Origin of the sequence: Variovorax atrisoli, assembly GCF_014195185.1 — a bacterium.
Classification (GTDB): Bacteria; Pseudomonadota; Gammaproteobacteria; order Burkholderiales; family Burkholderiaceae_C; genus Variovorax; species Variovorax atrisoli.
Window position 1 is genome coordinate 498550 of record NZ_JACIBG010000005.1, and the last position, 55566, is coordinate 554115.

Sequence of the window (55566 nt, forward strand, 5' to 3'; positions counted from 1 at the left end):
GGTGGCCGGGCTGCTCGGCATCACGCCCGACGAAGTAGTGCGCCGCCACACCGGCAGCGACTACACCGTCGCCTTCACCGGCTTCGCGCCGGGCTTCGCGTACCTCTCGGGCGGCGACCCGAGCCTGAACGTGCCGCGCCGCAAGGTGCCACGCACGCGCATTCCCGCCGGCGCCGTCGGGCTCGCGGGCAGCTTCAGCGGCGTCTATCCGCAGGCCAGCCCGGGCGGCTGGCAGATCCTCGGCATCACCGACGCGCCGATGTGGGACCTCTCGCGCGAAACGCCCGCGCTGCTGCAGCCGGGCGATGCGGTGCGCTTCGTCGACGTGACCGGCCAGCCGCGCACGGAGTTGGAAGCCGCCGCCGCACCGGCGCAGCCGACCGTGTCGAAGAGCGGCTGCGCCTTCGAGATCCGCGCTGCGGGCCTGCAGGCGCTGCTGGAGGACGGCGGCCGCCACGGCCAGGCGAAGCAGGGCGTGTCGGCTTCCGGCGCGATGGACCGGCGTTCGCTGCAGGCGGCCAACAGGCTCGTCGGCAATGCCTCCGACACCGCATGCATCGAGGTCGCCTATGGCGGCTTCCAGCTCGCCTGCCGCGGCGATGCGGTGGTTGCCGTCACCGGCGCCGAAGGTCCGGTGACGCTGACCCGCGCCGACGGCGCCCAGTGGCCGCTGCCGCGCTACCAGCCCGTCGCGCTGGCCGAAGGCGACGTGCTCGCGCTCGGCGAGCCGACGGCCGGCATCCGCAGCTACATCGCGGTGCGCGGCGGCTTCGACATCGCGCCCGTGCTCGGCAGCCTCTCGAGCGACACGCTCGCGCGCGTCGGCCCCGCCGCCATCGCCGTGGGCGACGTGCTGCCCGTGCGCGCGGTGTCCGCCGGTGCGCTGGTCGGCGAGCCGGAAGCTCCGCCCACGGACCTGCCCACCGTGCGGGAGGAAGTCGTGCTCGACATCGTGCTCGGCCCGCGCACCGACTGGTTCACGCCCGACGCGGTCGAGCTGCTGTGCGGCCAGGCATGGACCGTCACGCCGCAGTCGAACCGCGTCGGCATCCGCCTGGCCGGCGAAGAGGCGCTGGCGCGCGCCAACCACGCCGAACTGCCCAGCGAGGGCACCGCGCGCGGCTCGATCCAGGTGCCTGCGAGCGGCCAGCCCGTGCTGTTCCTGGCCGACCATCCGCTGACGGGCGGCTATCCCGTGATCGCCTCCGTCGCCACCCATCACCTCGACCGCGCCGGGCAGATCCCCGTGAACGCGCGCGTCCGATTCAGGCCCATGGCCCAGTGAAAGCCTCCCCATGAAGAAAGTACTGATCGCCAACCGGGGCGAAATCGCCGTGCGCATCGCGCGCGCCTGTGCCGACCACGGCGTGAAATCCGTCGCCGTGTATGCCGACGCCGACCTGAATGCGCTGCATGCGCGCATGGCCGACGAGGCCTACGGACTCGACGGCAACAAGCCCGCCGACACCTACCTCAACATCGCCAAGCTGCTCGACGTGGCCGCGCGCAGCGGCGCCGACGCGGTGCATCCGGGCTACGGCTTCCTGTCGGAAAGCGCGGCCTTCGCGCAGGCCGTCATCGACGCCGGCCTCACCTGGATCGGCCCGCCGCCGGCCGCCATCGCGATGCTGGGCGACAAGGTGCAGGCCCGCAAGCTCGCTATGAAGGTCGGTGCGCCGCTGGTCGCGGGCACGGCCGATCCGGTGAAGGACGCGGGCGAGGTGCTCGCCTTCGCCGAGAAGCACGGGCTGCCGGTCGCGATCAAGGCCGCCTTCGGTGGCGGCGGTCGCGGCATCAAGGTGGCGTGGCGGCTCGACGAGGTCGAGGGGCTCTACGAATCGGCGGTGCGCGAAGCGGTGACCGCCTTCGGTCGCGGCGAGTGCTATGTCGAGCAGTTCCTCGACCGCCCCCGCCACGTCGAGGCGCAGGTGCTGGCCGACACGCACGGCAACGTGCTGGTGCTCGGGACGCGCGACTGCTCGCTGCAGCGGCGCAACCAGAAGCTGGTGGAAGAAGCGCCCGCGCCCTTCCTGAGCGACGCGCAGCGCGAGCGCATCCACCAGGCCGCGCGCGACATCTGCGCGGAGGCCGGCTACACCGGCGCGGGCACGGTCGAGTTCATGCTGAGCGCGAGCGGCGCGATCTCCTTTCTCGAAGTGAACACGCGTCTGCAGGTCGAGCACCCGGTGACGGAGGAAACCACCGGCATCGACCTCGTGATCGAGCAGTTGCGCATCGCCGAAGGCCTGCCGCTGCAGATCAGGCAGACGCCTGCGCCGCGCGGCCATGCCTTCGAGTTCCGCATCAACGCCGAGGACGTGGGTCGCGGCTTCCTGCCTTCGCCAGGGCCGGTGAAGGTGTTCGACGCGCCCTCGGGTCCGGGCGTGCGCGTCGATGCCGGCGTGGAGTCGGGCTCGCAGGTGCCGGGCACCTTCGACTCGCTGATGGCCAAGCTCATCGTCACCGGTGCCACGCGCGAGCAGGCCATCGCGCGAGCGCGCCGTGCACTCAAGGAGTTCCGCATCGAGGGCCTGCCGACGGTGCTGCCCTTCCATCGCGCGGCGATGGCGCATCCGGACTTCGTCTCGGGCGACGCCTTCAAGGTGCACACGCGCTGGATCGAGACCGATTTCGCCAACGGCGAGGCGCCGGCCCTGCGCCCCGATCCGCTGCCCGATGCCGCGCTGCTGCGCACGGCGATCGAGGTCGACGGGCGGCGCATGGCCGTGGGCCTGCCGGCGGTGCTGCTGAGCGGGCTCTCGTCGGCAGCAGGCGGTGCCGCGGCGGCTCCCGCGTCGCAGGCGCCCGCGGCGGATGCAGCCGCGGTGGCCGCGCCCGTCTCGGGCACGGTGCAGGCATGGAAGGTGGCCGACGGCGACGAGGTCGCCGAGGGCGCCGTCATCGCGGTGATGGAGGCGATGAAGATGGAGATGCAGGTGCTTGCGCATCGTGCGGGGCGCATCGCCATCTCGGTGGCCGCAGGCGGCTACGTGGCGGTCGGCGCCGCCATCGCGGCCATCGCCTGAAGGCCGCGGCATGACCAGCGGCAGCATCACGCGACGCGGCTTCGGATGGCTCGCGTGCGGGGCCGGCGTTCTCCCGCCGGCCGCGTGGTCGGCGCAGGCCGTCGTATGGCGGCTGGCCACCGGCTATCCGGCGGAGAACTTCCACACCGCCAATCTCCTGGCGATGGCGAAGGAGGTCGAGGCCGCGACCGGCGGGCAGCTTCGCATCGAGGTCCATCCGGGCAACACGCTGTTCGCGCTCAACGCGATCCGCGCCGCCGTGCAGGAGGGCAAGGTGGAGGCCGGCGAAGCCATCATGAGCAGCCTCGCCGCCGACGTGCCGCTGGCGGGCGCTGATTCCGTTCCCTTCATCACGCGCAGCTATGCCGATGCGCAATTGCTGTGGCGCATCCAGCGTCCGCTGATCGAGCAGGACTTCGCGCAGCGCGGCATGCGCGTGCTCTATGCGGTGGCATGGCCGCCGCAGGGCCTCTTCTCGACGCGGCCGCTCGGCGGCGTGGGCGACCTGCGCGGCATGCGCATGCGCGCCTACAACGACACCACGGCGCGCATCGCGACGCTGATGGGCGCGGTGCCCGTCGACGTTCCGGCCACCGGGCTCGGCAAGGCGCTGGCAGATGGCCGCATCGACTGCATGCTGACCTCCGCCGTGACCGGCGTGGAGAACCAGGCGTGGCAGTCGATGCGCCACTTCTATGAGATCAACGCGTGGTTCCCCAAGAACCTTGTGTTCGTCAACGCCAGGGCGTGGGACGGGCTCGACCCGTCGTCGCGTAGCTCGCTGGCCGCCGCGTGCGCGGTCGCCGAGACGCGCGGATGGGCTCGCAGCGCAGAGGCCGCGGCCCGCTCGACGGACGAACTGCGGCGCAATGGCATGAAGATCGAGCCGGTGCCCTTCCTGCTCGGGCGCGACCTGCAGCGCCTCGGCGAGAACTTTTCGCTGAACTGGGTCAAGCAGGTTGGCACGGCCGCCAACGGCATCTTCATTCCGTATTTCGAGAAGCGCTGAAGACCGCGCGCGGAGGGGAAAACCCTACGCCCAGGAGATGAAGTTGCTGCGTTGCAACATTCCATTTCCCGCGCTTGGGCTTGCGGTTACGACGAAAGCCATCGGATTTTTCAGCCGCGAATCGGGTGACCACTTCCCGATGAAATCTTTCTTTCTCACTCACCCACGTGAAATATTTTCAGCGGCCAAGCTGTCGCTGAAATTATTGAAACAGCTTGTACATTGATTCGGAGTTTGCGAATGTTTCCTGCGGGAAACGATCGCTGCCGATTCAATCAAGACGTGGAGAAGTTCATGAGCACGGTCGATCCCCTGGGTGCCGCACCGGTCCTCACAACAGGCCAGATGGCGATGTGGCTCGGCGCGAAGTTCGCCTCGCCCGACACCAACTTCAACCTCGCCGAAGCCATCGAGATCGAGGGCTGGATCGATCCCGACGTCTTCATGGCCGCGATGCGGCAGGTCACCGAGGAAGCCGAGGCCACGCGCCTGAGCTTCGTCGACACGGCCCAGGGCCCGCGGCAGGTGGTGGCGCCCGTCTTCACGGGCGAGATGCCCTTCCTGGACTTCAGCGGCGAGCCCGATCCTTCCGCTGCCGCACGCGCCTGGATGCAGGCCGACTTCACGCGCAAGGACGACCTCGCGCGCGACCAGCTCTGGATATCGGCGCTGATCCGCCTCGCGGACGACCGCCACGTCTGGTACCACCGCAGCCATCACATCGTGCTCGACGGCTTCGGCGGCGGGCTCATCGCGCGACGCTTCGCCGACGTCTACAGTGCCCGCATCGCCGGCACGGAAGCGCCCGAGGCATCGCGCCTCGCGTCCATTTCGCAATTGATGGAGGAAGACAGGGCCTATCGCGAATCGGGGCGCTTCCCGCGCGACCGGCAGTACTGGACCGAGCGTTTCGCCGATGCACCCGATCCGCTGAGCCTGGCCTCGCAGCGCTCGGTGAACGTGGGCGGCCTGCTGCGCCAGACCGCGTACCTGCCGGCCGAAAGCGTGCGGGCGCTGGCCGGCATCGCGCAGCAGCTGGGCGCCACGCTGCCGCAGATCCTCATCGCCACCACCGCCGCCTACCTCTACCGCGCCACCGGCGTCGAGGACATGGTGATCGGCATCCCCGTCACCGCGCGCCACAACGACCGCATGCGCCGCGTACCCGCGATGGTGGCCAACGCGCTGCCGCTGCGCCTCGCAATGCGCCCCGACCTGCCGGTGACCGAGCTGATCGCGGAAGTGGGGCGACAGATGCGGCAGGTGCTGCGGCACCAGTCGTACCGCTACGAGCACCTGCGCAGCGACCTCAACATGCTGGTGAACAACCGGCAGCTCTTCACCACCGTGGTCAACGTCGAGCCCTTCGACTACGACTTCCGCTTCGCCGGCCACGCCGCATGGCCGCGCAACCTGTCCAACGGCACGGCCGAGGACCTGGGCATCTTCCTGTACGAACGCGGCAACGGGCAGGACCTGCAGATCGACTTCGACGCCAACCCCGCGATCCACACCGCGCAGTCGCTGGCCGACCACCAGCGCCGGCTGCTGGCCTTCATGACCGCGGTGATCCGCCAGCCCGCGCAGGCCGTCGGCCAGGTCGACCTGCTCGATGCCGCCGAGCGCGAGCGGCTGCTGGTGAGCTGGAACGACACGGCGCAAGCGGTGCCCGATACGAACCTCGTCGCGCTCATCGAGGCACGGCTTGCCGCCAATCCGGACGGCGTTGCGCTGCGCTTCGAGGGCGAGGCGATGAGCAACCGGGAGCTCGACCGCCGCGCCAATCGCCTTGCACAGCTGCTGCGCGCGCATGGCGCGGGCCCGGAGCGCACTGTGGCGCTGGCCATTCCGCGCTCCTTCGAGCTGATGGTGGCGCTGCTCGCCACGCTGAAGACCGGCGCCGCCTACCTGCCGGTGGACCCCGACTTTCCGCAGGACCGCATCGCCTTCATGCTCGGCGACGCTCGGCCCGCCTGCCTCGTCACCACCGCCGCGCTCGCGGAGTCGCTGCCGGCAGATGTGCCGAAGCTTCTGCTCGATGTAGCGCAAACGTTTGCTGCATTGGCGAATAGCGACGATGCAACGCCCGCCCTGGCCATCGACCCCGCGCACCCGGCCTACGTGATCTACACCTCGGGCTCCACTGGCAAGCCCAAGGGCGCGGTGGTGTCGCACCGCGCCATCGTCAATCGCCTGCAGTGGATGCAGGACCGCTACCGCCTGAAGGCCGACGACCGCGTGCTGCAGAAGACGCCGTCGAGCTTCGACGTGTCGGTGTGGGAATTCTTCTGGCCGCTGATCGACGGCGCCACGCTGGTGCTCGCGAAGCCCGGCGGCCACAAGGACGCGGCCTACCTCGCGGGCCTGATCGCCGCCGAGGGCATCACCACCGCGCACTTCGTGCCGTCGATGCTGGAAGTGTTCCTGCTCGAGCCGAAGGCGCGCGAGTGCGCCTCGCTGCGGCGCGTGATCTGCAGCGGCGAGGCGCTGTCGCCCGCGCTGATGGCGCAGTTCCAGCAGCAGCTTCCTTGCGAGCTGCACAACCTCTACGGGCCAACCGAGGCCGCGGTCGACGTCACCTCGTGGGAATGCCCGCGCGATGCCGGCGAGGCGCAGTCTCCGAAGGGCAGCGTGCCCATCGGCCGGCCGATCTGGAACACGCAGATGCACGTGCTCGACAGCGGCCTGCAGCCCGTGCCGCCCGGTACCGCCGGCGAGCTCTACATCGCGGGTGTCGGCCTGGCGCGCGGCTATCTCGAGCGCCCGCTGCTGAGCGCCGAGCGCTTCGTGGCCAACCCCTACGGCGAGCCCGGCAGCCGCATGTACCGCACCGGCGACCTCGCGCGCTGGCGCGAGGACGGCAGCCTCGACTTCCTGGGCCGCGCGGACCAGCAGGTGAAGATCCGCGGCCTGCGCATCGAGCCCGGCGAGATCGAATCGGCGCTGCTGCGGCATCCGCAGGTCGCGCAGTCGGCGGTGGTCGCACGCGAGGACGTGCCGGGCGAGAAGCGCCTCGTGGCCTACGTGGTTGCCGCCGAGGGAGCCGATCCGCAGGCGGCCGATCTGCGCACCCACCTTGCGCAGTCGCTGCCAGAGTACATGGTGCCTTCGGCCTTCGTCAACGTGCCGGCGCTTCCGCTGGGCCCCAGCGGCAAGCTCGACCGCCGCGCGCTGCCCGCGCCCGAGCTGCAGGCGGCCACGCCCTATGTGGCGCCGCGCACGCACACCGAGAAGATCCTCGCGCGCCTCTGGGCCGAGACGCTGCACCTGCCGCGCGTGGGCATCGAGGACAACTTCTTCGAGCTCGGCGGGCACTCGCTGATGATCGTGCAGCTGATCTCGATGATCCGGCAGCAGTTCATGATCGACCTGCCGCTGGACACGCTGTTCCAGGTCTCCACCATCGCCGGCCTTGCCGAGCTGCTCGACCAGGCCTCGCAGGCGGGGCCGAGCCTCGTGCCGATGCCGCGTCCGGCGCGCATCCCGCTGTCGTTCGCGCAGCGCCGCCTGTGGCTGATGAACCAGCTGGAGAACGCCAACCCCGCCTACAACATGCCGCTGGCGCTGCGCCTGTCGGGCACGCTCGACCGCGCCGCGCTGCAGTCGGCGCTCGACGACCTGGTGCAGCGCCACGAGAGCCTACGCACCATCTACCCGAGCGAGGACGGGCTGCCCCACCAGCACATCCTCCAGGGCGAGCAGGCCCGCGCGCTGCTGGTCGAGGCCGACAGCAGCGAAGACGAGATCGCCGCGCAGCTGCATGCCGCCGCCCGCGTCGGCTTCGACCTCGGCACCACCGCGCCGCTGCGCCCGCAGCTCTTCAGGCTGGCCGACGACGAGCACGTGCTGCTGCTGCTCACCCACCATATCGTGGGCGACGGCGCCTCGCTGCTGCCGCTGGCACGCGACCTCAGCGTGGCCTACGCCGCGCGCAGCGAAGGCAATGCGCCTGGCTGGGCGCCGCTGCCGCTGCAGTACGCCGACTACGCGCTGTGGCAGCAGGAGCTGCTGGGCAGCGAGGACGACCCCGAGAGCATGGCCGGCCGCCAGCGCGAGTTCTGGCGCGAGACCCTGCGCGACCTGCCCGAGCGGCTGAGCCTGCCGGTCGACCGCCCGCATCCGGCCGTGCCGAGCTACCGCGGCGACGTGGTGCCGCTGCTGATTCCGCCGCAGGTGCACGAGCGCATGCTGCAGCTCGCGCGCGATGGGCAGGCCAGCGTCTTCATGGTGCTGCAGGCCGCGCTCGCGGGGCTGCTCAACCGGCTGGGTGCAGGAGACGACATCGTCATCGGAACGCCGGTGGCAGGCCGCAGCGACCACGCGCTGGACGAGCTCATCGGCTGCTTCGTCAATGCGCTGGTGCTGCGCACCGACCTCGCGGGCCAGCCGAGCCTGCGCGAGCTGGTCGCGCGGGTGCGCTCCACCAACCTCGCGGCCTATGCGAACCAGGAGTTCCCGTACGACCGCATCGTGGAGCTGCTGCGTCCGCAGCGCGGCGGGGCGAACCTGCCGCTGTTCCAGGTGATGCTGGGCTTCCAGAGCGGCAGCAACCGGCTTTCATTCGGACTGCCGGGCCTGTCGATCACGCCGCAGCCGGTGGAGGTGGACACGGCCAAGTTCGACCTGTCCTTCATCCTCGACGAGCAGCGCGGCGCCGACGGGCTGCCCGGCGGCATCGCGGGCGGCATCCAGTACAGCACCGACATCTTCGACCGCGCGACCGTCGAGGCCATCGGCGAGCGGCTGGTGCGCCTGCTGGCGCAGGCCTGCGACGCGCCCGATGCGGCGCTGAACGGCCTGGACATCCTCGGCGAGGAAGAGCGCCATCGGCTGCTTGCCGACTGGAGCGGCAGGAGCACCGGCACGCGCGACGACATCGCGCCGCTCTCGTTCGCGGCCATGGTCGAGGCGCATGCCGCCTCGCGCCCGCATGCGGCGGCCGTCGTGCTCGACGACGCTTCCGTCGTGAGCTACGCATCGCTCGACCTGCGCGCCAACAGGCTCGCTCATCTGCTGCGCGGGCGGGGGGTCGGCACGGGCGACATCGTCGCCACGGTGCTGCCGCGTTCGCTCGACCTCGTGGTGGCGCACCTGGCGATCGTGAAGGCCGGTGCCGCCTACCTGCCCATCGATCCGAACCACATGGCCGGCCGAAGCGCCTTCGTGTTCGAGGAGGCCGCGCCCACCGCGGTGCTGACGCACGCGTCGCTGCTGCCGGAGCTGGCCGGCATTCCGCACTGCCTCGCGCTCGACGGCGACGAGACCGTCGCCGCGCTGGCGATCCAGCAGGACGGACCCGTGGCGCAGCCGCGCGCGGCCGATCCGCGCGACGCCGCCTACGTGATCTATACCTCGGGCTCTACCGGCAAGCCCAAGGGCGTGGTGGTGCCGCACCAGGGCCTGGCAAGCCTCGGCGCCTCGATGGCGCAGCGCTTCGCCATCGACCATGGCTCGCGCGTGCTGCAGTTCTCCTCCAGCGGCTTCGACGCCTCGGTGATGGACATGCTGATGGCCTTCCATGCCGGCGCCGCGCTGGTGGTGCCTTCGGCTCAGCAGGTGCTGGGCGCCGAGCTGGGCGCGCTGATCGAGAGGCTGGCCGTGAGCCACGCGTTGATTCCTCCGGCCGCGCTCGCGACGCTGCCCGAGGGCGCGTACCCATGCCTGCAGACGGTGGTGGTCGGCGGCGATGCCTGCTCCGCCGAGCTGGCCGCGCGCTGGTCCAGGGGCCGTCGCATGATCAATGCCTACGGCCCGACCGAGATCACCATCTGCGCGAGCACCAGCGCGCCGATGAACGGCCACGAGCCGCCCACCATCGGCACGCCGGTGTGGAACACGCGCGTGTACGTGCTCGACGACGCGCTGCAGCCGGTGCCGCCCGGCGTGGCGGGCGAGCTCTACATCGCGGGCAGCGGCGTCGCGCGCGGCTACCTGAACCGCGCGCTGCCGAGCGCCGAGCGCTTCGTCGCAGATCCCTTCGGCGAGCCCGGCAGCCGCATGTACCGCAGCGGCGATCTCGTGCGCTGGCGCAACGACGGCAGCCTCGACTTCATGGGGCGCGCCGACCAGCAGGTGAAGATCCGCGGCTACCGCATCGAGCCCGGCGAGATCGAATCGGTGCTGCTGCGCCACCCGCAGGTGACGCAGGCGGCCGTCGTCGCGCGCGAGGACGTGCCGGGCGAGAAGCGCCTGGTGGCCTACGTGGTGGCGTCGTCCGATCCGCAGCCGGCGGAACTGCGCGCCCACATGGCGCAGTCGCTGCCCGACTACATGGTGCCCTCGGCCTTCGTGCACCTGCCTTTCCTGCCGCTGACGCAAAGCGGCAAGCTCGACCGCAGGGCGCTGCCCCTGCCGGGACAGCAGGCCGCATCGGCGTATGCCGAGCCGCGCACCGCCACCGAAAGGCAGCTCGCCGCGCTGTGGGCCGAGACGCTGCACCTGGAGCGCGTGGGCATTCACGACAACTTCTTCGAGCTCGGCGGCCATTCGCTGATGGCCATCCAGCTCGGCATGCGCATCCGCCAGCAGGTGCGCGCGGACTTCCCGCATGCCGAGGTCTACAACCGCCCGACCGTCGCGGCGCTGGCCGCATGGCTGGACGACAACACGGCCGGCGCCGAGGCCCTGGACCTGTCGCGCGAACTCGACCTGCCCGCGCACATCCGCAGGCAGGACACCGCGCCGCCACTGGCCGCCAGGCGCGTGTTCCTCACCGGCGCCAGCGGCTTCGTCGGCAGCCACCTGCTGGCAGCGCTGCTGCGCGACACCACCGCTCGCGTGGTCTGCCACGTACGTGCCGCCGACGAGGAAGCCGGCAGGCGCCGCCTGCAGCTCACGCTGGCGCAGCGGCAGCTGGGCGCGATCTGGGACGACGCGCGCATCGAAGTGGTGACCGGCGACCTCGGCAAGCCGAACCTGGGTCTGGACGACCGCGCGGTGCGGCTGGTGCGCGAGGACTGCGACGCCATCTACCACTGCGCGGCGCAGGTGGACTTCCTGCATCCCTACGCGAGCCTGAAGCCGGCCAACGTCGACAGCGTGGTCACGCTGCTCGAGTGGACCGCGCAGGGCCGGCCGAAGAGCATGCATTACGTCTCCACGCTGGCGGTGATCGACCAGAACAACGGCAGGGAAGGCGCCACCGTCACCGAGCAGTCGGCGCTGGCATCTTGGCGCGGGCTGGTCGACGGCTACAGCCAGAGCAAGTGGGTGGGCGACGCGCTGGCGCGCGAGGCGCAATCGCGCGGCATGCCGGTGGCGATCTACCGCCTGGGCGCGGTCACCGGCGACCACACGCACGCGATCTGCAACGCCGACGACCTGATCTGGCGCGTGGCGCATCTCTATGCCGACCTCGAAGCCATTCCCGACATGGACCTGCCGCTGAACCTCACGCCGGTGGACGACGTGGCGCGCGCCATCCTCGGCCTTGCGGCGCTGCAGTCGTCGTGGGGCCAGGTGTTCCACCTGACGAGCCAGGAGGCGCTGCGGGTGCGCGACATTCCGGCCGTGTTCGAGCGGCTCGGCATGCGGCTCGAACCCGTCGGGCTCGAACCGTGGCTGCAGCGTGCCCACGCGCGGCTCGCGGTGGGGCAGGACCGCGACCTTGCGGCCGTGCTGGCGATCCTCGACCGCTACGACACCTCGGCCACGCCGCCGAAGGTGAGCGGGGAAGCCACGCATGCGCAGCTGCAGGCCATCGGCGCCGCGATCCGCCCGGTGGACCGCGACCTGCTGCAGCGCTACTTCGTCGACCTGGGCATCGACACCAAGGCGCGCAGCGCGGCTGTCGAGACCCGCGCATCGCAGGTGACCTGAGATGGCGCGCTACCTCATCGCCGCGACCGCGCTGCCCGGGCACGTGCTGCCGATGCTGGCCATCGCGCAACACCTGGTGGGCCTGGGGCACGAGGTGCGGGTGCACACGGCCAGCCGCTTCCGCGCGCAGGCCGAGGCCACCGGCGCGGGCTTCACGCCCTTCGACGCCTCCATCGACTTCGACCACCACGAACTCGACCGGCGCTTTCCGCAGCGCCAGCGGCTGCCTTCGGCGCATGCACAGATGTGCTTCGGGCTGAAGCACTTCTTCGCCGACGCCATGGCCGCGCAGCGGGCCGGACTGGAGGCGATCCTGCGTGATTTCGCGGCCGACGCGATCGTGGTCGACACCATGTTCTGCGGCACCTTCCCGCTGCTGCTGGGGCCGCGCGAGCAGCGGCCCGCGGTGGTGGCCATCGGCATCTCGGCGCTGCCGCTGTCGAGCTGCGACACCGCCTTCTTCGGCACCGCGCTGCCGCCGTCGTCCACGCCGGAAGGGCGGGTGCGCAACCGGGCGATGAACGCCAACCTCAGGCAGGCGATGTTCGGCGAAGTGCAGCGCTACTTCGACGCGCTGCTGACCTGCGCGGGCCTGCCGGCGCTGCCCGAGTTCTTCATCGACGCGATGGTCAAGCTGCCGGACGTCTACCTGCAGCTCACCTCCGAATCCTTCGAGTACCCGCGCAGCGACCTGCCTGCCTCGGTGCGCTTCGTCGGCCCGCTGCTCGCGCCGGCCAGCCGCGACTTCGTGGAGCCCGACTGGTGGCACGAGCTGGACGACGGCCGCGCCGTGGTGCTGGTGACGCAGGGCACGCTGGCCAACCAGAACCCGGCGCAGCTGATCGGCCCGACGCTGCAGGCGCTGGCCGGTGCGGGCGACATCCAGGTCATCGCGACCACGGGCGGCCCGCAGCCCGAGGCGCTGAACATGGCGCTGCCCGCGAATGCGCGCGTGCTGCCCTTCCTGCCCTACGACCGCCTGCTGCCCAAGGTGCACGCGATGGTCACCAATGGCGGCTACGGCTCCGTCAACCATGCGCTGAGCCTCGGCGTGCCGCTGGTGGTAGCGGGCGCCACCGAGGAGAAGCCGGAGATCGCCGCACGCGTGGCCTGGTCGGGCGCCGGCATCAACCTGGGCAGCGGGCAGCCCACCGCGCGCCAGATCGGCGACGCGGTGCGCAGGCTGCTGAAGGAGCCCGCCTATCGCCAGCGTGCGGGCGCGCTGCGCGACGACTTCGCGCGCCACCACGCGCTCACCGAGATATCGGCCGCACTCGAGGCGCTGCGCGAAGCCGCGGCGCCCGGCTGCCTGGCCATCGCCTGATCGAAGACACCAAAGGAAACAGAGAAGATGAGCAACCCGTTTGACGACACGAACGGCACCTTCCAGGTGCTGGTGAACGACGAAGGCCAGCACTCGCTGTGGCCCGCCTTCATCGACGTGCCCGCCGGCTGGAAGGTGGCGCTGCCCGCCACCGACCGCGCCACGTGCGGCGCCTACATCGAGGCGAACTGGACGGACATGCGCCCGCGCTCGCTCGCGGCCAGGGATCTCGACGCCGCCGGCGCATGAGGGTGTTCGCCCTGCATCGGCGCGGCGCCGCCTGGGCGCATGCGTCGCGCATGCGCTCGTCCGTCGCGGGTGAGGTGAGCGGCGTCGCGCCCGGCGAGCGCAAGGCGCGCGCCGGATCGGGCGAGGGACCGCAGGAAAAGCCGCCGCAGCGGATCAGGCCGCGCCGGGGATGAGCGTCTTCTCGCCCTGGCCGTACTTCGCGCTCGTGCTGGTGGTGCTCGGCGCGATCGCGCTGCCGGCGTTCCGCGCGGCCGACGAGCAGCAGCCGCCGCAGCACGGCCCCCGCGACCATCGCACCGTCACGCTCGACGGGTTGCGCGGCTTTCTCGCGCTGAGCGTCTTCGTGCACCACCTGATGGTGACCCACGGCTACATCGAGCGCGGCGAGTGGACCTTTCCGCCCTCGGGCTTCCACACGCTGCTGGGACAGGCGGGCGTGGGCGTCTTCTTCATGATCACCGGCTTCCTGTTCTGGGGAAAGCTGCTCGACGCGAAGGGGCGGCCCGACTGGAGGAGCCTGTACGTCGGGCGGCTCTGGCGCATCGGGCCGACCTACCTGCTGGCGGTGGGGCTGATGTTCCTCGTCGTCGCGTGGCGCACCGGCTTCGAGCCAAAGGAGCCGGCGTGGTCCTTGCTCGGCGCGATGCTGCAGTGGCTGGCCCTCGGCATCTGGCCGCTGCAGCCGGACATCAACGGCTACGCCGGCACCACGCTGATCCTTGCGGGCGTCACGTGGACGGTCTTCGTCGAGTGGCTGTTCTACGGCGCGCTGCGGCCGATGGCGCCGCTCGCTCGCGGCGACCGCACGCCCCGCTTCGTGCTCGGCCTCATGCTGCTGCTGTGCCTGCCGCTGCTGGTCTTCGCGGCGCTGTCGCCGGGCGCCACGCCCTCGCGGCCGACGCTCGCGCTGGTGATCGGTGCGCTGGCCTGGGTGCTGGCTTCGTTCCTCCTGGGCATGCTGTCGGCATGGCTGGTGCGGCGCGGGCCCAGGCTGCAGCTGCCGCAGCGGACGGCTTCGCTGCTCGCCCTGGCCTGCCTCGGTGGCGTGTTCGCCGGTTTCGGCCACATGGTCGGACCGGTGCAGGTACTGCTGCTGTGGGCGTTCTTCCACCTGGTGTGCACCGGCAGCACGCTCTTCGGCCTGCTGGCCACGCGCGCGGCCCGGCGCCTGAGCACGGTGAGCTACAGCATCTACCTGCTGCAGGGGCTGGTGCTGACCGTGGTGTTCGGGCCCGGGCCGGTGCGGGAGTTCGCGATGGCAGGGGCGATGCAGTACTGGCTGACGGGCACCGCCTGCGCGCTGCTGCTGGTGGCGGCCTCGGTGGCCAGCTACCGGCTGGTCGAGCAGCCGGGGATCGCGCGCGGCCGGCGCCTGCGATCGGGGCCGCGCGCTGCGCTCGCGGCGCAGGCCGCGGGGCCCTGAATCGGGCGCGGCGCCAGCCGTGAAGACCCCAGGCCATCCTCATGACACACCCTTGCGCATAATTGACGCAAGCTATGACTCTCACCGAACTCAAATACATCGTCGCAGTGGCCCGCGAAAGGCACTTCGGCAAGGCGGCCGAGGCCTGCTACGTTTCGCAGCCGACACTTTCGGTCGCCATCAAGAAGCTCGAAGACGAGCTCGAGGTCAAGCTCTTCGAGCGCAGCGCCGGCGAAGTGACCGTGACGCCGCTGGGCGAGCAGATCGTCCAGCAGGCCCAGAGCGTGCTCGACCAGGCCGCCAGCATCAAGGAGATCGCCAAGCGCGGCAAGGACCCGCTGGCCGGCCCGCTGAACCTGGGCGTGATCTACACCATCGGCCCGTACCTGCTGCCCGACCTCGTGCGCCAGGTGATCCAGCGCACGCCGCAGATGCCGCTGGTGCTGCAGGAGAACTTCACCGCCAAGCTGCTGGAGATGCTGCGCGCGGGCGAGATCGACTGCGCCATCATGGCCGAGCCCTTTCCCGACACCGGCCTCGCGATGGCGCCGCTGTACGACGAGCCCTTCATGGCGGCGCTGCCGAGCAAGCACAAGTTCGCCGACCGCGAGTCCATCACGTCGGAAGAACTGCAGAGCGAGACCATGCTGCTGCTGGGCACCGGCCACTGCTTCCGCGACCACGTGCTGGAGGTGTGCCCGGAGTTCGCGCGCTTCTCGAGCAACGCAGAGGGCATCCGCAAGAGCTTCGAGGGCTCGTCGCTGGAGACCATCAAGCACATGGTCGCCTCGGGCATGGGCGTGACGCTGGTGCCGCGCCTGTCGGTGCCGGCCGATGCGATCAAGCCCAGGGTCAAGGGCCGCAAGGAGCCCGAGCAGATGGTGCGCTACCTGCCGGTGCGCGACGCGCAGGACCGCGACCCGCCCACGCGCCGCGTGGTGCTCGCATGGCGGCGCACCTTCACGCGCTATGAGGCCATCGCCGCGCTGCGCAACGCGATCTACGCGTGCGAGCTGCCGGGAGTGAAGCGCCTTTCGTAGACCGGCTTTCGAGAATTCGGCCTACGCCGCGGCTGTTTTGAATCGTTGGTCGCTGAGATAGAGTGGCGCTGTTGCGAAGCCGCACGCCGGCTTCGAGAATCGAAGCCAACCTCCCTCCAAGAACTCGACTGAAGAAAAGGATCTCCCGCCATGGCCAAGGACTCTAAGAAACCGTCGCCCGCCTCTTCTGCCGGCAAGGTGCCCAAGAAGGGCGGCAAGCAGGTCGCGCAGGAGTCGGGCAGCCGCAATGCGCCCATCATCAACATCGGCATCGAGCGCCAGGACCGCGCCGCCATCGCCGAAGGCCTGAGCCGCGTGCTGGCCGACACCTACACGCTCTACCTCACCACGCACAACTTCCACTGGAACGTGACGGGCCCGCACTTCAACTCGCTGCACGCCATGTTCATGCAGCAGTACACCGAGCTGTGGGGCGCGACCGACGTGATCGCCGAGCGCATCCGCGCACTGGGCCACTACGCGCCGGGCTCGTACGCCGAGTTCAGCAAGATCGCCACCGTGCCCGACGTGCCGCAGAACCCGCCCAAGGCGATGGAGATGGTGCGCATCCTGGTGAAGGGCCATGAGACCGTGTCGCGCATCGCGCGCGAATTCATTCCTGTCGCCGAGGAAGCCGGCGACGACCCGACGGCCGACATGCTGACCGCGCGCTGCACGGTGCACGACCAGACGGCCTGGATGCTGCGTTCCCTCCTTGAAGACTGATTCCGCTCCCCCCGTCATCGCGCCCGCGGCTCGCCGCGGGCGTTTTGCGTTGTATCTCGACCTGATCCGCTGGAACCGCCCGGCGGGCTGGCTGCTGCTGCTGTGGCCCACGCTGGGCGCGCTGTGGTTCGCGGCCGGCGGCTGGCCGGGCTGGCACCTGCTCGTCGTGTTCACGCTCGGCACCTTCCTCATGCGCAGCGCCGGCTGCTGCGTGAACGACGTGGCCGACCGCGACTTCGACCGCCACGTGAAGCGCACCGCGCAGCGGCCCGTGACCAGCGGCGAGCTGTCGGTCAAGGAAGCGCTGGGGCTGGGCGTGGTGCTGGCGCTGGTGTCCTTCGGGCTGGTGCTCACGACCAACCGCACGACGGTGCTGTGGTCGTTCGCGGCGCTGGCCATCACGCTGGTGTATCCCTTCGCCAAGCGCTTCGTCTCGGTGCCGCAGGCGGTGCTGGGCATTGCCTTCAGCTTCGGCATTCCGATGGCGTTCGCGGCCGTGCAGTCGAGCGTGCCGCCCTTCGCCGCGGTGCTGCTCGCGGGCAACCTGTTCTGGGTGCTGGCCTACGACACCGAGTACGCGATGGTCGACCGCGACGACGACCTCAAGATCGGCATGAAGACCTCGGCCATCACCTTCGGCCGTCTCGACGTGGCGGCGGTGATGACGAGCTACGCGATCTTCCTCGCCGTCTGGACCTGGGCCGGGGCGAGCCGTTCGCTGGGCGTGCTCTTCTACGTCGGCATCGCGGCGGCCGTGGCGCAGGCGCTGTGGCACTGGCGCCTGATCCACGACCGCACGCGAGAAGGCTGCTTCAAGGCCTTCCGCCTGAACCACTGGCTGGGCTTCACCGTGTTCGCCGGCGTCGTGGCCGGCTACGCGCTGCGTTGAACTGAACATGACGTCCGACGCGCTGCTGCAGCGGCTGAAGCTCAAGATCGGCCAGGAGGGCCACTCCGGCTGGCATCGCATCACGCAGGAGATGGTCGACCGCTATTCGGAGCTCTCGGGCGACGGCGAAGGCGAGTGGATCCATCTCGACCCCGAGCGCGCCGCGCGCGAGGCCGGCTACGGCGGCACCATCGTGCAGGGCTTCTTCCAGGTGTCGCACCTGATCCGGCTGACCGGCGAGGCCATGCGCACGCTGCTGCCCTTCGACTCCAACCACGCCCTCAACTACGGCTTCGACCGCCTGCGCTTCGTGCGGCCGATGCCGGTGGGCGCGAGCTTTCGGGCGCGGGTGCGCATCGCCGACGTGACGCCGAAGGCTGGCGACAGCTTCCTGCTGAAGGAAGAGGTCTGGCTGGAACTCGAAGACGGCACCGTCACGCTGGCCGCCGAATGGCTGTTCGTGCTCGGCCCGCGCGCGCTGGCCTTGGACTGAGCCCTGCCTCGCCTCGTCAGCCGCGGCCGAATTCCTCGCCCAGTTCCGCGGCACGCTTCTGTGCCGCGCGGATCGCGGTCTTGAACTGCGACTTCACGTCCGCCGACTGCATCGAGGTGATGGCCGCGTAGGTCGTGCCGCCCTTGGAGGTCACGCGCTCGCGCAGCACCGACGGCGGCTCGGTCGCGCTGTGCGCCAGCGACGAGGCGCCCACGAAGGTGCCGATGGCGAGCCGCTGGGCCTGTTCGGGCGTGAGGCCCATCTCGACGCCGGCCTCGGTCATCGCCTCGATGAAATAGAACACGTAGGCCGGGCCGGAGCCCGACATGGCGGTGACGGCGTCGAGCGCCGGTTCGGTGTCGACCCAGAGCAGCTCGCCGGTGGGCGCCAGCAGCTGGCCGACCGTCGAGCGGTCGGCGCTCTCGACGCCGGGCCGCGCGAACAGGCCGGTCATGCCCTTGCCGACCAGTGCGGGGGTGTTGGGCATGGCGCGCACCACGCGCTCGGTGCCGAGCCAGCGCGCGATGCTGCCGGAGGGAATGCCGGCGGCCACACTCAGATGCAAGGCCTGGGTGGCGAAGGGACGCACCGCCTTCGCGGCATCGGCGAAGGTCTGTGGCTTGACCGCCCAGACCATCACGCCGCAGCGCGACAGCGCCTCGCTCGCCTCCGGCCTGGCGACGATGCCGAAGGACTGCGCCAGCTTCGCGCGGGCTTCATCGAAAGGCTCGACCACCTCGAAGGCATCCGCCGGGGTGCCTTGCTGGATCAGGCCGCCGATGATGGCGCTGGCCATGTTGCCGCCCCCGATGAAGGCGACGGGAGGCAGCGGCGCAGGGCCGGTGCGGGGCAGGAAGGTCACGGCGATGGTCATGGTCGGTCGGCGTATTCGAAGGCGGCGAACTGGGTGATTTGAAGCGGATTGAAATTGTCGTCGCTCACGACCACCAGCATGCGCCCGCCGCCGGGCAGCGGCGGGCCCCAGCACATGCCTTCGGTGTTGTCGAGCCTCGACAGGCCAAGCGCGGCGAAGTCGGCCACCAGCGTCTTGGCCGCCGGCCGGTGGTTGCCGGGCGCCAGCGTGTCGACGGCGAGCACGTCGCTGGCCGCGCGGGTGTCTATTTCATACAGGCGCAGCGAGTTGCCGCGACCGGTGGCGTAGGCGCGCTCCAGCACCAGCATGCGGTCGGCGTCGAGCATCAGGATCTCGCTCACGCCGTTGTCGGCATAGCTGCCCGGGATCAGCGGGCGCAGCGGGATGGCGTCGGGAACGTAGGCGATCTGGCGGTCGGCCTGGCCGGTCTCCAGATCGATCCGGGTGAAGCGGCAGGGGCCGCCGGGGGCGCCAATGGTGGGTTCGGGGCCGTCCTGGATCAGGGCGTTTTCCATTCCCAGCCAGGCGAAGCGGCCATCGGGCGTGAGGCTGACGCCTTCGAAGGTCAGGTTGTCGCGCGGGCCGCGACGCTCGGCCGGGTCGGGCGGGAACATCGCCGGCATGCGGAATTCGCGCAGAAAGCGCCCGTCGCGGGCCGATTCGTAAAGCGCCGGGCCGAATCCGCGGGCGACGTCGCCCTCGCTGGTCCACAGCAGGGTGTTGGTCGCGGGGCGCAGCCGCAGGGCCTCGGGGTCGGGCACCGGCAGGCCGTCGACCGCGTTGCGGCGGTTGGGCCAGGGGCCTCCGCCGGGGCGTTGCAACTGCACCACGCCGACCGGCTCCGGCGGCGCGGCCTGCGGGGAGGGCCAGCGCGCGGTGTAGTAGCGCACGGGAGCGAGATCCGACCGGTCGTCGCTGATGAGCAGGTACTCACCTCGGACCGGGTCGTAGTCGATGCCCGAAAGGCCTCCGGCCGTGGTTCCCTCTATATGAAGGCGGTGCGGCCAGCGTGCCTCGGCGAGGAGGCGCAGCCGGCCTGCGTCCGGTTTCGGCGTCGCTGCGCCCTTGCAGCCGGGGAGTGCCAATAGCCCCCCGAGCCCCGCCAGGCCGGCACCGCCGGCCAGCAGCAGGCGCCGCCGCAGCAGCGATGAGGTCGAAAGGGTGGTTTTTCCGGGCATGCGCACGCCCCGCAGTCTAGTGGCTGCGTTTGCGGGCATGCAGGCCTGTTGACTTCCGGCTTCTTGCGTGCAACAATCGCGGGCTTCGCTTTCAAAAGGCGGAGCTTTCAGCCCAAAGCGGAAGTGCCCCGAGTGGTTCGGGGTATGGACGACGGGCCCAAGACTGACTGATTTGCCTCCCTCCTGGAGGCGCATCGGTACAAGTTGGGAATATCAAGAAATGATCCAAACTGAATCCCGGCTCGAAGTGGCCGACAACACGGGCGCGAAATCCGTCCTGTGTATCAAGGTGCTCGGTGGCTCCAAGCGGCGTTACGCCAGCGTGGGCGACGTCATCAAGGTCAGCATCAAGGAAGCCGCTCCGCGTGGTCGCGTCAAGAAGGGCGAGATCTACAGCGCTGTGGTGGTGCGTACCGCCAAGGGCATCCGCCGCGCCGACGGCTCGCTCGTGAAATTCGATGGCAACGCAGCAGTGTTGCTCAACGCCAAGCTGGAGCCCATCGGCACCCGCATCTTCGGACCGGTCACGCGCGAACTGCGCACCGAGAAGTTCATGAAGATCGTGTCGCTGGCCCCCGAAGTTCTCTAAGGACACAACGCCATGAACAAGATTCGCAAGGGCGACCAGGTCATCGTGTTGGCCGGCCGTGACAAGGGCAAGCGGGGCACCGTCTCGCTGCGCAAGGACGACTCGCATGTGGTCGTCGAAGGCATCAACCTCGTCAAGAAGCACACCAAGCCGAACCCCCTGAAGGGTACGACCGGTGGCATCGTCGAGAAGGCCATGCCGATTCACCAATCCAACGTGGCGATCTTCAACGCCGCGACCGGCAAGGCCGATCGCGTGGGCGTCAAGGTCACCCAGGATGCTGACGGCAAGCGCGTGGCTGTTCGCGTGTTCAAGTCGAGCGGCGAAGAAATCAAGTTCGCCTAAGAGGTACTCACATGGCACGTCTCCAACAACACTATCGCGAAAAGATCGCGAAAGACCTGACGGAAAAGTTCGGCTACACGTCGCCGATGCAGGTCCCGCGCCTCACCAAGATCACCCTGAACATGGGTGTGGGTGAAGCTGTCGCCGACAAGAAGGTTCTCGAGAACGCAGTCGCCGACCTGACCAAGATCGCTGGCCAGAAGCCCGTGGTCACCAAGTCGAAGAAGGCCATCGCCGGCTTCAAGATCCGTGAGAACCAGCCGATCGGCTGCATGGTCACGCTGCGTGGCGTGCACATGTACGAGTTCCTGGATCGCTTCGTGACCATCGCGCTGCCGCGCGTTCGCGACTTCCGTGGTATCTCCGGCCGCGCTTTCGACGGCCGTGGCAACTACAACATCGGCGTCAAGGAACAGATCATTTTCCCCGAGATCGAGTACGACAAGGTCGATGCCCTGCGCGGTCTCAATATCAGCATCACGACGACGGCCAAGACCGACGAAGAAGCCAAGGCGCTTCTGGCCGGCTTCCGTTTCCCGTTCAAGAACTGAGGTGACCTGTGGCTAAAGCATCTTTGATCCAGCGCGAACTCAAGCGCGACAAGCTGGTTGCCAAGTTCGCAGCGAAGCACGCCGAACTGAAGGCGGCTTCCAACGACCTGAAGAAGACCGAGGAAGAGCGCGCCGCTGCTCGCCTGGCGCTGCAGAAGCTGCCGCGCAACGCGAACCCCACGCGCCAGCGCAACCGTTGCGAAATCACCGGTCGTCCCCGTGGCACCTTCCGTCAATTCGGTCTGGCCCGCGCCAAGATCCGCGAACTGGCTTTCAACGGCGACATCCCCGGTGTCACCAAGGCCAGCTGGTAAGCCAGGCAGGAGCAAACAACATGAGCATGAGTGATCCCATTGCCGACCTGCTGACGCGTATCCGCAACGCGCAGATGGTGGCGAAGCCCACCGTGTCGGTCCCGTCTTCGAAGGTGAAGGTCGCGATCGCACAAGTCCTGAAGGACGAGGGCTACATCGACGGCTTCCAGGTCAAGACCGAAGCCGGCAAGAGCGAACTGGAAATCTCGCTGAAGTACTACGCTGGCCGTCCGGTCATCGAGCGCATCGAGCGTGTGAGCCGCCCCGGCCTGCGTGTCTACAAGGCCAGCGCTTCCATTCCGCAAGTCCAGAACGGCCTCGGCGTCGCCATCGTCACGACCCCCAAGGGCGTGATGACCGACCGCAAGGCTCGCGCCTCCGGTGTCGGCGGCGAAGTCCTGTGCTACGTCGCCTAACCGAGACATCGAGGAGTAACTGAAATGTCCCGAGTAGGAAAATCGCCGGTCGCCATCCCCGCAGGCGTGGATGTGTCGATCAAGGAAGACCAGATCAGCGTCAAGGGTACGGGCGGCACGCTCAACCTGTCGCGCAACGCGCTGGTCAACGTCGTCAGCAAGGACGGCAAGCTGAGCTTCGAGCCCGCCAACGAATCGCGTGAAGCCAACGCGATGAGCGGCACGGTTCGCCAGCTCGTGAACAACATGGTGGTCGGTGTGACCAAGGGCTTCGAGAAGAAGCTCAGCCTGATCGGTGTGGGCTACAAGGCCGCTGCCCAGGGCGCCAAGCTGAACCTCCAGGTCGGCTACTCGCACCCCGTCAACATCGACATGCCCCAGGGCATCACGGTGACGACGCCCACCCCGACCGAAGTCGTGATCAAGGGTGCCGACCGCCAGCGCGTCGGCCAGGTGGCCGCTGAGATCCGTGCCGTTCGTCCGCCAGAGCCCTACAAGGGCAAGGGCATCCGCTATGCGGACGAGAAGATCGTGATCAAAGAGACCAAGAAGAAGTAAGGGGCAGCAAAATGATGTTGACCAAAAAAGCACAGCGTCTCCGCCGCTCGCGCCAGACCCGCATCCGCATTGCGACGCAGGGCGTGGCCCGTCTGACGGTGAACCGCACCAACCTGCACATCTACGCCACCGTCATCTCCGGCGACGGCGCCAAGGTGATTGCAACCGCATCGACGGCAGAAGCCGAAGTGCGTACCTCGCTCGGCGGTTCGGGCAAGGGCGGCAATGCCGCTGCAGCCACCGCCGTCGGCAAGCGCATCGCTGAAAAGGCGAAGGCTGCCGGCATCGAGAAGGTCGCATTCGACCGCGCAGGTTTCGCCTACCACGGCCGCGTCAAGGCGCTGGCCGAAGCCGCCCGCGAAGCCGGCCTGCAGTTCTAACCGGACACGAGATTCAAAATGGCAAAGATTCAGGCAAGAACGCAGAACGAAGGCCCCGAGGACGGTTTGCGCGAGAAGATGATCGCGATCAACCGCGTCACCAAGGTGGTGAAGGGTGGTCGTATCCTCGGTTTCGCAGCGCTGACCGTGGTCGGTGACGGCGATGGCCGCGTCGGCATGGGCAAGGGCAAGTCGAAGGAAGTGCCCGCTGCGGTGCAGAAGGCAATGGAAGAAGCGCGTCGCAACCTGCTGAAGGTTTCGATCAAGAACGGCACGCTGCACCACCAGGTGCAGGGCCACCACGGCGCTTCGACGGTCGTGATGTACCCGGCTCCCAAGGGTACCGGCATCATCGCCGGCGGCCCGATGCGCGCCGTGTTCGAAGTGATGGGCATCACCGACATCGTGGCCAAGAGCCATGGTTCGTCGAACCCGTACAACATGGTTCGCGCCACGCTCGACGGGTTGAAGAACTCGACGACCGCCAGCGAAGTGGCTGCCAAGCGCGGCCTGACCGTCGAAGAAATCTTCGCCTGAGCGCAGGCCGTCGCAAGCCTCAAGGAAGCATTCAAATGACGCAACAACAGACCCTCAAGGTGCAACTGGTCAAGAGCCCGATCGGCACCAAGGAATCGCATCGCGCGACCGTGCGCGGCCTCGGCCTGCGCAAGCTCAACAGCGTGAGCGAGCTGCAAGACACGCCCGCGGTGCGCGGCATGATCAACAAGATCAGTTATCTGGTCAAAGTCCTGTAAGAGAGACTGATATGGAACTCAATGGCATCAAGCCGGCGGATGGCGCCAAGCACGCCAAGCGCCGTGTCGGCCGCGGTATCGGTTCCGGCCTGGGCAAGACCTCGGGTCGCGGCCACAAGGGCCAGAAGTCGCGCGCAGGCGGTTTCCACAAGGTCGGCTTCGAAGGCGGTCAAATGCCGCTGCAGCGTCGCCTGCCGAAGCGTGGTTTCAAGTCGCACCTGCTGAAGTTCAACGCCGAAGTCACGCTGACCGCTCTCGAGCAGCTCGGCCTGGCCGAAGTGGACATCCTGGCGCTGAAGCAAGCCGGCCTCGTGGGCCAGCTCGCCAAGGTCGTCAAGGTCGTGAAGACCGGTGAGCTCACCAAGGCCGTCAAGCTGACGGGCGTGGGCGCAACGGCTGGCGCCAAGGCTGCTATCGAAGCCGCCGGCGGCAGCATCGCCTGATCATCATCGGACTGAAAGAAGTTCTTCGTGGCAACTAACGCGGCAACGATCGCAAAGACAGGCAAGTTCGGTGACCTCCGTCGCCGGCTCGTCTTCTTGCTGCTCGCGCTCGTGGTCTACCGGATCGGCGCCCACATCCCTGTGCCGGGTATCAACCCGGACCAGCTGGCTGCGCTGTTCCAGGGCCAGCAGGGCGGCATTCTGAGCCTGTTCAACATGTTCTCGGGCGGGGCGCTGTCGCGCTTCACCGTGTTCGCGTTGGGGATCATGCCGTACATCTCGGCGTCGATCATCATGCAGCTGATGACCTACGTGCTTCCGACCTTCGAGCAATTGAAGAAGGAAGGCGAGGCCGGTCGCCGCAAGATCACGCAGTACACGCGCTACGGCGCGCTGGGCCTGGCCCTCTTCCAGTCGTTCAGCATCGCGGTGGCTCTCGAGTCGTCGGCCGGCCTGGTGATTTCGCCCGGCTTCGGCTTCCGCATCACCGCCATGGTGAGCCTGACGGCAGGCTCCATGTTCCTGATGTGGCTCGGCGAGCAGATCACCGAACGCGGTCTGGGCAACGGCATCTCGATCCTGATCTTCGCGGGTATCGCGGCCGGCCTGCCGAACGCCATCGGCGGCCTGCTGGAGCTGGTGCGTACCGGCGCCATGAACGTGATCGTCGCGCTCTTCATCGTCGCCGTGGTGGTGCTGGTCACCTACTTCGTGGTGTTCGTTGAACGCGGCCAGCGCAAGATCCTCGTGAACTATGCGCGGCGCCAGGTTGGCAACAAGGTGTATGGCGGCCAGTCGTCGCACCTGCCGCTGAAGCTGAACATGGCTGGCGTGATCCCGCCGATCTTCGCCTCGTCGATCATCCTGCTGCCGGCAACGGTGGTCGGCTGGTTCAGCACCGGCGACGGCGGCTTCCGCTGGATCAAGGATGTCGCCAGCGCGCTGCGTCCCGGCGAGCCGATCTACGTGCTGCTGTATGCCGCTGCGATCGTTTTCTTCTGCTTCTTCTACACGGCGCTCGTGTTCAACAGCAAGGAAACGGCCGACAACCTGAAGAAGAGTGGTGCATTCATCCCTGGCATCCGCCCGGGTGACCAGACCGCTCGCTACATCGACAAGATTCTGGTTCGCCTGACGCTGGCGGGCGCGGTGTACATCACCTTCGTCTGCCTGCTGCCAGAGTTCCTGATCCTGAAGTACAACGTGCCGTTCTACTTCGGTGGTACCTCCCTGCTGATCATCGTGGTCGTCACGATGGACTTCATGGCCCAGGTGCAAAACTACATGATGTCCCAGCAGTACGAATCGCTGCTGAAGAAGGCGAACTTCAAGACATCGTAGGGCTGTGTTTCAGTATTGAGTCCGGGCGGTAGACCGCCACGTTAAACAGTTTTAGGAGAGTGAAATGAGAGTTTCGGCCTCGGTCAAAACCATCTGCCGTAATTGCAAGGTCATCCGCCGCAAGGGTGTGGTGCGCGTGATCTGCACCGACCCGCGCCACAAGCAGCGCCAGGGTTGATTGAAGAGTATTAGAGGACGCACATGGCACGTATTGCTGGCATCAACATCCCGCCGCACAAGCACGCTGAGATCGGCCTGACCGCCATCTTCGGCATCGGTCGCACCCGCGCCCGCAAGATCTGCGAAGCGAGCGGCATCGAGTATTCGAAGAAGATCAAGGATCTGACCGACGCCGATCTCGAGAAGATCCGCGACCAGATCGCCCTGTTCACGATCGAAGGCGACCTGCGTCGCGAGACGACGATGAACATCAAGCGCCTGATGGACATCGGCTGCTACCGCGGCTTCCGTCATCGTCGCGGCCTGCCGATGCGCGGCCAGCGCACGCGCACCAACGCCCGCACCCGCAAGGGTCCGCGCAAGGCTGCGCAGTCCCTGAAGAAATAAGGATAGAACAGCATGGCTAAAGCACCTGCAAACAACGCCGCACAGCGCGTTCGCAAGAAGGTTCGCAAGAACGTCGCGGACGGTATCGCTCACGTGCACGCTTCGTTCAACAACACCATCATCACGATCACCGATCGCCAGGGCAACGCCCTGTCGTGGGCTTCGTCGGGTGGCCAGGGCTTCAAGGGCTCGCGCAAGTCGACGCCGTTCGCTGCGCAGGTCGCTTCCGAAGTGGCCGGCCGTGCTGCTGTCGAACAAGGCATCAAGAACCTCGACGTCGAGATCAAGGGCCCCGGCCCAGGTCGCGAATCGTCGGTGCGCGCACTGGCTGCGCTCGGCATCCGGATCAATTCCATTGCCGACGTGACGCCCGTTCCGCACAACGGCTGCCGTCCCCAGAAGCGTCGCCGCATCTGATCGTCAGTCCGCAAGGCGCAGCCGGCTTTGAATAGCGGCTGCGCGTTTGTTTTTTTACTAAGCCCACCGCCATCGGCAAATCGCTGCTGGCTCCCGCAGGCAACTGCGGCAGATGACACAAAGGAAAAATCGTGGCACGTTACCTCGGCCCCAAGGCCAAACTTTCCCGCCGTGAAGGCACCGACCTGTTCCTGAAGAGCGCTCGCCGTTCGATCCAGGACAAGGCCAAGTTCGACTCCAAGCCCGGCCAGCACGGTCGCACCTCGGGTCAGCGCACCTCCGACTACGGTCTGCAGCTGCGCGAGAAGCAGAAGGTCAAGCGCATGTACGGCGTGCTCGAGAAGCAGTTCCGCCGCTACTTCGAAGAAGCCGATCGCCGCCGTGGCAACACCGGTGCCAACCTGCTGTCGATCCTCGAATCGCGCCTGGACAACGTCGTCTACCGCATGGGCTTCGGCTCGACCCGCGCCGAAGCGCGCCAGCTCGTGTCGCACAAGGCGATCACGGTGAACGGCCAGTCGGTCAACATCCCGTCGTACCTGGTCAAGACCGGCGACGTGATCGCCGTGCGCGAGAAGTCGAAGAAGCAGACCCGCGTTGTCGAAGCACTGCAACTCGCCCAGCAAGTCGGTATTCCGGCATGGGTCGACGTAAATGCCGACAAGGCCGAAGGCACGTTCAAGAAGGTGCCCGATCGCGACGAATTCGCAGCCGACATCAACGAATCGCTGATCGTCGAACTGTATTCGCGTTGATTTTTTCTACCCGCCTGCGCTCTCACGCGCTGGCGGGAGATTGTTTTTGTTGTTCACGTTCCTGTTCCGCGCTCTGCCGCGGCTCAGGTGCTTCACCAGCCTTACCGGTGTAACGAGCCGGGGGTATTGAGAGGAAGTCTGCATGCAAACCACCCTGCTGAAACCCAAGACCATCCAGGTCGAGCAACTTGCCGCCAACAAGGCCAAGGTGACGCTCGAGCCTTTCGAGCGTGGCTATGGCCACACGCTCGGCAACGCGCTGCGTCGCGTGCTGCTGTCGTCCATGGTGGGCTACTCGGCCACCGAAGTCACGATCGCTGGCGTTCTGCATGAGTACTCGTCGATCGACGGCGTGCAGGAAGATGTCGTCAACATCCTGCTGAATCTCAAGGGCGTGGTGTTCAAGCTCCACAACCGCGACGAAGTCACGCTGAGCCTGCGCAAGGACGGCGAAGGCCCGGTGCTGGCGTCCGACATCCAGACCCCGCACGACGTCGAGATCATCAACCCCGACCACGTGATCGCCCACCTGTCGCAAGGCGGCAAGCTCGACATGCAGATCAAGGTCGAGAAGGGCCGCGGCTACGTGCCCGGCACGATGCGCCGCTATGCGGACGAGCCGACCAAGTCGATCGGCCGCATCGTCCTCGACGCTTCGTTCTCGCCTGTCAAGCGCGTGAGCTACACCGTCGAGAGCGCCCGCGTGGAGCAGCGCACCGACTTGGACAAGCTGCTGGTCGAGATCGAGACCAACGGTGCGATCACCGCCGAAGACGCTGTGCGCGCATCGGCTAAAATCCTGGTCGAGCAGCTCGCCGTGTTCGCGCAGCTCGAAGGCGGCGAACTCGCTGCGTTCGATGCTCCGGCTCCGCGCAGCGCACAGCAGTTCGATCCGATCCTGCTGCGCCCTGTCGACGAACTCGAACTGACGGTGCGTTCGGCCAACTGCCTGAAGGCCGAAAACATCTACTACATCGGTGACCTGATCCAGCGCACCGAGAACGAGCTGCTCAAGACCCCGAACCTGGGTCGCAAGTCGCTCAACGAAATCAAGGAAGTGCTCGCCTCGCGTGGCCTGACCTTGGGCATGAAGCTCGAAAGCTGGCCGCCGGCCGGCCTCGACAAGCGTTGATTATTTGAATTTTGGAAAGAGGCCCCCTGAAAAGGGCCAGTGCACCGGGCAGTACCTGACACGGCTGCCTGTTTTTATAAAGTAAAGGAAAGCACCATGCGTCACGGACACGGACTCCGCAAACTCAACCGCACCAGCTCGCACCGCCTCGCGATGCTGCAGAACATGATGAATTCGCTCATCGAGCACGAAGTCATCAAGACCACGGTCCCCAAGGCCAAGGAACTGCGCCGCGTCATCGAGCCGATGATCACCCTGGCCAAGAAGCCCACCGTCGCCAACAAGCGCCTGGCCTTCGACCGCCTGCGCAACCGCGACAGCGTCGTGAAGCTCTTCGGCGACCTCGGCCCGCGTTTCGCAACGCGTCCGGGCGGCTACACCCGCATCCTGAAGATGGGTTTCCGCGTTGGCGACAATGCACCCATGGCGCTCGTCGAACTGGTTGATCGTCCTGAAATTAAAGAAGACGCAGCCGAGCAAAACGCCGCTGAATAAGCTATAATCTAAGTCTGCCGCGCGATGGAGCAGCCTGGTAGCTCGTTGGGCTCATAACCCAAAGGTCGCAAGTTCAAATCTTGCTCGCGCAACCAAATTGAAAGGCCCTTTGAGAAATCAAAGGGCCTTTTTCTTTTTCGCTCTTTTGTCGTTCTTTCTTTGCCGATCCGCTGCCGCCAAAGGCAAAAGGAATCGGACAAGGAATCGCAAAAAGAAATGCCCTCGCAATGAGGGCATTCCTGTTTTGGCCCGGCGATAAGGGTCAGTCCGGAACGACCGCAGTCACTTCGATCTCGACCTTCGCCCGATGCTCCACCAGTGCCGCGACCTGCACGCAGGTCATGGCCGGGAAGTTGCGGCCCATCGCTTCGCGGTAGACCGGGCCGAGTTCGCCCAGCCGCCGGCTGTATTCGTCGCGGTCTGTCACGTACCAGGTCATGCGGACCATGTGCTCGGGACCGGCGCCGCCTGCGCGCAGCACTTCGACGATGTTGCGCAGCGCCTGGCCGCACTGGTCGATGAAGTCGTCCGATTCGAACTGCTGCTGTGCATTCCAGCCGATCTGGCCGCCGATGAACAGCATCGTTCCGCGCGCGGCGACGCCGTTCGCATAGCCCTTGGGAGGCAGCCAGCCTTCGGGTTGCAGGAGTTTGTTGATCATGATGTCGTTGTGTTGGGTTGTCTCAGTTTGAATCGCTGGAGCTTGCCGGTTTCGGTGCGCGGCAGGGCCGGCACGAACTCGATCTCCCTCGGGTATTTGAACGGCGCGATGGTCGCCTTCACGTGGTCCTGCAATGTCTTCACAAGGGCGGCATTGCCTTCGTTGCCCGGCTTGAGGACGCAGAACGCCTTCACGATCATGCCGCGCTCCGGATCGGGCTTGCCGATCACACCGCACTCGGCCACCGCAGGGTGCTTGAGCAGCGCGTCCTCGACCTCCGGACCGCCGACGTTGTAGCCGGCTGTGATGATCATGTCGTCGGCGCGTGCCTGGTAGAAGAAGTAGCCATCGTCGTCCTGCACGAAGGAATCGCCCGGATAGTTCCAGCCGTTCTTCACGTAGTCGGTCTGCCGTGGATCGTCGAGATAGCGGCAGCCCACGGGCCCCTGCAGCGCGAGCTTGCCGACCGTTCCGCGCGGCACTTCGTTGCCCTGGTTGTCCACCACCTTCGCGGTGAAGCCCGGCACGACCTTTCCGACCGCGCCACGGCGCACGTCGGCGCCCGCGGCCGAGATGTAGATGTGGAAGACCTCGGTGCCCCCGATGCCGTCGAGCATCTCGATGCCGGAGGCCTCCTTCCATAGCTGCCGCGTGGCGTCGGGCAGGGCTTCGCCGGCGCTCACGCTGATACGAAGAGTGGGCATGCCGTGCTGCCTCACGAACGGCGCCATCTGGCGATAGAACGTGGGCGCCGTGTAGCAGATGGTCGCGCCGACCTCGTTGATGAGCTTCACCAGCCCTTCGGGCGTGAACGGCGCATCGGGGAAGTAGACGGAGGCGCCGGCCCACATCGGAAACACCAGCAGTCCGCCGAGCCCGAAGGTGAAGGCCAGCGGCGGCGAGCCCACGACGATGTCGTCGCTGCGCGCGCGCAGCACGTGGCGCGGCCAGGTCTGGCACATCGCGAGCACGTCGCGATGCGTGGTGACAGGGGCCTTCGGCTTGCCTGTGGTGCCCGAGGTGAAAGCCAGCAGCGCGATGTCGTCCGACGCCGTGGGGCAGGCCTGGAACACGCCGCTCTTCTTCGCTGCGCGCGCCGACAGCGAGTCGTCGGCATCGGGCTTGTTGAACGCCACCACCGTGGCGAGCACCGGATGCTCCCGCTGTGCGATCGCCAGCTCTTCGAGCAGTCGCCCGTCGCACAGCGCGGCCACGGGCTGGGCCTTCTCGATGATGTCGCCCAGCTCCTTGGCGCGCAGCAGCGGCATCGTCGCCACCGCGATCAGCCCGGCCTTCACCACTGCGAGCCATGCGAGGGCCATGGCCACCGAATTGCCGCCGCGCAGCAGCACGCGGTTGCCCGGCACCAGCTTGAGATCCTCGACCAGCACCTGCGCGATGCGATTGACCTCGACGGCCGCCTGCGCATAGGTCAGCGTGCCCTGCGGCGAGCGCAGCATCGGCTTGTCGCCGAAGCCCTTCGCCGCGGCCTTGTCGAGCAGTTCCTCGACCAGGTTGAGCTGGTCGGGCAACTGCAGCTCGGGCAGTTCGTAGCGAAAGACGGGCAGCTGTGCCGCGGGCGGCAAGCGGTCGTGAACGAAGCGGTCGACTTGGGCAGACACGGTGTTTATCCCCGTAGAACGGATTTGCCGATGATCAGTTGTTGAACTTCCGTCGCGCCCTCGTAGATGCGCAGCGAGCGGATGTCGCGGTAGAGGCTTTCAACCTTCGTGCCAACCTTCACGCCGAGGCCGCCGTGCATCTGCAGCGCCATGTCGATCACGCGGCTCGCGTTCTCGGTCGCGCACATCTTGGCCATGGCCGCGGCGGCCGACACGTCGCCCACTGCCGGTGCGCCGCGCCGCTCGGCGTCGTCGCGCATCCATGCGGCGCGGTAGGTGAGCAGCGCTGCACCGTCGATGAGCGCGGCCATCTCGCCGAGCTTCGCCTGCGTGAGCTGGAAGTCCGCCAGCGTCTGGCCGAACATGCGGCGCTTCTTCGAATGGGCGATCGCTTCCGCCAGCGCGCGCCGGCCCATGCCGAGCGCCGCCCCGGCCACCGAGGCGCGGAAGATGTCGAGCGTGCGCATCGCGAGCTTGAAGCCGCCGTTGAGCTCACCCAGCTGCGCGGTGCGCGGCACGACGCAGTTCTCGAAGCGCAGCGTGGCCAGCGGGTGCGGCGCCATCACGTCGATGTGCGCGGAGGTGTCGAGGCCCGGCGTCTTCGCATCGACAATGAAGGCGGTGATGCCGCGCGTGCCGCCCGCCGGGTCGGTCTTCGCGAACACGCAGTAGAAGTCGGCGATGCCGCCGTTGCTGATCCAGGTCTTCTCGCCGTCGAGCTTCCAGCCGTCGGCGGTCGCTTCGGCGCGCATCGCCATCGCGCCCACGTCGGAGCCGGCTTCGGGTTCGCTGAGCGCGAAGGCCGCGATCTTGCTGCCCTTGGCCACGGCGGTCAGGTAGTCGGCGTGTTGCTGCGGCGTGCCTGCGAGCGTGATCGCACCGCTGCCCAGGCCCTGCATCGCGAAGGCGAAGTCGGCCAGCGGCGAGTGGTAGGCGAGCGTCTCGCGCAGCAGCACCAGGGCGCGCGAGTCGAGCCGCTCCAGTGCGCCACCGGAACTGCCCGGTACGCAGTAGCGCAGCCAGCCGCCGGCGCCGAGGCGCTGGACCCAGTCGCGGCAGGCCGCGCGGTCGTCATGCTCGTCGACCTGCTGCGCGTCGGCCCAGGGCAGCAGGCCGTCGGCCAGCGCGCGGTGTGCGTCGTCGAAGAAGGGCAGCGCAAGGTGCGCCGTCGAAGGTGGTGCGGGAGCCTTGGTCAACATCGCGTCAGTCCCCGCCGAAGACCGGCTTGCGCTTGGCGGCGAAGGCTTCGTAGGCGCGCTTGAAGTCCTCGGTCTGCATGCAGATGGCCTGTGCCTGCGCTTCGGCTTCGATGGCCTGGTCGATGGTCATCGACCATTCCTGCGACAGCATCGTCTTCGTCATGCCGTGCGCGAAGGTCGGGCCTTCGGCGAGGTCGCGCGCGACCTTGGTGGCAGCCTCGAGCAGCGCATCGCTTTCGTGCAGTGCGTTGAAGAAGCCCCACGAATGGCCTTCCTGCGCCGTCATCGCGCGGCCGGTGAAGAGCAGCTCCGACGCGCGGCCCTGGCCGATCACGCGCGGCAGCAGCGCGCACGCGCCCATGTCCGCGCCGGCGAGGCCCACGCGAGTGAACAGGAAAGCGGTGCGCGTGGCGGGCGAGCCGTAGCGCAGGTCGCAGGCCAGCGCGATCATCGCCCCGGCACCTGCGCACACGCCGTCGATCGCGCCGACGATGGGCTGCGGGCAGGCGCGCATCGCCTTCACCAGATCGCCCGTCATGCGCGTGAACTCCAGCAGCTCGGGCATGCGCATGCCGGTCAGCGGGCCGATGATCTCGTGCACGTCGCCGCCGGAGCAGAAATTGCCGCCAGCGCCGGTCACGACGATCGCCTTCACGTCGGTGGCGTAGACCAGCGCACGGAACAGGTCGCGCAGCTCGCCGTACGAGTCGAAAGTCAGCGGGTTCTTGCGATCGGGCCGGTTCAGCGTGATGGTGCCCACGCCGGCCTCGAAGCTCCATGCGAAGTGCTCCGCCTTGTAGGCCGCCTTGGGTTCGAATTGCGCGCGCATGGGATTGCCCGCGCCGATGTAGTGCTTCATTCGGTCTCCGCCATCAGTAGTTGGTTATGCGAGTGCTGCTTGACCTTGCCCAGCAGCTTGTGCAGTTGCGCGATCTCCTTGGCGCTGAGGCCCGCGAAGGCCTCGACGATCCAGTCCTCGTGCTGCTGCGCCATTTCATTGAAGAGCTTGCGCCCGCGCGGCGTGAGGCGCACGCGCCACGCGCGGCGGTCGCCCTCCACGTTGATGCGCTCCACCAGCCCTTCGGACACGAGCTGGTCGGTGATGCCGGTCACGTTGCCGCCGGTCACCATCATGCGGCGCGAGAGCTCGTTCATCTTGAGGCCCTCGGGCGAGCGCTCGAGCTGCGACATCAGGTCGAAGCGCGGCAGCGTGGTGGCGAACTGCGAGCGCAGTTCGTTGCGCACCTGCTTCTCGATCAACTGGGTGCAGGTGAGCAGCCGAAGCCACAGCCGCAGCGCCTCGGGATGTTCGCTGTGCGCGCGCGCTTCGAGGTCCATGTCAGTGCGTCTCCTCGCTGTTCTGCGCGGCCATCGCCGCATTGGCGGCGGCCGCGAGCTGCTGCTGCTTGGCGATCTCGCGGTACATCTGGTCGCGGCCGCTCAGGTACTGCCGCGGCCATTCGATGTCGCGGCTCTGCAGCTTGGCGGCTTCGTGCAGGGTCCAGGCAGGGTCGGCAAGATGCGGGCGCGCGATGGCGCACAGGTCGGCGCGGCCGGCCGCGATGATGCTGTTGGCCTGGTCGGCATCGGTGATGGCGCCCACCGCGATGGTCGAGATGCCGACCTCGTTGCGGATGCGGTCGGAGAACGGCGTCTGGTACATGCGGCCGTACACCGGTTTCGCGGCGCGCGTGGTCTGGCCGGAAGACACGTCGATGAAGTCGGCGCCGGCGTCCTTGAACAGGCGCGCGACCACGATGGCGTCGGCATCGGTGTTGCCGCCGGGCGCCCAGTCGTGCGCCGAGATGCGCACGCTCATCGGCCTGTCGGCGGGCCATGCGGCGCGCATGGCGCGGAACACTTCGAGGGGGTAGCGGCAGCGCGCCTCGATGTCGCCACCGTATTCGTCGGTGCGCAGGTTGGTGAGCGGGCTGATGAAGGCCGACAGCAGGTAGCCGTGCGCGCAGTGCAGCTCGAGCCAGTCGAAGCCGCACTCGGCGGCGCGGCGGGTCGAGTCGACGAACTGGTCGCGCAGCGTGTCCATCTCGGCGCGGGTGATGGCGGCGGGCAGCTGGTTCTGTTCGCCGTAGGGCAGCGCGCTCGCGCCCAGCAGCGGCCAGTTGCCGCTTTCGAGCGGCTCGTCGGTGCCTTCCCAGCCCACGCGGGTCGAGCCCTTGGGTCCGCTGTGGCCGAGCTGCATCGCGATCTTGGCGCTCGACTGCGTGTGCACGAAGTCGACGATGCGCTTGAACGCGGCCTGCTGTGCGTCGTTGTAGAGGCCCGTGCAGCCGGGCGTGATGCGGCCTTCGGGCGTCGGGCTCGTCATTTCGACGAACACCATGGCCGCACCGCCGAGGGCGCGTGCGCCCAGGTGCACCAGCAGGAAGTCTTGCGGCACGCCGTCGACCGCGCTGTAGGTGGCCATGGGCGACACCAGGATGCGGTTCTTCAGCGTGAGCCCGCGCACCTTCAGCGGCATGAGCATCGGCGGCATCGCCTTGCCGCCTGCGAGCCACTGCTCGTAGCCGCTGAGCCACTGCGTGTCGCGCAGGCGCAGGTTCTCGTGGCTGATGCGCTGCGAGCGGGTGAGCAGCGAGTACGCGAACTGCTCGATCTGCATGCCCGTGTAGCGCGGCACGTTCTCGAACCACTCCGTGGAGTTGCGCGCGGCGTTCTGGATCTTCAGCACCTCGACGCTGCGGCGCGCCTCGTAGCCTTCGAGCACGTGGTCGACCGTGCCGCCCCGTGCGAACTCGTTGGCCAGGTCGATCGCGTCTTCCAGCGCCAGCTTGGTGCCCGAGCCGATCGAGAAGTGCGCCGTGTGTGCCGCATCGCCCATCAGCACCACGGGCACCGAGCGGCCCTCGACGTCGATGCGATGCGTCCAGCGCTCGCACACCACGCGCGGAAAGCGAATCCAGTTGGCCGAGCCGCGCAGGTGCGTGGCGTTGCTGATGAGCGAATGGCCGCCGAGGTACCTGGCGAAGAGCTTCTCGCAGAAGGCGATGGCCTCGGGCTGCTCCATCTGGTCGAGGCCGTGGGCCTTCCAGACGGCCTCGGGCGTCTCGACGATGAAGGTCGAGGTCTTGTCGTCGAACTGGTAGGCATGCGCCTGAAACCAGCCGTGCTCGGTCTGCTCGAAGGCGAAGGTGAAGGCGTCGAAGGTCTGGTGCGTGCCCAGCCACACGAAGCGGCAGTTGCGCAGGTCGATGTCGGGCCTGAACACGTCGGCGTAGCGCTGGCGGATGCGGCTGTTGAGGCCGTCGCTGGCGATCACCAGGTCGGCCTTGTACTTGGCGGCCATCGCCTGGTCGTCGGAGACGTCGGTCTCGAACACCAGCTCGACGCCCAGCTCGAGGCAGCGCTCCTGCAGGATGTTGAGCAGTCGCTTGCGGCCGATGCCGCAGAAGCCGTGGCCGCCCGAGCGCACCTGGCGGCCCTTGAAGAAGACCTGGATGTCGTCCCAATGGTGGAACTCGTTGCCGATGAGTGCCGCGGTCGGCGCATCGGCCGCGCGCAGGTTGGCCAGTGTCTGGTCGCTCAGCACCACGCCCCAGCCGAAGGTGTCGAAGGGACGGTTGCGTTCCACCACGGTGATCTGCAGCGCTGGGTTGCGCGCCTTCATCAGCAGGGCGAAGTACAGGCCTGCCGGCCCGCCGCCGATGCACAGGATGCGTTGGAGGTCCGAGGCGGGAGCGGACTTGGACGGGTCGAGGCTGTTCATGGCTAAATAGTTTAGACATAAACAATCCAATGTCAATCCGGGTTCGCGCAGGCCCGAAGCCGCCGCAGATCGCGGCTTGCGCCGACACGGGAAGTCATGCAAAAGCTTGGAAAAATCAATACCATGGCTGCCATGCAACACTTGATACCCAAGATCGAGTCGCAGCTGGCGTCGCTGCCTGTCCCTATCGCGCTCGAGCTGCCCGATGGCCGGCGCGTCGCACAGGCCGGAGCCCGCGTCACCCTGGCCTTCAAGGAATGGACGGTGCTGGCCAAGCTGGCGGCACGGCAGGTGGGCGCCATCGGCGAGGCCTATGTCGAGGGCAAGGTGCAGATCGAAGGCGCCATGCGCGACCTGATCGACGCCACGGTCGGCATGCTCCCCGGCAACCCGGCGGAGACCGACACCGGCTGGTGGAGCCGCCTGCAGCGCCGGGCCAAGTCGCATGGCTCGCACTCGCTGCGCAAGGACGCGGCGCAGATCGAGTTCCACTACGACGTCTCCGACGACTTCTACGCGCTGTGGCTCGACCCGCGCCGCGTGTATTCATGCGCCTACTTCCGCACGCCCGACCTCACGCTGGCACAGGCGCAGGAAGCCAAGCTCGACCACATCTGCCGCAAGCTGATGCTGCAGCCGGGCGAGCGCTACCTCGACATCGGCTCCGGATGGGGCGCCCTGCTGCTGTGGGCCGCAGAGCACTACGGCGTGGACGCCACCGGCATCACGCTGTCGAAGAACCAGTATGCGCACGTGCAGCGGCTCATCGAGGAGAAGGGGCTACAGGGCCGGGTGCGCGTCGAGCTGCGCGACTACCGCGAAGTGCCCACCGACAAGCCCTTCGACAAGATTTCCTCCGTCGGCATGTTCGAGCACGTGGGTGCGGCCAACATGCCGACCTACTTCCGCAAGATCCATGCGCTGCTGAAGCCCGGCGGCCTGGTGATGAACCACGGCATCACCTCCGGCGAGCTCAACTACCGGCAGCTCGGCGCCGGCATGGGCGACTTCATCGAGAAGTACATCTTCCCGGGTGGCGAACTGCTGCACGTGACGCACGTGCTGCGCGAGACGGCCGCGGCCGGCCTGGAGATGGTCGATACCGAAAGCCTGCGGCCGCACTACGCGCGCACGCTCTGGGCCTGGTCGGATGCGCTGGAGTCGCAGCTCGACACGGCGCGGGAAGTGCTGCAGCGAAGCGGCGGCCGCCAGAAGGAGAACGCGGAACGCATCCTGCGCGCCTATCGCCTCTACCTCGCGGGCTCCGCCATGAGCTTCGAGCAGGGCTGGATCTCGCTGCACCAGATGCTTTCCACCAAGCCCGACGGCAAGGTCGAACACGGCGTCCTTCGCGGCGCTCAATCGGTGTACCCTTTTGCGCGTGACTACATCTACAACAAGTGAGTGAGAACACCATGCTCTATCGATTCCAGTCCCGGGCCGCGCCCGATTTCGTGATGCTCGAAGTGCATGCGCGCCAGTTGCTCGAGATCGTCGGCAAGTCCGCCGCCCCGCAGGGCATCATCACCGTCGAGCAGATCCCCGGCGCCATCTCGGCCCTCGAGGCCGCCCTGGCACGCGAGGCCTCCAACTCCCACAACAACGACGACTACGCCGTCGAAGGCCACGCCAACGAGGCCGAGAAGCAGCACGTCGGCCTGCATCAGCGCGCGATCCCGCTGCTGCACATGCTCAAGGACTCGCTGGCCGAAAAGAAGGACGTGACCTGGAAGACCTGATCACCAAAGATCAGCCGCCCCCGGCCCTTTCGTGAAACACCACGGACCCGGCTCTGCCGGTCCGTCGGTGTTGCCCCCTGCAAGGGGTTTGGCGAAGCGACACGAAGTGCGCGCAGCCTGGGGGTCAGTCGACTTTTGCTCCGGAGTCCTTGACCACCTTCGCCCACTTCACATGCTCGCTCGCAATGAGCTTCGTGAAGTCCGCAGGCGAGTTCCCGCTCGGGATCGCGCCCTGCGCGAGCATCTTCTCCTTCATGGCCGGCGTGCCCAGCGCCTTGGCCACTTCCTGCTGGATGCGGTTCACGATCTCCGGTGACGTGCCCGCCGGCGCCAGCAGCCCGAACCACGAGCTTGCCTCGTAGCCCTTGAGCGTCGGGCCGCCCACTTCCGCCACCGTCGGGATGTCGGGCAGGGCCGGCGAACGCTGTGCGCTCGTCACCGCCAGCGCGGTGAGCTTGCCGGCCTTGATCTGCGCCATCGAGGAGGGCAGGTTGTCGAACATCACGTCGGCATTCCCTCCCACCATGTCCAGCAGCGCCGGGCCCGAGCCCTTGTACGGGATGTGGGCCATGAAGGTGCCGGTCATGCTCTTGAACAGCTCGCCCGCCAGGTGGATCGAGGTGCCGCTGCCGCTGGAGGCCATGTTCAGCTTGCCGGGGTTGGCCTTGGCGTACTTGATGAAGTCCTGCACGTTGTGGATGTTCAGCGACTTCGCCTTGTCGGCGTTCATCTCCATCACGTTCGGCACGGCGGCCACCAGGGTGATCGGCGCGAAGTCCTTGATCGGGTCGAAGGGCAGCTTGGGGTACAGCGCGCGGTTGATGCCGTGCGTGCCCACCGTGCCCATCAGCAGCGTGTAGCCGTCGTTCGGCGCGCGCGCCACGATCTCGGCGCCCACGTTGCCGCCGGCGCCCGCGCGGTTGTCCACGATGAACTGCTGGCCGAAGGCCTTCGAGAGTTCGGGCGCGATGGCGCGCGCCAGGATGTCGGTGGTGCCGCCGGCCGCGAAGGGCACGACGATGCGCACCGGCTTGGTCGGCCAGGTGCCCTGGGCCCACGAGGGAGCGGCGATGAGGGTCAGCGCGGCGGCGGCGGATGCGGCCAGCGCGGTGCGGCGATTCAGTGAGAGAAAGGTCTGATGGGTCATGCGCGCGTTTGTACAGGCGCACGCCTTCGCCGTCGCGGGTGAAAACCCCGTGGCTGCGTGAGGGAGTTGGCAGCGCGCGGGCCGCGGCGCTTCAGGCCACCTGCATCCGCTGCGCGAAGCGCTCCTCGCGGAAGCGCTCCAGCACGAAATCGATGAACACCCGCGTCTTCGGCGGAAGCAGCTTCTTGCTCGGGTAGTAGAGCCACACCGCCCCCGCATCCTGGTACCAGTCGGGCAGCAGGCGCATCAGCTCGCCGCTGCGCAGCCCGCGCTCCACGAAGGGTAGCGGCAGCATCGCAGCGCCCAGGCCCATCAGCGCGGCATGCGCGATCGCCTCGGGGTCGTTGAAGATGGCGCGCGGCCGCGGCAGCTCGACGCTGACCTCGCCTTCGCCTGTGCCTCCGCCTGCGCCGCGCACGCGCCGCAGCGTCCAGCCGCGCACGCGCCCCGTTGGCGACGAGCGGCGCATCAGCGTGTCGAGCGCCGCCAGGTCCGACGGATGCCGGGGCGGCTTGCGCCCCTCCATGTATGCGGGCGAGGCCACCGCCACCACGTGGATGCGCGCCAGCTCGCGCGCCACCAGTCCGGCCGGCAGTTCGATGCCGCCGCCGATGGCCGCGTCGAAGCCTTCGCCCACCAGGTCGACCTGCTGGTTGTCGAAGTGCCAGTCGGGCACGATGGCCGGGTAGCGCGCGAGGAACCCGCCCATCATCGGCAGCACGTGCTCGCGCCCGAACGCCTGGCCCATGCTCACCTTCAGCGTGCCCGAGGGCTGGCCGTCGTCGGTGTCGACGCCGGCCACCGCCTCGCGCAGCGTGGCCAGCGCGCCGCCGATCTGCGCGAGGAAGCGCTCCCCGCCCTCGGTCAGCTTCAGGCTGCGCGTGCTGCGCTGGAACAGCCGCAGGCCCAGCCGCGCCTCCAGCCGCGCCACGTTCTTGCTGACGGCCGCCGGCGTCAGGCCCAGGCGCCGTGCGGCCTCGGAGAAGCTGCCGCCCTCGGCGCTCTGCACGAAGGATTCGAGGTGATTCAGCGGTTCCATGGCCGCATTGTGGCGCCCATCTTCAACCATTGGTTGAATCTGATTGACTGGATTGATGGCTACCGGAGAAGGAATGAAGCGCCCAAACTGAGGCCTTCTTCTTCCACCATTGCACAGGAAAAAATCATGGCCTCCAGCACCGCTTCTTCCTCCTCCTCGTCTTCTTCCCCCATCCTGGCCGGCAAGGTCGCCTTCGTCACCGGCGGCTCGCGCGGCATCGGCGCGGCCATCGTGCGCCGCCTGGCACACGACGGCGCCGCCGTGGCCTTCAGCTACGCCGCCTCGGCCGCACCGGCCGAGGAACTGGTGCGCAGCATCCAGTCGGAAGGCGGTCGCGCCCTGGCGCTGAAGATCGACAGCGCCGACGCCGCGGCCCTGACCGCCGGCATCGACGAAGCCGCCCGCACCTTCGGCAGGATCGACATCCTCGTGAACAACGCCGGCGTGTTCCTCGGCGGCACCCTCGACGATTTCTCGCTCGAGGACTTCGACAAGACGCTGGCCATCAACGTGCGCGCCGTCTTCGTCGCCGCCAAGGCGGCCTCGCGCCACATGGGCGAGGGCGGCCGCATCATCAACATCGGCAGCACGAATGCCGAGCGCATGCCCTGGCCCGGAGGCAGCGCCTACGCGATGAGCAAGTCGGCGCTGGTCGGCCTGGTGCAGGGCCTGTCGCGCGACCTCGGCCCGCGCGGCATCACGGTCAACAACGTGCAGCCCGGCCCGGTCAACACCGACATGAACCCCGTCGACGGCCCCAACGCCGCCTCGATGCATGGCCTGATGGCGCTGGCCCGCCACGCCCGTCCGGAAGAAATCGCCGGCATGGTCGGCTACCTGGCCAGCCCCGAAGCGGGCTTCGTGACCGGCGCGAGCCTCAACATCGACGGCGGCTTCGCGGCTTGACTCGGTTCGCCCCCAGGCTGCGCGCACTTCGTGTCGCTTCGCCAACCCCCTTCCGGGGCAACACCAACGGCCCGGCGAAGCCGGTTCCGTGGTGGCACTTGGCTCACCCCCAGGCTGCGCGCACTTCGTGTCGCTTCGCCAACCCCCTTCCGGGGGGCAACACCAACGGCCCGGCAAAGCCGGTTCCGTGGAGGCACTTGGCTCACCCCCAGGGCTGCGCGCACTTCGTGTCGCTTCGCCAACCCCCTTCCGGGGGCAACACCAACGACCCGGCAAAGCCGGTTCCGTGGTGTTCTGGAATGGGCCGTGGCCTGCTTGTGGAGCGGTCAGGGTGTGCCGCGCTGCACTGCCTCGATGAGCTTGTCGAGCGTGGTGTCGAGCTGCGCCAGTTCGACCGCACCGATGCCGCCGAACAGTGCGACTTCGCGCTCTCGGCCGAGCGCGCCCACCGTTTCGTGCAGCGCCTTGCCGGCGGCGGTGAGATAGAGGCGGCTGCTGCGCCGGTCGGTCGGGTCGTCGTGGCGCTGTACGCGCCTGTGGCGCCGCAGGCCGGCCAGCGCGCGGCTCACTGCCATCTTGTCGAGGCCGGTCTGGTCGGCGACCTGCGTGGCGTTGAGGCCGGGCTGCGCGGCGAGCACGGCCATCGTGCGCCATTCGTTGAGCGTGAGCCGGTGCTCGCGGCCGACGCTCTCATGGAAAGGCCGCGCCGTGAGATTCACGACCCGCACCAGCTTGAAGAAGAGCGGGTCCATCGCTTCCGGCGAGGTGGCCTGCCTTCAGCCCACCAGCTTCTTCGCCGCGGCCACGATCGCTTCCGCGCCGACGCGTGACTGCGCCTCCAGCACCGGCGCATAGCCCACCGGAATGCGCGGCGCGCCCAGCCGCGCCACGCGGCAGCCGGTGGCCTCCGCCGCACTCGCCGCGATCTCCGCGCCGAAGCCCGCGGCCTGCACCGCCTCGTGGACCACCAGCAGCCGGCCGGTGCGCGCGCACGACGACAGCACCGTCTCGCGGTCCCACGGCCAGAGCGTGCGCAGGTCGATCAGGTCCGCCGCGATGCCTTCGGCCGCCAGCGCGTCGCAGGCCGCCGAGCAGGCCTGCATCTGCCGGCTCCAGCTCACCAGCGTGAGCGCATCGCCCTCGCGCACGCGCGCCGCCTTGCCCAGCGGCACGGCGATGCCTTCGTCGACCTCGCCGCGCGCGCCCCACAGCGTCTTGTGCTCGATGTAGACCACCGGGTCGCCGCACTGCAGGGCGGAGCGCAGCAGCCCGTGGTTGTCCTGCGGCGTCGAGGGGCACACCACCACCACGCCCGGCAGGTGCGCGAACCAGGCTTCGAGCGACTGCGAATGCTGCGCCGCCGAGGCGTCCCAGATGCCGCCGGGCATGCGCGCCACCAGCGGCACGCGGCCCTGGCCGCCGAACATGAAGCGGTTCTTGGCGGCCTGGTTCACCAGCTCGTCCATGCCGCACAGCGCGAAGTCGACCACGCGCATCTCGACCACCGGCCGCAGCCCCGCGAGCGCCATGCCCACGCCGGCGCCCATGATCGCCGCCTCGCTGATCGGCGTGTCGATCACGCGACCTTCGCCGAAGCGCTGCTGCAGTCCCTTGTACTGGCCGAAGATGCCGCCGCGGCCCACGTCCTCGCCGAGCACCACCACGCGCGGGTCGGCTTCCATCTCGCGCTGCAGGGCGAGCAGGGCGGCTTCCGAATAGCTCAGTTCGTGCTTCATCGCCACTGGCCCTCCCCGACGGTCTGCACGTCGGTGAAGGCGGCGGCCGGCTCGGGCCACGGGGCCGCGTCGGCGACCGCGAGGGCGGTGTCGACCTCGTCGCGCGCGGCGTTCTCGATGGCGTCGAGCGTCGCGGTGGCGACGCCGGCCGAAAGCAGATGGCCGCGCGCCCGTGCGATCGGATCGGTCTCCAGTGCCGCTGCCAGCTCGGCCGGATCGCGGTACGCCGCGACGTCGACCGACACATGCCCCTTCACGCGATAGGTCAGCGCATGCAGCAGGCGCGGCCCGCCGCCGGTGCGCACCTCGGCCACCAGCTTCGCGGCGGCAGCGTGCACCGCGAACACGTCGTTGCCGTCGACCTGCGTGGACGCGATGCCGAGCGACTCGGCGCGCGCGGAGGCGCCTTCGCCGGCCGTCATCGGGCCGCTCGCGGTGGTCGCGCTCCAGCGGTTGTCCTCGCAGACGAAGAGCACCGGCAGCTCATACACGCGCGCCCAGTTCAGCGCTTCAAGGAAAGGCCCGCGGTTGATCGCGCCGTCGCCGAAGAAGCAGACGGTGATGTCGTCGCTCTTCTTCAGGAGCTTCTGCGCGTGCGCCGCGCCCACCGCGATCGGCAGCCCCGCCGCCACCACGCCGTTGGCGCCCAGCATGCCGACCGAGAAATCCGCGATGTGCATCGAGCCGCCCTTGCCGCCGTTGAAGCCGGTGGCCTTGCCGAACAGCTCGCACATCATCCGCGCGAGGTCGGCGCCCTTGGCCAGCGTGTGGCCATGCCCGCGATGGGTGGAGGTGAGGCAGTCGGCGGGGCGCAGGTGGGCGCAGACGCCGGCCGGCACCGCCTCCTGCCCGGTCGACAGGTGCAGCGGCCCGCGGACCTTGGCGGCGCCCGCTGCCTGCTGGCCGTAGGCGCTCACGCCGCCCTGGCTGGCGGTCTCCGCCGCGTTCTCGAAGGCCCGTATCCGCACCATGGCGCGGTACAGGGCCACATCCGCGCCATGCGCGCCATGGGCGGCGCTGCTGGAAATGCTCGAGTCCATCTTGTCTCCGACGCCCTTGGAGCGGGCGTTCCGGAAAAAATCGTATCAAGCGAGACGGACTCGCGGCACCGGGCTTACCCGCCGCCGCCTCCTGCTTCCCCGCAGGTTCAGGCCACCGGCGGCAGCCGGTCCAGCAGCTTGTCGAGCGTGATCGGGTAGTCGCGCACCCGCACGCCCGTCGCGTTGTAGACGGCATTCGCCACCGCCGCAGCGACGCCGCACATGCCGAGCTCGCCGACGCCCTTGGCCTTCATCGGCGAGGAGATCGGGTCGGTCTCGTCGAGGAAGACGACGTCCTGGTGCGGAATGTCCGCGTGCACCGGCACCTCGTAGCCCGCCAGGTCGTGGTTGACGAAGAAGCCGTGCCGCTTGTCGAGCGCGAGCTCCTCCATCAGCGCGCCGCCCACGCCCATCGTCATCGCGCCGATCACCTGGCTGCGCGCGGACTTCGGGTTCAGGATGCGCCCCGCGGCGCACACCGCGAGCATGCGCCGCACGCGGATCTCGCCGGTGGCCGCGTCGACGCCGACTTCCACGAAATGCGCGCCGAAGGTCGACTGCTGGTACTTCTTGTCGAGGTCGCCGAATTCGATGCTGTCCTCCACCACCAGCCCCTGCGCGCCGGCCGCTTCGGCCAGCGGCACCGCGCGCGCGCCGGCGCGCACCATGCCGTCCGCGAACTCCGCCTCGGCCGCCGGAAGGCCCAGCCTGGAGGCGACCGCTTCGCGCAGCTTCATGCATGCGGCGAAGACGCCCGAGGTCGAGCTGTTGGCGCCCCATTGCCCGCCGGAGCCGGCCGAGACCGGGTGCGCCGAGTCGCCCAGGCGCACCAGCACCTTGTCGAGCGGCACGCCCATGGTCTCGGCGGCGGTCTGCGCGATGATGGTGTAGGTCCCGGTGCCGATGTCCGTCATGTCGGTCTCCACCGTGACCATGCCGCGGTTGTCCAGGCGCACGCGCGCGCCCGACTTCGTGACCAGGTTGTTGCGGAACGCGGCCGCCACGCCCATGCCGACGAGCCAGCGGCCGTCGCGCTGCTGCCCCGGCGCCGGGTTGCGCCTGTTCCAGCCGAAGCGCTCGGCGCCGGTGCGCAGGCATTCGATCAGCCTGCGCTGGGAGTAGGGGCGCTGCGGTTTCTCAGGATCGACCTGCGTGTCGTTGAGCACGCGGAACTCGACCGGATCGATGCCCAGCTTCTCGGCCATCTCGTCCATGGCGATCTCCAGCGCCATCATGCCGGGCGCCTCGCCGGGCGCGCGCATCGCGTTGCCCTCGGGCAGATCGAGCACGGCCAGGCGCGTGGTCGTGAGGCGGTTCGCGCCGGCGTACAGCAGCCGGGTCTGGTTCACGGCGGTCTCCGGCTGGCCGCCCGGCAGGTCGCCCGACCAGCCTTCGTGGGCGATGGCGGTGAGCCTGCCGTCCCGGCCCGCGGCCAGGCGGATGCGCTGGATGGTCGCGGGCCGGTGCGTGGTGTTGTTGGCTATCAGCGGCCGCGGCAGCGCCACCTTCACCGGGCGCCGGGCTGCGCGCGCCCCCAGTGCCGCGAGCAGCGCGTCGGCCCGCACGAAAAGCTTGCCGCCGAAGCCGCCGCCGATGAAGGGCGAGATCAGCCGCACGTTCGCCTTCGGGATGCCGAGCGTCTTGGCGACGTCGCCGGCGCCCCAGGCGATCATCTGGTTCGATGTCCAGATGGTGAGCTTGTCGCCCTGCCACTGCGCGATGGAGGCGTGCGGCTCCATCATCGCGTGCGACTCGTCGGGCGTGGTGTAGGTCGCGTCGAGCTGCACGGGGGCGGCCGCGTAAGCGCTGGCGAAATCGCCCGTCCTTGTCTGCGGCTCGCCAGAAAAGGGGGTGGCCGCGGGCATCTGCGCCGCGTCCTTCTCTGCGGCCAGGTCGAAGCGGCCGGACGTGCGTTCGTACTCGATGCGCAGCAGCTGCGCCGCCGCGCGCGCCTGCTCGAAGGTCTCGGCCACGACCAGCGCCACCGCCTGGTGGTAGTGGTCGATCTCAGGGCCGCCCAGGAGCTTTGCCGTATTGAAGTCGCCCTTGGCGAGCTTGCCCGCATTGCGCGCGGTGACGATGGCCAGCACGCCCGGCGCCGCCCGGGCGGCGGCCAGGTCCATCGACGCGATGCGGCCCTTCGCGATGCCTGCGCCCACCACGTAGCCGTAGGCTGCGCCGGGCATCTCGGTGTTGCGCTCGTAGGCATAGCGCGCGGTGCCGGTGGTCTTCATCGGGCCGTCGATGCGGTCCGTGGGCCTGCCGATGATCTTCAGCTGGTCGATGGGGTTGGTCGTGGCGGGGGTGTCGAATCTCATGGTCAGCTCCTCGCTTGCGTGATGGCAGCGGCCAGCGTGCGCTCGGCGAGCTGCAGCTTGAACGCGTTCTCGTGGGTGGGTTGCGCGTCGGCGAGCAGCCGCGCGGTCACGGCCTTCGCGCCCTGCGGCATGGCGGATTCGGCAGCCTCCATGCGCCACGGCTTGTGCGCGACGCCGCCGAACGCCACCCGGCCGGACCCGTCGCGCTGCACGATGGCCGCGACGGACACCAGCGCGAAGGCGTAGGAGGCGCGGTCGCGCACCTTGCGGTAGACGTGCGTGCCGCCGACCGGCTTCGGCAGGGTCACGCCGGTGATGAGCTCGTCGCGCTCCAGCGCCGTCTCGATGTGGGGCGTGTCGCCGGGCAGGCGGTGGAAGTCGGCGATCGGGATCACGCGGGTGCGCCCGTCGGGCCGCACGGTCTCGACCGAGGCGTCCAGCACGCGCATCGCCACGGCCATGTCGCTGGGGTTGGTGGCGATGCAGGACTTGCTGCCGCCGATCACCGCGAGCTGCCGCGTCACGCCGCCGATGGCGCTGCAGCCGCTGCCGGGGCGGCGCTTGTTGCAGGGCTGGTCGGTGTCGTAGAAGTAGGGGCAGCGCGTGCGCTGCAGCAGGTTGCCCGCGGTGGTCGCCTTGTTGCGCAGCTGGCCCGATGCGCCGGCCAGCAGCGCGCGGGAGAGCACGCCGTAGTCGCGGCGCACGCGCTCGTCGGCCGCCAGGTCGGTGTTGCGCACCAGCGCGCCGATGCGCAGGCCGCCTTCGGGCGTCGGCTCGATGCGGTCCAGCGCCAGGCCGTTCACGTCGACCAGGTGCACCGGCGCCTCGATCTGCAGCTTCATGAGGTCCAGCAGGTTGGTGCCGCCGGCGATGAACTTCGCGCCGGGCCTGCCCGCGACGGCGGACGCGGCCTGCGCCGGGGTCGCGGCGCGCTCGTAGGTGAAAGCCTTCATGCCTTGCTCCCCGCCACCTCGGTGATGGCCTCGACGATGTTGGAGTAGGCGCCGCAGCGGCAGATGTTGCCGCTCATGCGCTCGCGCAGTTCCTCGGCCGAGAGGATCGGTCTGGCCGTGAGGTCGGCGCTCACGTGGCTCGGGATGCCGCGTTTGACCTCGTCGATCACCGCCACCGCCGAACAGATCTGCCCCGGCGTGCAGTAGCCGCACTGGTAGCCGTCGTGCCTGACGAAGGCGGCCTGCATCGGATGCATGTTCTGCGGCGTGCCGAGCCCTTCGATGGTCGTGACCTGCGCACCCTCGTGCATCACGGCGAGCGTCAGGCAGGAGTTGATCCGCCTGCCGTCGACGATGACCGTGCAGGCGCCGCACTGGCCGTGGTCGCAGCCTTTCTTGGTGCCCGTCAGCTGCAGGTGCTCGCGCAGCGCGTCGAGCAGGGTGGTGCGCGTGTCCACGTCGAGCGCGCGCGCCGTGCCGTTGACGTTCAGCGACAGCTTCGTGCGAAAGCCGCCCGCCGCGCTGGCGGCAGTTGGGGACGCGGGCGCGGGCTGCGCCGATGCGGGCGTCGCGTTGGACGCGGAAACCGCCGCGGCGGTTGCGGCGCCGACGATGAGGGCGTCGCGCCGCGAGATCATTGGGGTCGTGGGACTGTCCATGTCAGCTCCTGCTGTTCGAGGTTCGTGGGGATGGCCAATACCGCTCATATCCCGGGTGATGGGCGGCGTCGGTAGGAAAACGGCGGCTGTTGTCCCCTGCTCGCGGCTTCTTCGGCGCACCGGGGCTCGCGGCTTGCGAAAATGGTTCTCAGGTTCTCACCGTTGCAGCGCGCGGAGGGAACGAGCCGCTCGATTCCCATTCTTCTGGAGCCGCGCGGGGATCGATAGCGCGATCCTCTTCGTTTCTTGCCTGATCCGATGAGGCCTCAGGCGCGGCGGGCTTCGGCCGCGCCGCCGCCTTCCGCACCCGCACCCGCATGCCCGTTCGCGCGCGCAGCTGTGCGCATGACCTCGATGTCCCGCCGGGGCGGGGCGCCGAACAGGCGGCTGTACTCGCGGCTGAACTGCGAGGGGCTTTCGTAGCCCACCTCGAAGGCGGCGCTCGCCGCGTCGAAGTGCTCGTTGAGCATCAGCCGCCTCGCCTCGTTCAGCCGCAGCCACTTCTGGTACTGCAGCGGGCTCATCGCGGTCAGCTGGCGGAAGTGGTGGTGGAAGGTCGGCGCGCTCATCTGCACGCGGGCCGCGAGCTCGTCGATGCGCACGGCGGTCGCGTAGTTCAGCCTCAGCCAGTCGATGGCCCTGGCGATGCGGTGGCCCTGCCCGTCGACCGAGGCGATCTGCCGCAGCTTCGCAGCCTGGTCGCTCATCAGCAGCCGGTAGTGGATCTCGCGATGGATCATCGGCGCGAGCACGGGAATGGCCTCGGGTTCGTCCAGCAGCTCCACCAGCCGGGCGAGCGGCGCCAGCAGCGCGGGCGTCGCGTCGCCGAGTCCCACGCTGATGCCGAGCGGGCGCTCGCGCTGCGGCGGCAGGTTGCCCTGCGCAATGAGCTCGGCCAGCACGCGCACGTCGAGCTTGAGCATCAGGCCCAGGCAGGGCTGCCGCGGGCTCGCCGACATCACCTCGGAGTTGGCGGGCATGTCCAGCGAGGTGACGAGGAAGCGCGAGGTGTCGTAGGGATAGGCATGGCCGCCCACCCACATCCGCTTCGCGCCCTGCGCGACCAGCACGATGCTCGGCTCGACCATGCAGACCGTGGGCGGCGCGGGCGCCTCGCGCCTGAAGAAGCTGAGGTTCGCGACGGGCGTCTCGTGGTCGCCCGGCGCGGGCGTGCGCGCGCCGATGATCCGCGCCATCGCCGACTGCAGGGCCTTGCACCGTGCCGAGGCGTCGGCGTCCTCCGTGTTCTGTCTGGGTGACATCTTGCTTGCTTCGAAACCTCGCCGGGACTCTACCCGCGGCTCGCCCCGGCATCCATGCGGCAGGCGCGTCTCCACAGGATCAGGCAAGAAATGCAGAGGAGCGGGCAAGCCCTGGCACCACCCGGCAGGGTGGCCACCCGCCTGCTCTCCTACATCGTTGCGAGACGTTTCTGCGAACCCGTGCAGGACAAATGCCCGACCCGCCTTGGGAGGCCCCGCTGCGCGAATGCATGTGGCATCGTGACGCCCTCCTTCCGCTGCCTGCCACCGCGCGCGCAAGCGGCCCCCAACAATCAGATCGCAGGAGGTTCATCCCATGATCAAGATCGGCATCGTCGACGACCACGCCGTCGTCCGCACAGGCCTGAAGTCGTTCTTCTCCACCTTCGTCGATTTCCGCGTGGTCGGCGAGGCCGGCAGCGGCCGCGAGGCCATCGACCTGGTGCGCACGACCGACATCGACGTGCTGGTGATGGATCTTTCCATGCCCGGCCAGAGCGGCATCGACGCGCTCGCCATGGTGCGCGCCAAGGCGCCCGACCTCGGCGTTCTCATCCTCAGCGGCTACCCCGAAGAACACTACGCGGTGAACCTGATCCGCCAGGGCGCCTCGGGCTACCTCAACAAGGAATGCGACCCCGAGGAGATCGCCAAGGCCATCCGCACCATCGCGCTGGGCCGCCGCTACATTTCGCCCTCGGTGGCCGAGCTGCTCGCGGGCCAGCTGGAGCGCAAGGACAACGCGCCGCCGCACGAGCACCTGTCGGAGCGCGAGTTCCAGGTGTTCCTGAAGCTGGCCAAGGGAGAGTCGGTGGGCGCCATCGGCGAGGCGCTGTCGCTCTCGGTGAAGACCATCAGCACCTACCGCACGCGGCTGATGGAGAAGATGAACCTCTCCACCAACAGCGACCTGACCTACTACGCGATCAAGACGCAGCTGATCGACTGATCGCTTGATCGGCTTATCGCTTGGTCAGGCAGTCTCCGCGTCCTGAGGTGCATCGCCCAAGGACGTTCAAGATCATCGTCTGGACTTTCGTCCTGACGCTGGCCGCCACGCTGCTGGTGCTCAACTTCACCAGCGGCGAGAAGAAGCTCGACGAGCAGGTCAAGCGCGAGTACGGGCTGCACGACGCGCAGTACCAGCGCGCGCTCGGCGTGATGCTCGGGCCTCCCATCACCGGCGGCAACCGGTTCGAGGCTTTCCAGAACGGCGACGAGATCTTTCCGCCGATGCTCGCCGCCATCCGCGGCGCCAGGCGGAGCATCACTTTCGAGACCTACATCTACTGGTCGGGCGACATCGGGCGCCAGTTTGCCGACGCGCTCTCGGAGCGCGCCCGCGCGGGCGTGAAGGTGCACGTGCTGCTCGACTGGGTGGGCAGCGCCAAGGTCGACGCCGACTTCGTGCGCGAGATGGAAAGCGCCGGCGTGCAGATCCGCAAGTTCCACAAGCCGAGCTGGTACGACATCGCGCGCATGAACAATCGCACCCACCGCAAGCTGCTGGTGGTCGACGGCCGCACCGGCTTCACCGGCGGCGTGGGCATCGCGCCCGAATGGACCGGCCACGCGCAGGACGCCGGGCACTGGCGCGATTCGCACTACAAGGTCGAGGGACCGGTGGTGGCGCAGATGCAGGCCGTGTTCATGGACAACTGGGTGAAGGTGTCGGGCGACGTGCTGCACGGAGAAACCTACTTTCCGCCGATCGCCTCGGCGGGCGACGGGCGCGCGCAGATGTTCAGCAGCTCGCCCTCCGGCGGCAGCGAGAGCATGCACCTGATGTACCTGCTGTCGATCGCGGCGGCCACCAGGACCATCGACCTGTCGAGCGCCTACTTCGTGCCCGACGACCTCACTGTGGGCGCGCTGGTCGCGGCCCTGCAGCGCGGCGTGCGGCTGCGCATCATCACGCCGGGTCCGATCATCGATTCGCAGACGGTGCGCGGCGCCTCGCGCGCGGCATGGGGCCCCTTGCTGGAGGCTGGCGCCGAGATCAGCGAATACCAGCCGACCATGTTCCACTGCAAGGTCTTCACGGTCGATGGACTGCTGGTGTCCGTGGGCTCGACCAACTTCGACAACCGCTCCTTCCGCCTGAACGACGAGGCCAACCTCAACATCTACGACGAGGCCTTCGCCGCCGAGCAGACCGCGCAGTTCGAGGCCGACCTGCGCCTGTCGAAGCGCCTGACCTACGAGGCCTGGAAGGACCGCCCGCTGCGCGAGAAGGCGATGGAGCACCTGGCGGCGCTGCTGTCGTCGCAGCTCTAGGGTGAATCGACATTCAAACGGGGGCCGCGCGGGCACACTCGCGCGATGACCACCCAGCACGAACTTTCCATCGACGTGAGGCCCGGCATCGCGGTGTCGGCCCTCGCGATGTCGCCAGCCTCGGCCGAGGCCTGCCTGGTGCTCGCGCACGGCGCAGGCGCGGGCATGGCACATCCCTTCATGCAGTCCGTGGCCGAGGGCCTCGCCGAGCGGCGCATCGCCACGCTGCGCTATCAGTTTCCCTACATGGAGCGGGGCAGCAAGCGCCCGGACGCACCTGCGCTGGCGCATGCCGCGGTGCGCGCGGCGGTGGCCTGCGCGTCGTCGCGCTTCGCGGGCGTGCGTCTCTTCGCTGGCGGCAAGTCGTTCGGCGGCCGCATGACCTCGCAGGCCCAGGCGCTGGAGCCGCTCACGGCCGTCGAAGGGCTGGTCTTCCTCGGGTTTCCGCTGCACCCGTCGGGCGCGCCCGCGAAGGCGGCCGAGCGAGCGGCGCACCTGTGCGAGGTCGACGTGCCCATGCTCTTCGCGCACGGGCCGCGCGACACGCTCGCCGAGCCGGCACCCTTCGAGGACGCCGTGCAGGCGCTGGGTCCGCTCGCCACCGTGCTGGAGATCGACGGCGCCGACCATTCCTTCCATGTGCTCAGGCGCAGCGGCCGCACCGACGAGGAAGCGCTGGGCGAACTGCTCGACGGCATCGCGGTGTGGATGCAGGCCTGGCGCATCGACTGACGCCGGGCTGCGCGGGTCGTCCTACGTCGTGTCGCCCGACGCGACGACGCTGCGGCGCCGCGGATCTTTCAACGATGTGCCTTCACTGAACGGCAACCGAACTGAATTGAAAGGATCATCGCCATGGCATACGCAGATACCTCCCTCGACACCCTGCAGTCGACCGGCCCCGTGCTGGACAAGGACGAAGTGGTGGACGTGCTCAACGACCTGCTCGAGAACTCGCGTGACGGCGAATACGGCTTCCGCGCCTGCGCCGATGAAGTCGAGAGCCCCGCGGCGAAGCAGCTCTTCGCCAATCGCGCCGAGGAGTGCCGCAAGGCCGGCGCCGAACTGATGGCGCTCATCGCGGCCTACGGCGGCGAGCCGGCCGACGGCGGCACCGCCGCCGGTGCGCTGCATCGCGGGTGGGTGCACGTGAAGGGCTCGCTCGGCGCGAACAGCGAACTCTCCATTCTCGAATCGTGCGAGCGCGGCGAAGACACCGGTGTCGCGCGCTATCGCAAGGCCCTGAAGCAGAACCTGCCGGCCGACGTCCGCAGCGTGGTCGCAGCCCAGGCCGAAGGTGCGCAGCGCAACCACGACCAGATCCGCGACCTGCGCAACGCCGCGCGCGCCCGCGACTGATCGATCGCCATCGAGCGCTCAAGCGCTCGAGTGAATGAAGGCCGGGCTCGCCCGGCCTTTTTCACGGGCGCCGCACGCCTCGGGAATTCCCCGATGCCCATGATCCCGGCTCGATGGGATAGTTAGTTCGGCCTTCAAACTAACTAATTTCTTACTTGGCTGACGCCTGCGGGCGAATCAATTCAGGAGAGACATCGATGCGACTGAAACAAACCCTGGCCGCCATGGCCTTCGCCACGGCACTCGGTTCCACGGCCGTGGGCGCGATGGCGCAGACCGTGGTCGGCGTGAGCTGGTCCAACTTCCAGGAAGAGCGCTGGAAGACCGACGAGGCGGCCATCAAGGCCGAGCTGGAGAAGCTCGGCGCCAAGTACATCAGCGCCGATGCGGGCGGCTCGCCCGAGAAGCAGCTGGGCGACATCGAGGGCCTGATGTCGAAGGGCGCGAAGGCGCTCATCGTGCTGGCGATGGACAAGGACGCCATCCTGCCGGCCGTCACCAAGGCCACGCGCCAGAAGGTGCCCGTGATCGCCTACGACCGGCTGATCGAGGCGCCCGGCGTCTTCTACATCACCTTCGACAACGTCGAGGTCGGCCGCATGGAGGCGCGCGAGGTCTTCAAGGTCAAGCCCAAGGGCAACTACGTGATCATCAAGGGCTCGCCCAGCGACCCGAACGCCGACTTCCTGCGCGCGGGCCAGCAGGAGGTGCTGGACGCCGCCATCAAGAAGGGCGACATCAAGATCGTCGGCGACGAATACACCGAAGGCTGGAAGCCCGAGGTCGCGCAGAAGAACATGGAGCAGATCCTCACCAAGAACGGCAACAAGGTCGACGCGGTGGTGGCTGCCAACGACGGTACGGCCGGCGGTGCGGTGGCGGCGCTCACGGCCAAGGGCATCCGCGGCATTCCGGTGTCGGGCCAGGACGCCGACTTCGCTGCGCTCAACCGCATCGCGCTGGGCACGCAGACCGCCACCATCTTCAAGGACTCGCGCGAGCTCGGCCGCGAAGCCGCCATCGCGGCCATCGCCCTGTCGCAGGGCAAGCCGGTCGACAAGGCCGCGCCGTGGAACTCGGGGCCGAAGAAGGTCTCGCTGCAGTCGCGCCTGCTGACGCCGGTGGCCGTGACCCGCGACAACCTCGACCTCGTGGTCAAGGCCGGCTGGATCAAGAAGGACGAGCTCTGCAAGGGCGTCTCGGGCGCCAGCGCGCCCGCGGCCTGCAAGTAACGCCGCACAACGGTCGAGCCACCCACCGGCGCCATCCACGGAAAGCGCGCCGGCCTTTCCTTTCCTTCCCATGCAACGCACCAGCTGCCGGCGCCTAGTGGCCCGGCCGGCAGGGGCCTGCGCATCTCTTCGTTTTGCGCGCAGTCCAGAAAAAGGATCCGAAACATGAGCAACCCATCGTCATCCACACCGGGCTGGTGGCGCCGCACCGGCGTCGACCTGCGGCTGATCCTGATGTGCGTGCTGCTGGTCGTCATGGCCGTGGTCTTCAGCGTGATGTCGGGCGGCGTGTTCCTCTCGCCCGAGAACCTCTACAACGTCGCGCAGCAGACGGCGGTGGTGGGCATCGTCTCCACCGTGATGGTGCTGATCATCGTGGCGCGCCACATCGACCTGTCGGTGGGCTCGGTGATGGGCTTCGTGGGCGTGCTGATCGCCTACCTGCAGTACACCTCGGGCTGGTCGTGGCCCACGGCCTGCCTCGCGGGGCTCGCGGTGGCGCTGCTGGTGTCCATCTACCAGGGCTGGCTCACGGCGGTGCTGGGCGTGCCTTCGTTCGTGGTGACGCTGGGCGGGCTCATGTCCTTCCGCGGCGCGGCCTTCCTGGTGGCCGACGGCAAGACGCAGCCGGTGAACGACGAGTTCTTCCAGCGCCTGGGCGGCGGCTACGACGGCGGCATCGGCGTCACCGCGAGCTGGGTGCTCGCCGCGCTGGTGGCGGTGGTGCTGTTCGTGCGCATGGTGCAGAAGCGCCGCGCGCGCCAGCGCTACGACATGCCCACCGAGGCGCTGTGGCTCGACGTGCTCATCACGGCCGTGCCGGTGGCGGTGGTGTTCGGCTTCGCGTGGGTCATGAACAGCTACCAGATCTCGTCCAAGAACGAGCCGCAGGGCATTCCGATCCCGGTGCTGATCTGGGCGGTGGTGGCCATCGTGCTGTCGTTCATCGTGCACCGCACGCGCTTCGGGCGCTACGTGTTCGCGATGGGCGGCAACCCCGACGCGGCGGCGCTGGTGGGCATTCCGGTCAAGCGCGCCACGCTGATGCTGTTCGCGCTTCTGGCGGTGCTGGTCACCATCGCGGCCATCGTGTCGATCGCGCGCCTGAACGCCGGCACCAATTCGCTGGGCACGGGCATGGAGCTGTACGTGATCGCCGCGGCCGTCATCGGCGGCACCGCGCTCGCGGGCGGCAGCGGCTCGATCTTCGGCTCGGTGCTGGGGGCGCTCATCATGCAGTCGCTCGACAGCGGCATGCTGCTGCTGGACGTGCCCATCGGCAAGCGCATGGTCATCATCGGCCAGGTGCTGATCGTGGCGGTGGTTTTCGACGTGCTGTATCGCCGCAAGTTTGGGGAGAACTGAAATGGCAGCCATCGACACATCCAAACCCCTGGTGGAGCTGCGCGAGATCCGCAAGGCCTTCGGCGGCGTGAAGGCCGTGGACGGCGTGAGCGTGAACCTCTACCCCGGCGAGGTGGTCGCGCTGCTGGGCCACAACGGCGCGGGCAAGTCCACGCTGATGAAGATGCTTGCGGGCGCCTACCCGATCGACTCGGGCGACACGCTGATCGCGGGCGAGAAGG

General features: G+C 68.4%; 56 protein-coding genes and 1 tRNA gene (2 of these 57 cut by a window edge). 40 read left to right on the plus strand and 17 right to left on the minus strand.

Annotated features, from left to right (window positions below):
* The 12 genes from FHY06_RS20135 to FHY06_RS20195 all read left to right on the plus strand — a co-directional run.
* Nucleotides 1-1285: the 3' portion of a 5-oxoprolinase subunit B/C family protein gene (locus FHY06_RS20135; RefSeq protein ID WP_184606191.1), read on the plus strand. Its footprint begins 278 nt before the window's first position; only the last 1285 of its 1563 coding nucleotides appear in the window; its start codon lies beyond the left edge, outside the window; it ends in the stop codon at nucleotides 1283-1285.
* A gap of 10 nt (nucleotides 1286-1295) precedes the next feature.
* Nucleotides 1296-3026, plus strand: coding sequence for an acetyl/propionyl/methylcrotonyl-CoA carboxylase subunit alpha (locus FHY06_RS20140; protein ID WP_184606146.1), 1731 nt, complete (start codon nucleotides 1296-1298; stop codon nucleotides 3024-3026).
* A gap of 10 nt (nucleotides 3027-3036) precedes the next feature.
* Nucleotides 3037-4035 (plus strand): TRAP transporter substrate-binding protein, encoded by a 999-nt coding sequence (locus FHY06_RS20145; protein WP_184606147.1) that lies wholly within the window; start codon nucleotides 3037-3039, stop codon nucleotides 4033-4035.
* Nucleotides 4036-4072: 37 nt separating this feature from the next.
* Nucleotides 4073-4261: a hypothetical protein gene (locus tag FHY06_RS20150; RefSeq protein WP_184606148.1), complete on the plus strand. Its 189-nt coding sequence runs from the start codon at nucleotides 4073-4075 to the stop codon at nucleotides 4259-4261.
* Nucleotides 4262-4329: 68 nt separating this feature from the next.
* Nucleotides 4330-11853: a non-ribosomal peptide synthetase gene (locus FHY06_RS20155; RefSeq protein ID WP_184606149.1), complete on the plus strand. Its 7524-nt coding sequence runs from the start codon at nucleotides 4330-4332 to the stop codon at nucleotides 11851-11853.
* Between the two features lies 1 nt (nucleotide 11854).
* Nucleotides 11855-13177 (plus strand): glycosyltransferase, encoded by a 1323-nt coding sequence (locus tag FHY06_RS20160; protein ID WP_184606150.1) that lies wholly within the window; start codon nucleotides 11855-11857, stop codon nucleotides 13175-13177.
* A 27-nt stretch (nucleotides 13178-13204) separates the two neighbouring features.
* Nucleotides 13205-13426: an MbtH family protein gene (locus FHY06_RS20165; RefSeq protein WP_132754249.1), complete on the plus strand. Its 222-nt coding sequence runs from the start codon at nucleotides 13205-13207 to the stop codon at nucleotides 13424-13426.
* A gap of 169 nt (nucleotides 13427-13595) precedes the next feature.
* On the plus strand, nucleotides 13596-14849 hold the full coding sequence (locus FHY06_RS20175; RefSeq protein ID WP_184606152.1) for an acyltransferase family protein: 1254 nt from the start codon (nucleotides 13596-13598) through the stop codon (nucleotides 14847-14849).
* Nucleotides 14850-14923: 74 nt separating this feature from the next.
* Nucleotides 14924-15889: a LysR substrate-binding domain-containing protein gene (locus tag FHY06_RS20180; protein ID WP_019653961.1), complete on the plus strand. Its 966-nt coding sequence runs from the start codon at nucleotides 14924-14926 to the stop codon at nucleotides 15887-15889.
* Nucleotides 15890-16039: 150 nt separating this feature from the next.
* Nucleotides 16040-16615 (plus strand): Dps family protein, encoded by a 576-nt coding sequence (locus FHY06_RS20185; protein WP_019653962.1) that lies wholly within the window; start codon nucleotides 16040-16042, stop codon nucleotides 16613-16615.
* Nucleotides 16605-17504, plus strand: a complete 900-nt coding sequence (gene ubiA, locus FHY06_RS20190; RefSeq protein WP_184606153.1) for a 4-hydroxybenzoate octaprenyltransferase — start codon at nucleotides 16605-16607, stop codon at nucleotides 17502-17504. Before FHY06_RS20185 ends, ubiA begins: the two co-directional genes overlap by 11 nt.
* Nucleotides 17505-17511: 7 nt before the next feature.
* On the plus strand, nucleotides 17512-17997 hold the full coding sequence (locus tag FHY06_RS20195; protein WP_019653964.1) for a MaoC/PaaZ C-terminal domain-containing protein: 486 nt from the start codon (nucleotides 17512-17514) through the stop codon (nucleotides 17995-17997).
* A gap of 16 nt (nucleotides 17998-18013) precedes the next feature.
* Here FHY06_RS20195 and proC read toward each other — a convergent pair whose 3' ends face one another.
* Complete coding sequence (proC, locus tag FHY06_RS20200; RefSeq protein ID WP_126183775.1) at nucleotides 18014-18871, minus strand: pyrroline-5-carboxylate reductase; 858 nt, start codon at nucleotides 18869-18871, stop codon at nucleotides 18014-18016.
* On the minus strand, nucleotides 18868-20049 hold the full coding sequence (locus FHY06_RS20205) for an esterase-like activity of phytase family protein (protein WP_184606154.1): 1182 nt from the start codon (nucleotides 20047-20049) through the stop codon (nucleotides 18868-18870). The genes proC and FHY06_RS20205 overlap by 4 nt, the downstream gene beginning before the upstream one ends.
* A gap of 220 nt (nucleotides 20050-20269) precedes the next feature.
* Here FHY06_RS20205 and rplN point away from each other — a divergent pair, with 220 nt between their 5' ends.
* The 18 genes from rplN (at nucleotide 20270) to FHY06_RS20295 (ending at nucleotide 29202) form a co-directional block, all read left to right on the plus strand.
* Nucleotides 20270-20638: a 50S ribosomal protein L14 gene (rplN, locus tag FHY06_RS20210; RefSeq protein WP_009124801.1), complete on the plus strand. Its 369-nt coding sequence runs from the start codon at nucleotides 20270-20272 to the stop codon at nucleotides 20636-20638.
* A 12-nt stretch (nucleotides 20639-20650) separates the two neighbouring features.
* Nucleotides 20651-20983 carry a 50S ribosomal protein L24 gene (gene rplX, locus FHY06_RS20215; protein WP_019653967.1) on the plus strand — a complete coding sequence of 111 codons (333 nt, stop codon included), beginning with the start codon at nucleotides 20651-20653 and terminating at the stop codon, nucleotides 20981-20983.
* A gap of 11 nt (nucleotides 20984-20994) precedes the next feature.
* Nucleotides 20995-21534, plus strand: coding sequence for a 50S ribosomal protein L5 (gene rplE, locus FHY06_RS20220; RefSeq protein WP_019653968.1), 540 nt, complete (start codon nucleotides 20995-20997; stop codon nucleotides 21532-21534).
* A gap of 8 nt (nucleotides 21535-21542) precedes the next feature.
* Nucleotides 21543-21848, plus strand: coding sequence for a 30S ribosomal protein S14 (rpsN, locus tag FHY06_RS20225; protein ID WP_019653969.1), 306 nt, complete (start codon nucleotides 21543-21545; stop codon nucleotides 21846-21848).
* 20 nt (nucleotides 21849-21868) lie between these two features.
* The gene (rpsH, locus tag FHY06_RS20230; protein WP_019653970.1) at nucleotides 21869-22264 is read left to right on the plus strand and encodes a 30S ribosomal protein S8; all 396 of its coding nucleotides are present in this window, start codon (nucleotides 21869-21871) and stop codon (nucleotides 22262-22264) included.
* Nucleotides 22265-22288: 24 nt separating this feature from the next.
* Entirely contained in the window at nucleotides 22289-22822 is a 534-nt protein-coding gene (gene rplF / locus FHY06_RS20235) for a 50S ribosomal protein L6 (protein WP_019653971.1), read from the plus strand.
* 14 nt (nucleotides 22823-22836) lie between these two features.
* Entirely contained in the window at nucleotides 22837-23202 is a 366-nt protein-coding gene (rplR, locus tag FHY06_RS20240; protein ID WP_026346312.1) for a 50S ribosomal protein L18, read from the plus strand.
* A gap of 18 nt (nucleotides 23203-23220) precedes the next feature.
* Complete coding sequence (gene rpsE / locus FHY06_RS20245; protein WP_019653973.1) at nucleotides 23221-23739, plus strand: 30S ribosomal protein S5; 519 nt, start codon at nucleotides 23221-23223, stop codon at nucleotides 23737-23739.
* A gap of 35 nt (nucleotides 23740-23774) precedes the next feature.
* On the plus strand, nucleotides 23775-23957 hold the full coding sequence (rpmD, locus tag FHY06_RS20250; RefSeq protein ID WP_019653974.1) for a 50S ribosomal protein L30: 183 nt from the start codon (nucleotides 23775-23777) through the stop codon (nucleotides 23955-23957).
* Between the two features lie 11 nt (nucleotides 23958-23968).
* Nucleotides 23969-24400 carry a 50S ribosomal protein L15 gene (gene rplO / locus FHY06_RS20255; RefSeq protein WP_019653975.1) on the plus strand — a complete coding sequence of 144 codons (432 nt, stop codon included), beginning with the start codon at nucleotides 23969-23971 and terminating at the stop codon, nucleotides 24398-24400.
* A gap of 27 nt (nucleotides 24401-24427) precedes the next feature.
* Nucleotides 24428-25741 carry a preprotein translocase subunit SecY gene (gene secY / locus FHY06_RS20260; protein ID WP_019653976.1) on the plus strand — a complete coding sequence of 438 codons (1314 nt, stop codon included), beginning with the start codon at nucleotides 24428-24430 and terminating at the stop codon, nucleotides 25739-25741.
* A gap of 64 nt (nucleotides 25742-25805) precedes the next feature.
* Nucleotides 25806-25919 carry a 50S ribosomal protein L36 gene (gene rpmJ, locus FHY06_RS20265; protein WP_013544106.1) on the plus strand — a complete coding sequence of 38 codons (114 nt, stop codon included), beginning with the start codon at nucleotides 25806-25808 and terminating at the stop codon, nucleotides 25917-25919.
* A gap of 23 nt (nucleotides 25920-25942) precedes the next feature.
* On the plus strand, nucleotides 25943-26308 hold the full coding sequence (rpsM, locus tag FHY06_RS20270; RefSeq protein WP_019653977.1) for a 30S ribosomal protein S13: 366 nt from the start codon (nucleotides 25943-25945) through the stop codon (nucleotides 26306-26308).
* Between the two features lie 12 nt (nucleotides 26309-26320).
* Nucleotides 26321-26725: a 30S ribosomal protein S11 gene (gene rpsK / locus FHY06_RS20275; RefSeq protein ID WP_009124825.1), complete on the plus strand. Its 405-nt coding sequence runs from the start codon at nucleotides 26321-26323 to the stop codon at nucleotides 26723-26725.
* Between the two features lie 131 nt (nucleotides 26726-26856).
* Entirely contained in the window at nucleotides 26857-27480 is a 624-nt protein-coding gene (gene rpsD / locus FHY06_RS20280; protein WP_019653978.1) for a 30S ribosomal protein S4, read from the plus strand.
* A gap of 142 nt (nucleotides 27481-27622) precedes the next feature.
* On the plus strand, nucleotides 27623-28612 hold the full coding sequence (locus FHY06_RS20285) for a DNA-directed RNA polymerase subunit alpha (RefSeq protein WP_009124827.1): 990 nt from the start codon (nucleotides 27623-27625) through the stop codon (nucleotides 28610-28612).
* A 96-nt stretch (nucleotides 28613-28708) separates the two neighbouring features.
* Nucleotides 28709-29107, plus strand: a complete 399-nt coding sequence (gene rplQ, locus FHY06_RS20290; RefSeq protein WP_019653979.1) for a 50S ribosomal protein L17 — start codon at nucleotides 28709-28711, stop codon at nucleotides 29105-29107.
* Nucleotides 29108-29125: 18 nt separating this feature from the next.
* A tRNA-Met gene (locus FHY06_RS20295) sits at nucleotides 29126-29202 on the plus strand.
* A 167-nt stretch (nucleotides 29203-29369) separates the two neighbouring features.
* On the opposite strand, the gene FHY06_RS20300 is transcribed toward FHY06_RS20295, so the two are convergent.
* Genes FHY06_RS20300 through FHY06_RS20325 form a run of 6 tightly spaced genes read right to left on the minus strand, consistent with a single transcriptional unit; the run spans nucleotide 29370 to nucleotide 36313 of the window.
* Nucleotides 29370-29768 carry a RidA family protein gene (locus FHY06_RS20300; protein ID WP_019654036.1) on the minus strand — a complete coding sequence of 133 codons (399 nt, stop codon included), beginning with the start codon at nucleotides 29766-29768 and terminating at the stop codon, nucleotides 29370-29372.
* Entirely contained in the window at nucleotides 29765-31390 is a 1626-nt protein-coding gene (locus tag FHY06_RS20305) for an AMP-binding protein (RefSeq protein WP_184606155.1), read from the minus strand. The genes FHY06_RS20300 and FHY06_RS20305 overlap by 4 nt, the downstream gene beginning before the upstream one ends.
* A gap of 5 nt (nucleotides 31391-31395) precedes the next feature.
* The gene (locus FHY06_RS20310) at nucleotides 31396-32589 is read right to left on the minus strand and encodes an acyl-CoA dehydrogenase family protein (RefSeq protein ID WP_126183778.1); all 1194 of its coding nucleotides are present in this window, start codon (nucleotides 32587-32589) and stop codon (nucleotides 31396-31398) included.
* A gap of 4 nt (nucleotides 32590-32593) precedes the next feature.
* Nucleotides 32594-33448: an enoyl-CoA hydratase family protein gene (locus tag FHY06_RS20315; protein ID WP_019654039.1), complete on the minus strand. Its 855-nt coding sequence runs from the start codon at nucleotides 33446-33448 to the stop codon at nucleotides 32594-32596.
* Entirely contained in the window at nucleotides 33445-33927 is a 483-nt protein-coding gene (locus FHY06_RS20320; protein WP_126183779.1) for a MarR family winged helix-turn-helix transcriptional regulator, read from the minus strand. The genes FHY06_RS20315 and FHY06_RS20320 overlap by 4 nt, the downstream gene beginning before the upstream one ends.
* 1 nt (nucleotide 33928) lies before the next feature.
* A complete protein-coding gene (locus FHY06_RS20325) occupies nucleotides 33929-36313 on the minus strand; it encodes a bifunctional salicylyl-CoA 5-hydroxylase/oxidoreductase (protein ID WP_184606156.1) in 2385 nt (794 codons plus the stop codon).
* A gap of 132 nt (nucleotides 36314-36445) precedes the next feature.
* On the opposite strand from FHY06_RS20325, the gene FHY06_RS20330 reads away from it, so the two are divergent.
* Together FHY06_RS20330 and FHY06_RS20335 are read left to right on the plus strand one after the other, a co-directional pair.
* Nucleotides 36446-37717, plus strand: coding sequence for a class I SAM-dependent methyltransferase (locus tag FHY06_RS20330; RefSeq protein ID WP_184606192.1), 1272 nt, complete (start codon nucleotides 36446-36448; stop codon nucleotides 37715-37717).
* 11 nt (nucleotides 37718-37728) lie between these two features.
* Nucleotides 37729-38052: a DUF1840 domain-containing protein gene (locus FHY06_RS20335; protein WP_019654043.1), complete on the plus strand. Its 324-nt coding sequence runs from the start codon at nucleotides 37729-37731 to the stop codon at nucleotides 38050-38052.
* 124 nt (nucleotides 38053-38176) lie between these two features.
* Here the strand turns inward: FHY06_RS20335 and FHY06_RS20340 are convergent, their stop codons facing one another.
* Both FHY06_RS20340 and FHY06_RS20345 read right to left on the minus strand, forming a co-directional pair.
* Entirely contained in the window at nucleotides 38177-39199 is a 1023-nt protein-coding gene (locus FHY06_RS20340; protein WP_132801516.1) for a Bug family tripartite tricarboxylate transporter substrate binding protein, read from the minus strand.
* Between the two features lie 91 nt (nucleotides 39200-39290).
* Nucleotides 39291-40238, minus strand: coding sequence for a LysR family transcriptional regulator (locus tag FHY06_RS20345; protein WP_132801518.1), 948 nt, complete (start codon nucleotides 40236-40238; stop codon nucleotides 39291-39293).
* Between the two features lie 126 nt (nucleotides 40239-40364).
* On the opposite strand from FHY06_RS20345, the gene FHY06_RS20350 reads away from it, so the two are divergent.
* Nucleotides 40365-41144, plus strand: coding sequence for an SDR family oxidoreductase (locus FHY06_RS20350; RefSeq protein WP_184606157.1), 780 nt, complete (start codon nucleotides 40365-40367; stop codon nucleotides 41142-41144).
* A gap of 326 nt (nucleotides 41145-41470) precedes the next feature.
* Here the strand turns inward: FHY06_RS20350 and FHY06_RS20355 are convergent, their stop codons facing one another.
* The 7 genes from FHY06_RS20355 to FHY06_RS20385 all read right to left on the minus strand — a co-directional run bounded on the left by FHY06_RS20355 (nucleotide 41471) and on the right by FHY06_RS20385 (nucleotide 49112).
* Nucleotides 41471-41896 carry a MarR family winged helix-turn-helix transcriptional regulator gene (locus FHY06_RS20355; protein WP_132801524.1) on the minus strand — a complete coding sequence of 142 codons (426 nt, stop codon included), beginning with the start codon at nucleotides 41894-41896 and terminating at the stop codon, nucleotides 41471-41473.
* A gap of 24 nt (nucleotides 41897-41920) precedes the next feature.
* Nucleotides 41921-42880, minus strand: a complete 960-nt coding sequence (locus FHY06_RS20360) for an alpha-ketoacid dehydrogenase subunit beta (protein ID WP_184606158.1) — start codon at nucleotides 42878-42880, stop codon at nucleotides 41921-41923.
* A complete protein-coding gene (locus tag FHY06_RS20365) occupies nucleotides 42877-43920 on the minus strand; it encodes a thiamine pyrophosphate-dependent dehydrogenase E1 component subunit alpha (protein WP_184606159.1) in 1044 nt (347 codons plus the stop codon). Before FHY06_RS20365 ends, FHY06_RS20360 begins: the two co-directional genes overlap by 4 nt.
* A 107-nt stretch (nucleotides 43921-44027) precedes the next feature.
* A complete protein-coding gene (paoC, locus tag FHY06_RS20370; protein WP_184606160.1) occupies nucleotides 44028-46238 on the minus strand; it encodes an aldehyde oxidoreductase molybdenum-binding subunit PaoC in 2211 nt (736 codons plus the stop codon).
* A gap of 2 nt (nucleotides 46239-46240) precedes the next feature.
* Nucleotides 46241-47191, minus strand: coding sequence for an FAD binding domain-containing protein (locus FHY06_RS20375; protein ID WP_126183788.1), 951 nt, complete (start codon nucleotides 47189-47191; stop codon nucleotides 46241-46243).
* Nucleotides 47188-47850 (minus strand): aldehyde dehydrogenase iron-sulfur subunit PaoA, encoded by a 663-nt coding sequence (gene paoA / locus FHY06_RS20380; protein ID WP_184606161.1) that lies wholly within the window; start codon nucleotides 47848-47850, stop codon nucleotides 47188-47190. The genes FHY06_RS20375 and paoA overlap by 4 nt, the downstream gene beginning before the upstream one ends.
* 266 nt (nucleotides 47851-48116) lie before the next feature.
* Nucleotides 48117-49112, minus strand: a complete 996-nt coding sequence (locus tag FHY06_RS20385; protein ID WP_184606162.1) for an AraC family transcriptional regulator — start codon at nucleotides 49110-49112, stop codon at nucleotides 48117-48119.
* Nucleotides 49113-49428: 316 nt separating this feature from the next.
* On the opposite strand from FHY06_RS20385, the gene FHY06_RS20390 reads away from it, so the two are divergent.
* The 7 genes from FHY06_RS20390 to FHY06_RS20420 all read left to right on the plus strand — a co-directional run.
* Complete coding sequence (locus tag FHY06_RS20390; RefSeq protein WP_019654054.1) at nucleotides 49429-50061, plus strand: response regulator; 633 nt, start codon at nucleotides 49429-49431, stop codon at nucleotides 50059-50061.
* A 47-nt stretch (nucleotides 50062-50108) separates the two neighbouring features.
* Nucleotides 50109-51389: a phospholipase D-like domain-containing protein gene (locus FHY06_RS20395; protein WP_184606163.1), complete on the plus strand. Its 1281-nt coding sequence runs from the start codon at nucleotides 50109-50111 to the stop codon at nucleotides 51387-51389.
* Nucleotides 51390-51434: 45 nt separating this feature from the next.
* Nucleotides 51435-52121 (plus strand): alpha/beta hydrolase family protein, encoded by a 687-nt coding sequence (locus FHY06_RS20400; protein WP_184606164.1) that lies wholly within the window; start codon nucleotides 51435-51437, stop codon nucleotides 52119-52121.
* Nucleotides 52122-52244: 123 nt separating this feature from the next.
* Nucleotides 52245-52748, plus strand: coding sequence for a ferritin-like domain-containing protein (locus FHY06_RS20405; protein WP_019654057.1), 504 nt, complete (start codon nucleotides 52245-52247; stop codon nucleotides 52746-52748).
* 197 nt (nucleotides 52749-52945) lie between these two features.
* Nucleotides 52946-53980: a D-xylose ABC transporter substrate-binding protein gene (gene xylF / locus FHY06_RS20410; protein ID WP_132754217.1), complete on the plus strand. Its 1035-nt coding sequence runs from the start codon at nucleotides 52946-52948 to the stop codon at nucleotides 53978-53980.
* A 165-nt stretch (nucleotides 53981-54145) separates the two neighbouring features.
* A complete protein-coding gene (locus tag FHY06_RS20415; protein ID WP_184606165.1) occupies nucleotides 54146-55345 on the plus strand; it encodes a sugar ABC transporter permease in 1200 nt (399 codons plus the stop codon).
* 1 nt (nucleotide 55346) lies between these two features.
* Nucleotides 55347-55566, plus strand: the start of a protein-coding gene (locus FHY06_RS20420) for an ATP-binding cassette domain-containing protein (protein ID WP_184606166.1). 581 nt of this gene lie beyond the right edge of the window; 220 of the gene's 801 nt are visible here — the first part of the coding sequence; it begins with the start codon at nucleotides 55347-55349; the stop codon falls past the right edge of the window.

Coding starts and splice junctions, on each gene's coding strand:
- FHY06_RS20175 (WP_184606152.1), top strand. CDS start 13,596: ATGAGCGTCTTCTCGCCCTGGCCGTACTTCGCGCTCGTGCTGGTGGTG.
- rpsE (WP_019653973.1), top strand. CDS start 23,221: ATGGCAAAGATTCAGGCAAGAACGCAGAACGAAGGCCCCGAGGACGGT.
- xylF (WP_132754217.1), top strand. CDS start 52,946: ATGCGACTGAAACAAACCCTGGCCGCCATGGCCTTCGCCACGGCACTC.
- rplE (WP_019653968.1), top strand. CDS start 20,995: ATGGCACGTCTCCAACAACACTATCGCGAAAAGATCGCGAAAGACCTG.
- FHY06_RS20405 (WP_019654057.1), top strand. CDS start 52,245: ATGGCATACGCAGATACCTCCCTCGACACCCTGCAGTCGACCGGCCCC.
- proC (WP_126183775.1), bottom strand. CDS start 18,871: ATGACCATCGCCGTGACCTTCCTGCCCCGCACCGGCCCTGCGCCGCTG.
- FHY06_RS20330 (WP_184606192.1), top strand. CDS start 36,446: ATGCAACACTTGATACCCAAGATCGAGTCGCAGCTGGCGTCGCTGCCT.
- FHY06_RS20365 (WP_184606159.1), bottom strand. CDS start 43,920: ATGGACTCGAGCATTTCCAGCAGCGCCGCCCATGGCGCGCATGGCGCG.
- FHY06_RS20325 (WP_184606156.1), bottom strand. CDS start 36,313: ATGAACAGCCTCGACCCGTCCAAGTCCGCTCCCGCCTCGGACCTCCAA.
- FHY06_RS20355 (WP_132801524.1), bottom strand. CDS start 41,896: ATGGACCCGCTCTTCTTCAAGCTGGTGCGGGTCGTGAATCTCACGGCG.
- rplN (WP_009124801.1), top strand. CDS start 20,270: ATGATCCAAACTGAATCCCGGCTCGAAGTGGCCGACAACACGGGCGCG.
- FHY06_RS20320 (WP_126183779.1), bottom strand. CDS start 33,927: ATGGACCTCGAAGCGCGCGCGCACAGCGAACATCCCGAGGCGCTGCGG.
- FHY06_RS20205 (WP_184606154.1), bottom strand. CDS start 20,049: ATGCCCGGAAAAACCACCCTTTCGACCTCATCGCTGCTGCGGCGGCGC.
- rpmD (WP_019653974.1), top strand. CDS start 23,775: ATGACGCAACAACAGACCCTCAAGGTGCAACTGGTCAAGAGCCCGATC.
- FHY06_RS20185 (WP_019653962.1), top strand. CDS start 16,040: ATGGCCAAGGACTCTAAGAAACCGTCGCCCGCCTCTTCTGCCGGCAAG.
- rpmJ (WP_013544106.1), top strand. CDS start 25,806: ATGAGAGTTTCGGCCTCGGTCAAAACCATCTGCCGTAATTGCAAGGTC.
- FHY06_RS20160 (WP_184606150.1), top strand. CDS start 11,855: ATGGCGCGCTACCTCATCGCCGCGACCGCGCTGCCCGGGCACGTGCTG.
- rplO (WP_019653975.1), top strand. CDS start 23,969: ATGGAACTCAATGGCATCAAGCCGGCGGATGGCGCCAAGCACGCCAAG.
- FHY06_RS20300 (WP_019654036.1), bottom strand. CDS start 29,768: ATGATCAACAAACTCCTGCAACCCGAAGGCTGGCTGCCTCCCAAGGGC.
- paoC (WP_184606160.1), bottom strand. CDS start 46,238: ATGAGATTCGACACCCCCGCCACGACCAACCCCATCGACCAGCTGAAG.
- FHY06_RS20360 (WP_184606158.1), bottom strand. CDS start 42,880: ATGAAGCACGAACTGAGCTATTCGGAAGCCGCCCTGCTCGCCCTGCAG.
- FHY06_RS20155 (WP_184606149.1), top strand. CDS start 4,330: ATGAGCACGGTCGATCCCCTGGGTGCCGCACCGGTCCTCACAACAGGC.
- FHY06_RS20345 (WP_132801518.1), bottom strand. CDS start 40,238: ATGGAACCGCTGAATCACCTCGAATCCTTCGTGCAGAGCGCCGAGGGC.
- FHY06_RS20340 (WP_132801516.1), bottom strand. CDS start 39,199: ATGACCCATCAGACCTTTCTCTCACTGAATCGCCGCACCGCGCTGGCC.
- rplQ (WP_019653979.1), top strand. CDS start 28,709: ATGCGTCACGGACACGGACTCCGCAAACTCAACCGCACCAGCTCGCAC.
- FHY06_RS20310 (WP_126183778.1), bottom strand. CDS start 32,589: ATGTTGACCAAGGCTCCCGCACCACCTTCGACGGCGCACCTTGCGCTG.
- FHY06_RS20180 (WP_019653961.1), top strand. CDS start 14,924: ATGACTCTCACCGAACTCAAATACATCGTCGCAGTGGCCCGCGAAAGG.
- rpsK (WP_009124825.1), top strand. CDS start 26,321: ATGGCTAAAGCACCTGCAAACAACGCCGCACAGCGCGTTCGCAAGAAG.
- FHY06_RS20390 (WP_019654054.1), top strand. CDS start 49,429: ATGATCAAGATCGGCATCGTCGACGACCACGCCGTCGTCCGCACAGGC.
- FHY06_RS20335 (WP_019654043.1), top strand. CDS start 37,729: ATGCTCTATCGATTCCAGTCCCGGGCCGCGCCCGATTTCGTGATGCTC.
- FHY06_RS20140 (WP_184606146.1), top strand. CDS start 1,296: ATGAAGAAAGTACTGATCGCCAACCGGGGCGAAATCGCCGTGCGCATC.
- FHY06_RS20165 (WP_132754249.1), top strand. CDS start 13,205: ATGAGCAACCCGTTTGACGACACGAACGGCACCTTCCAGGTGCTGGTG.
- FHY06_RS20145 (WP_184606147.1), top strand. CDS start 3,037: ATGACCAGCGGCAGCATCACGCGACGCGGCTTCGGATGGCTCGCGTGC.
- FHY06_RS20415 (WP_184606165.1), top strand. CDS start 54,146: ATGAGCAACCCATCGTCATCCACACCGGGCTGGTGGCGCCGCACCGGC.
- rplR (WP_026346312.1), top strand. CDS start 22,837: ATGTTGACCAAAAAAGCACAGCGTCTCCGCCGCTCGCGCCAGACCCGC.
- FHY06_RS20150 (WP_184606148.1), top strand. CDS start 4,073: ATGAAGTTGCTGCGTTGCAACATTCCATTTCCCGCGCTTGGGCTTGCG.
- rpsH (WP_019653970.1), top strand. CDS start 21,869: ATGAGCATGAGTGATCCCATTGCCGACCTGCTGACGCGTATCCGCAAC.
- rplF (WP_019653971.1), top strand. CDS start 22,289: ATGTCCCGAGTAGGAAAATCGCCGGTCGCCATCCCCGCAGGCGTGGAT.
- FHY06_RS20315 (WP_019654039.1), bottom strand. CDS start 33,448: ATGAAGCACTACATCGGCGCGGGCAATCCCATGCGCGCGCAATTCGAA.
- FHY06_RS20385 (WP_184606162.1), bottom strand. CDS start 49,112: ATGTCACCCAGACAGAACACGGAGGACGCCGACGCCTCGGCACGGTGC.
- paoA (WP_184606161.1), bottom strand. CDS start 47,850: ATGGACAGTCCCACGACCCCAATGATCTCGCGGCGCGACGCCCTCATC.
- FHY06_RS20400 (WP_184606164.1), top strand. CDS start 51,435: ATGACCACCCAGCACGAACTTTCCATCGACGTGAGGCCCGGCATCGCG.
- rpsM (WP_019653977.1), top strand. CDS start 25,943: ATGGCACGTATTGCTGGCATCAACATCCCGCCGCACAAGCACGCTGAG.
- FHY06_RS20285 (WP_009124827.1), top strand. CDS start 27,623: ATGCAAACCACCCTGCTGAAACCCAAGACCATCCAGGTCGAGCAACTT.
- FHY06_RS20375 (WP_126183788.1), bottom strand. CDS start 47,191: ATGAAGGCTTTCACCTACGAGCGCGCCGCGACCCCGGCGCAGGCCGCG.
- rplX (WP_019653967.1), top strand. CDS start 20,651: ATGAACAAGATTCGCAAGGGCGACCAGGTCATCGTGTTGGCCGGCCGT.
- FHY06_RS20195 (WP_019653964.1), top strand. CDS start 17,512: ATGACGTCCGACGCGCTGCTGCAGCGGCTGAAGCTCAAGATCGGCCAG.
- FHY06_RS20350 (WP_184606157.1), top strand. CDS start 40,365: ATGGCCTCCAGCACCGCTTCTTCCTCCTCCTCGTCTTCTTCCCCCATC.